Below are 41500 nucleotides of genomic sequence, written 5' to 3'. Positions count from 1 at the left end.
ACCGATCGTTCCGATGTTCACGTGCGGCTTGTTGCGTTCAAACTTTGCCTTGCCCATTGGGGTCTCCTTTTCTGTGTCGGATGGTGGGTTGGCACCCACCCTACTGGATTGGGTAGGGCGGGGTTCACCCCGCCACCCGGCTTATGCGTATTTGGCCTGGATCTCGTCCGAGATGTTCTGCGGAACCGGATCGTAGTGGTCGAACTGCATGGTGAACTGGGCTCGGCCCGACGACATCGAACGCAGGGTGTTGATGTAGCCGAACATGTTGGCCAGCGGCACCATCGCGTTGATCGCCACCGCGTTGCCGCGGCTGTCCTGACCGGTCACCTGGCCCCGACGCGAGGTCAGGTCGCCGATCACACCACCGGTGTAGTCCTCGGGCGTCACCACCTCGACCTTCATGATCGGTTCGAGCAGCTTGGCGCCGGCCTTCTTCATGCCTTCGCGCATGCACATGCGGGCGGCGATTTCGAAGGCGAGGACCGAGGAGTCCACGTCGTGGAACTTGCCGTCGATCAGCGCGACCTTGAAGTCGATCACCGGGAAGCCTGCGAGCGGACCCGAGTCCATCACCGACTTGATGCCCTTCTCGACACCGGGGACGTATTCCTTCGGAACGGTACCGCCGACGATGCGGCTTTCGAAGGAGTAGCCCTCGCCCGGCTGGGTCGGGGAGATGATGAGCTTGACCTCTGCGAACTGACCCGAACCACCCGACTGCTTCTTGTGGGTGTAGGTGTGTTCGATCTCGCGGCTGACGGTCTCACGGTAGGCCACCTGCGGCGCACCGATGTTGGCCTCGACCTTGAACTCGCGCTTGAGGCGGTCGACGAGGATGTCGAGGTGAAGTTCGCCCATGCCCTTCATGATGGTCTGGCCCGACTCCTGGTCGGTCTCGACGCGGAAGGACGGGTCTTCGGCGGCAAGCCGCTGCAGACCGTGGCTCATCTTCTCCTGGTCGTTCTTCGTCTTCGGCTCGATGGCGATCTCGATCACCGGATCGGGGAAGGTCATGGTTTCGAGAACCACGGGATCCTTGTCCGAGCACAGCGTGTCACCGGTGGTGGTGTCCTTCAGACCCGCCAGCGCGATGATGTCGCCTGCGAAGGCCTCGGTGATCTCTTCCTGCTTGTTGGCGTGCATCATGACCATACGGCCGATGCGCTCCTTCTTGCCCTTGGTCGAGTTAAGCAGCTGGTCGCCCTTGGCCATCTTGCCCGAGTAGATCCGGGTGAAGGTCAGGGTGCCCATGAACGGGTCGTTCATGATCTTGAACGCCAGGCCAGAGAAGGGCTCGTCGTCCGAGGCGTGACGCTCGATGTTCCGGGTTTCGGTCTCGTCGCCGGGCTTGAAGCCGACGTAGGCCGGAACGTCCAGCGGGCTGGGCAGATAGTCGATCACGGCGTTCAGCAGCGGCTGGACACCCTTGTTCTTGAAGGCCGAGCCAGCGAGGACCGGAACGAAGGACAGCGACAGGCAGCCCTTGCGGATCAGCTTGCGCAGGGTCGCCTCGTCGGGCTCTTCACCTTCCAGGTAGGCTTCCATGGCGTCGTCGTCCATTTCGACGGCCACTTCGATCAGCTTCGCGCGCCACTCGTCGGCGAGATCCTTGAGCTCGTCACGGATCGGCTGACGGGTCCAGGAGGCACCGAGGTCCTCGCCTTTCCAGGTCCACTCTTCCATCTTGACGAGGTCGATGATGCCTTCGAGCTTGTCTTCCGCACCGATCGGCAGGGCCACGGGCGCGGGGGTCGCGCCGGTGCGGTCCTTGATCATCTTGATGCAGTTGAAGAAGTCGGCGCCGATCTTGTCCATCTTGTTGACGAAGACGATACGCGGAACCTTGTAGCGGTCAGCCTGACGCCACACGGTCTCGGTCTGCGGTTCCACACCGGCGTTGCCGTCGAGAAGGCAGACGGCGCCGTCGAGCACGGCCAGCGAGCGTTCGACTTCGATGGTGAAGTCGACGTGGCCGGGGGTGTCGATGATGTTGAAACGGATCTTCGTGTCCGAGGTGCCTTCGGCGGTCGGATCTTCCTGACGCTGCCAGAACGTGGTGGTGGCGGCGGAGGTGATGGTGATCCCGCGTTCCTGCTCCTGCTCCATCCAGTCCATCGTCGCGGCGCCGTCATGGACTTCGCCGATCTTGTGGGACTTGCCGGTGTAAAACAGGATACGTTCGGTCGTCGTGGTCTTGCCCGCGTCGATGTGGGCCATGATGCCGAAGTTGCGGTAGCGTTGGAGCGGATATTCGCGTGCCATGGGGGCAGTCCTCGAAACTGTAGGGGTTACCAGCGGTAGTGGCTGAATGCCTTGTTGGCATCGGCCATCTTGTGCGTGTCCTCACGCTTCTTCACCGCTGCGCCGCGCGACTGCACGGCATCCAGAAGCTCGCCGGCCAGGCGCTCTTCCATGGTGTTTTCGTTGCGGGCGCGGCTGGCGTTGATCAGCCAGCGGATGGCCAGGGCCTGACGGCGCTCGGGGCGCACTTCGACCGGAACCTGGTAGGTTGCACCACCAACCCGGCGCGAGCGAACCTCGATGCTGGGCTGGATGTTGTCGAGCGCTTCGTGGAACACTTCCAGCGGCGAGCGCTTGACCTTGCTCTCGACGCGGTCGAGGGCGCTGTAGACGATCTGTTCGGCGACCGACTTCTTGCCCTGTTTCATCAGGTTGTTCATGAACTTGGTCAGCACGATATCGCCAAACTTGGCGTCGGGCAGAACTTCGCGTTTCTCAGCGGCGTGACGACGGGACATCTGTCGATCCTTCGGTTTTGTCTCTCGAGCCCGGCACCGGGTGCAGGGCGAAACAGTGAGGAGGCGCCACGGACGATCCCATGGCGCCGGAAAATCTTACTTCGGACGCTTGGCGCCGTATTTCGAGCGGCGCTGCTTCCGATCCTTGACGCCCTGCGTATCGAGCACGCCGCGCAGGATGTGGTAACGGACGCCCGGAAGGTCCTTGACCCGGCCGCCGCGGATGAGCACGACCGAGTGCTCCTGCAGGTTGTGGCTCTCACCGGGGATGTACGAGATCACCTCGAAACCGTTGGTCAGGCGCACCTTGGCGACTTTCCGCATTGCCGAGTTCGGCTTCTTCGGCGTCGTGGTGTAGACGCGCGTGCAGACGCCCCGCTTCTGCGGGCACTGCTCGAGGTGCTGGGACTTCGAGCGTTTCACTTTCGGCTGCCGCGGCTTGCGGATCAGCTGTTGGATCGTTGGCATTCCGGTTCATTCCCCGTTTCGCAACACATGTGTCATGCACGCATGTGCGTGCGGCTTCGTCTTCGCGTGCCTTGCGCGTCCGCAAAACACAAAAACCGCCTTCGTCCCCGTTTCAGGAACGACGCGGTGGGTTTCCAGAGGATCGGGCCCCTTGCGGACCGGATCGTGACCACTACAGTTATGAAATCGGTGCGCGAGGACAGACCTCGAGCCCGAGATTGCGGGCCGTATAGGGGGAGTCGCGGCCAGTGTCAACAGGGGGCGCAGTGGCCCTGGCGTCAGATCGCCTCCCCTGCCCGGTTCAATCGGCCTCCTGCACCACCCTCTCGCGGTAGAAGGTGAACAGGCCCGAGGCGACAACCACCCCCGCGCCCAGCAGGGTCACCGCGTCCGGCCAGTGCCCGAAGACAAGCCAGCCCAGCAGAAGTGCCCAGAGCAGCCCCGTATAGCGGAAGGGCGCGCTGAACGAAACCTCGCCCGTGCGCATGACCAGAATGCTGAACAGGTAGCCGAAGAAGACGAAGACCGCGGCGTTGACCACCAACAACCCCAGCCGCAGGTCCAGCGGCACCCATTCCGTGGTGATCGAACCGACGAGGCCCAAACAGGCCACCGAGACCGCCGCGCTGAGCGCCACCGTCAGCGAAGGCACGTGGTCGGACAGCTTCCGCGTTGCCAGGTCACGCAGGGTGACACAGGCGACCGATATCAACCCGTAGACCGCATCCAGGCTGAACCCGTCCGGCCCAGGCCGCACGATCAGAAGCATCCCGCAAAAGCCGAGGCCGATGGCCGTGTAACGCCGCCAACCCACCTTCTCGCCGAAGAACAGCGCTGCCCCCAGCGTTACCGCAAGCGGCAGCGACTGCATCAGCGCGTTCAGATTGGCGATGGGCATGTTCATCAGCGCATTGAGAAAGAAGAAGGTCGCCGAGATCTCGCCCACCGTCCGCAGCCCGATGAAGGCCCAGTCCCGCCGCGAAAGGTCAAAGCGCAGTCCGCCGTAGAAGCGGGCCAGCCCGTAGATCAGCACGCTGGCGAGAAGCCCCCGCAGGGTCAGCAGCTGCGGCAGAGGCACATCCGCACCGGCCAGCTTGATCAAGGTGTCGTTGACGGTGAAGGCTGCCATGCTCACCATCATGAAAAGCGCGGCGCGGGTATTCGATGTCATGATTTAAATTGCTTTGAGATCTTCGAGGGTAAGGTGGAAATGGGTACGGATCGCCGTGGCGATATCCTTCGGCTTCATCTTGCGGGTCAGCCCCATCTGGGTCGGGTTCGACTTGTTGTCGCCATGAACCGAACGGATGAAGGCCGGGACCGAAATGTCCGAGTAGCAGTCGTAATGCTGCGGGAACTTGCGGTGCACATAACGGTAGGGGTTGTTCTTGTAATCGACCGGCGCGACGAGCGTGGTCCCGGTCGAGAGCGGGGCGCGCTCGCAGGCGTCGAAGACCTCGTTGCCCCCATCCGCCGTATCCACGTAGAACCCCCGGTTGTAGGCGATGATCACCGGCGCCTCGGGCGAGCGCAGGGCCACCAGCCCCTTGGCAAGCCGCTTGGTGCGGGCCACGAAATCCCGGTCGACCGCATCGTCGTCGTCGAGGCGAAACATGATGCGGTGGCTGGCCTTGCCGACATCGACCGATCCATAGGCCTCACGCAGCAGCGGATAGTGGTTGCCGGTCCCGGCCTTGCGCAGGTGGATATGCGGATAAGGCGCCACCAGCGCCTCGAGCCGCGACAGCCAGGGCTCGGGCATCGACTCGGCGGTCAGCACGATGGCGGTGAAGTCCGGGTCGCTCTGCCCCGCCAGCGAGGGCAGGCACAGGGTCTCGAACAGGCGAAACCGCAGCTCCATCCGCTCGGGCGAGAAGAGATGCGCGGCGGTCTCTTCGAGGGTCGGGAAACGCTCGGAATAATAGGTGGGCGTCAGCACCGAGAAGCGCAGCAGGCCGATGGTCTTGAATGTCGCCTGCACCGGGTCTCTCCGTCTGGCCGCCCCGAAAGATGTGACACGAATTGCAGGCGTCGTCACGGGGGCTTCACCCCATTGAAATGACAGGCTTCACGCCCCGTGATACCCTTGCCACGGGGCAGGCCACCGCGCGCGGGGGATGGGTGAGCGACCGCACTTTGGGAGGCTCGCCCATGATCATGCGCATTTTCCAGGTGGTGACACGGCCCGGCAAGGAGGCCGAGTTCGCCCGCTTCTTCCACGAAACCGCCATTCCGTTGATGCGCGGCACGCCCGGCATCGTGCACGTCCTGCCCGGCGCGCCCCGCCCCGACAGCCCGCGCGAATTCAGTTTCGTGATGGTCTGTAAGGATCTGGCGGCGCTGAAGGCCTTTGTCGGCGAGGACTACCAGAGCCCGAATATCGACCCGGCCGAGGCCGAGCTCGTCGAAAGCCGCGATATCCGCCACTACGACTACGTCGAGGGCTGACGCCCCAAAAGAAAAACCCCCGCACCTTTCGGCGCGGGGGCGAATGTTCAGGCCTGGGCCGGGATCAATCCCGGCTTTCCGGCGTATCCACCAGCGTGTCGTATTCGTCGCCGCCGATGATGTCGCCATCGAGGATCGGCGCAGCCAGTGCGGCGGCGGCCTCTGCCTCTTCGCGGCGCGCCTCGATCACGACGTTGTCGCGCTCGGTGGCGATCCGGCGCACCCGCTGGGTCGCCCCGCCGGTGCCGGCCGGGATCAGGCGGCCGACGATGACGTTCTCCTTGAGGCCGACCAGCTTGTCCACCTTGCCCTGCACCGATGCCTCGGTGAGCACGCGCGTGGTTTCCTGGAACGAGGCCGCCGAGATGAAGCTGCGGGTCTGCAGCGACGCCTTGGTGATCCCGAGCAGGATCGGCTCGCCCTGGGCCGGACGGCCGCCACGGGCGATCGCCTTTTCGTTGGCCTCGTCGAATTCCGCCTTGTCCACGGTCTCGCCCTTCAGCAGCACGGTGTCGCCACTGTCGGCGATCTCCCACTTCTGGAGCATCTGGCGCACGATGACTTCGATGTGCTTGTCGTTGATCTTCACGCCTTGCAGACGATAGACCTCCTGCACCTCGTTGATCATGTAGTTCGCCAGCGCCTCGACCCCCATGATGGCAAGGATGTCGTGCGGCGCCGGGTTGCCGTCCATGATGTAGTCGCCCTTCTGCACGAAGTCGCCTTCCTGCACCGGGATGTGCTTGCCCTTCGGCACCATGTATTCGATCGGCTCCATCGTCTCGTCTGCCGGCTCGATGGTGATGCGACGCTTGTTCTTGTAGTCGCGACCATAGCGGACATAGCCGTCGATCTCGGCGATGATGGCGTGATCCTTCGGACGGCGTGCCTCGAACAGTTCCGCCACGCGGGGCAGACCCCCGGTGATGTCCTTGGTCTTGGCGCCTTCGCGCGGGATACGCGCCACGACGTCGCCGGCCTTGATCTCCTGGCCATCCTCGATCGACAGAACCGCGTCCACCGACATCGGATAGGTCACCGGGTTGCCCGCATCGTTGCGGACCGGCTCGCCATCCTCGTTCACCAGGATGATCTCGGGCTTGAGCTCGTTACCCTTGGGGGCCGCGCGCCAGTCGATCACGATCTTCTGGGTCATGCCGGTGGCTTCGTCGGTCTCGTCCTTCACGGCGATGCCGCTGACGAGGTCGACGAACTTGGCCGTGCCCGACTTCTCGGCGATGATCGGCAGGGTATACGGGTCCCATTCGAACAGCTTGTCTCCGCGGGCAACCTTCGCGCCTTCCTTGACGAACAGCTTGGAACCGTAGCCGACCTTGTGGCTGGCACGCTCCTCGCCGTTGTCGTCCTGGATGACGAGCTTCATGTTCCGGCCCATCACCATCGTGTCGCCATTGGCGTTCTCGAGAAGCTGTGCGTTCTCGTAGACGATGGTACCGGGCTGGGTTGCCTCCAGGAAGGACTGCTGGCCACCCTGCGCCACGCCGCCGATGTGGAAGGTCCGCATCGTCAGCTGGGTGCCGGGTTCACCAATCGACTGCGCCGCGATGATACCGACGGCCTCGCCGGTGTTCACCATGGTGCCACGCGCCAGGTCGCGGCCATAGCACATGGCGCAGACGCCCTCTTCGGCCTCGCAGGTCAGCGCCGAGCGGATGCGTGCCGAAGCGACGCCGGCTTCCTCGATGGAATCCGCCATACGTTCGTCGATCAGCTCGCCGTACGAGACCAGGATCTCCTCGGTGCCCGGACGGACGATGTTCTCGGCCGCGACACGGCCCAGGATACGATCCGCCAGGGTCGCCACGACCTCGCCGTCGTTGACCGCCGCTTCCACGGTGATCGCACGATCGGTGCCGCAATCCTTCATGCGAACGATGCAGTCCTGCGCCACGTCCACCAGACGGCGGGTCAGGTACCCCGAGTTCGCCGTCTTCAGCGCGGTATCCGACAGACCCTTGCGGGCGCCGTGGGTCGAGTTGAAGTATTCAAGAACGGTCAGACCTTCCTTGAAGTTCGAGATGATCGGCGTCTCGATGATGTCGCCGTTCGGCTTGGCCATCAGGCCGCGCATCCCGCCGAGCTGCTTCATCTGGGTCACCGAGCCCCGCGCACCGGAGTGGGCCATCATGTAGACCGAGTTCGGCTCCAGCTCGGCGCCGTTGGCGTCGCGCTTCGGCGTCGAGATCGCGGTCATCATGGCCTCGGTCACGCGGTCGTTACACTTCGACCAGGCGTCCACCACCTTGTTGTACTTCTCGCCCTGGGTGATCAGGCCGTCCATGTACTGCTGCTCGAAGTCCTTCACCTGATCGCGGGTTTCCTCGACGATCGGCCATTTGGCTTCGGGGATCAGCATGTCGTCCTTGCCGAAGGAGATACCGGCGGCAAAGGCTTCCTTGAAGCCCATCGACATGATCTGGTCACAGAAGATCACCGACTCCTTCTGACCGCAGTAACGGTAGACGGTGTCGATGACCTGCTGCACTTCCTTCTTGCGCAGCAGGCGGTTGACCAGGTCGAAAGGCGCCTTGGCGTTCAGCGGCAGCAGCGCGCCGAGACGGACCCGGCCCGGCGTTGTTTCATACCGCTTGACGACCTCGTTGCCTTCGTCGTCGATCTGGGTCACGCGGGCGGTGATCTTCGAGTGCAGGTGAACGACACCGGCGTCGAGGGCGTGCTGCACCTCTTCCACCGAACCGAAGACCATGCCTTCGCCCGGCATCCCCTCACGCTCGAGCGTGACGTAGTAGAGGCCGAGGATCATGTCCTGCGACGGAACGATGATCGGCGCGCCGTTGGCGGGCGACAGAACGTTGTTCGTCGACATCATCAGGACGCGCGCTTCCAGCTGGGCCTCGAGGCTCAGCGGGACGTGAACGGCCATCTGGTCACCGTCGAAGTCGGCATTGAACGCCGAGCAGACCAGCGGGTGCAGCTGGATCGCCTTGCCCTCGATCAGGATCGGCTCGAAGGCCTGGATGCCCAGACGGTGCAGCGTCGGTGCACGGTTCAGCATCACCGGGTGCTCGCGGATCACCTCGTCGAGGATGTCCCAGACTTCCGGGCGCTCTTTCTCGACCAGCTTCTTCGCCTGCTTCACGGTCGACGACAGGCCCTTGGCCTCGAGCCGCGAGTAGATGAACGGCTTGAACAGTTCGAGCGCCATCTTCTTGGGCAGGCCACACTGATGCAGCTTGAGTTCCGGGCCGGTCACGATGACCGAACGGCCCGAGAAGTCGACCCGCTTGCCCAGAAGGTTCTGACGGAAGCGGCCCTGCTTGCCCTTCAGCATGTCCGACAGCGACTTCAGCGGGCGCTTGTTGGCGCCGGTGATGACGCGGCCGCGGCGGCCGTTGTCGAAGAGGGCGTCGACCGATTCCTGCAGCATCCGCTTTTCGTTGCGGACAATGATGTCGGGCGCGCGCAGTTCGATCAGGCGCTTCAGACGGTTGTTCCGGTTGATGACCCGGCGATAGAGGTCGTTGAGGTCCGACGTCGCGAACCGGCCGCCGTCCAGCGGGACCAGCGGACGCAGTTCCGGCGGGATGACCGGGATCACGGTCATCACCATCCACTCGGGACGGTTGCCCGACTCGAGGAAGCTCTCGACGACCTTCAGCCGCTTGATGATCTTCTTCGGCTTCAGTTCGCCGGTGGCTTCGGCCAGTTCCGCGCGCAGCTGCTCGGCCTCGGCCTCGAGGTCGATCTGGGCCAGCATCTCGCGGATGGCTTCGGCACCGATGTTCGCCGTGAACGCGTCCATGCCATAGGCATCCTGCGCGTCCATATACTCTTCCTCGGTCATCATCTGACCGTATTGCAGGTCGGTGAGGCCGGGTTCGATGACGACGTAGTTCTCGAAGTAGAGCACGCGCTCGAGGTCACGCAGGGTCATGTCCAGCATGAGGCCGATGCGCGAGGGCAGCGACTTCAGGAACCAGATATGCGCGACCGGCGAGGCCAGTTCGATGTGGCCCATGCGCTCGCGGCGGACCTTTTGCAGCGTGACTTCCACGCCGCATTTCTCGCAGACGACGCCGCGATACTTCATCCGCTTGTACTTGCCGCAGAGGCACTCATAGTCCTTGATCGGCCCGAAGATACGGGCGCAGAACAGGCCGTCGCGCTCGGGCTTGAAGGTCCGGTAGTTGATGGTTTCGGGCTTCTTGATCTCGCCGTAGGACCACGAGAGGATCCGCTCCGGCGAAGCCAGCGAAACCTTGATCTCGTCGAAAACCTTCGGCGGGGTCAGCGGGTTGAACGGGTTGTTGGTGAGTTCCTGGTTCATTTTGCGTCCTTACGAATTGGGATGGGATGAGCGGGGGCGCGGACGCCCCTACTCTTCCTCCGCATCCAGGAGTTCCATGTTCAGGCCGAGGCCGCGGACTTCCTTCACGAGCACGTTGAAGCTCTCCGGCACGCCGGCCTCGAAGTTGTCCTCGCCCTTGACGATGCTCTCGTAGACCTTGGTCCGGCCGGCCACGTCGTCCGACTTGACCGTCAGCATCTCCTGCAGGGTGTAGGCGGCGCCGTAAGCCTCGAGGGCCCAGACCTCCATCTCCCCGAAGCGCTGGCCACCGAACTGCGCCTTGCCGCCCAGCGGCTGCTGGGTAACGAGCGAGTACGGGCCGGTCGAACGCGCGTGGATCTTGTCGTCGACCAGGTGGTGCAGCTTGAGCAGGTATTTCACGCCGACCGTGACCGGACGGGCGAACTGCATCCCGGTGCGGCCGTCGAACAGGATCGACTGCCCCGAGGTGTCGAAGCCCGCGCGACGCAGCGAGTCGTTGACGTCGGCTTCCTTGGCGCCGTCGAAGACCGGGGTTGCGATCGGAACGCCACGGGTGACGTTCTGGGCCGCTTCCACAAGGCGGGTCTCGTTCAGGCCCTCGATGCCCTCGTCATAGACGTCATCGCCATAGGCGTGGCGCATGGCGTCGCGCACCGGGGTCAGGTCGCCCGACCGGCGGTATTCATCGAGCGCATCGTCGATCCGCAGGCCCAGACCGCGTGCGGCCCAGCCCATGTGCGTCTCGAGGATCTGACCGACGTTCATACGCGACGGCACACCCAGCGGGTTAAGGCAGAAGTCGACCGGGGTGCCATCCGCCAGGAACGGCATGTCCTCGATCGGAACCACCTTCGAGATGACGCCCTTGTTGCCGTGACGGCCGGCCATCTTGTCTCCCGGCTGCAGCTTGCGCTTCACGGCCACGAAGACCTTGACCATCTTCATCACGCCCGGAGGCAGATCGTCGCCGCGGCGCACCTTTTCGACCTTGTCCTCGAACCGGGCGTCGAGCGCGCGCTTCTGCGCCTCGTATTGCTGGTTCAGGGCCTCGACGATCTGGGCGTCCTGCTCTTCGCCAAGCGCCAGCTGCCACCACTGGCCGCGGCTCAGCGTGTCGAGCAGCTCCTCGGTGATTTCCGAACCCGGCTTGATGCCCTTCGGCCCCTTCACCGCGGACTTGCCGAGGATCAGGCCCTTGAGGCGGGCGTAGATGTTGCGGTCGAGGATCGCCAGCTCGTCGTCGCGGTCGCGCGCCAGGCGCTCGACTTCCTCGCGTTCGATCTGCAGGGCGCGCTCGTCCTTCTCGACCCCGTGACGGTTGAAGACACGCACTTCGACCACGGTGCCGAAGTCACCGGGCTTCACGCGCAGCGAGGTGTCGCGCACGTCGCTTGCCTTCTCGCCGAAGATGGCGCGGAGGAGCTTCTCTTCCGGCGTCATCGGGCTTTCGCCCTTCGGAGTGATCTTGCCGACCAGGATGTCGCCCGGTTCCACATCGGCACCGATGTAGACGATGCCGGCCTCATCGAGGTTGCGCAGGGCTTCCTCGCCGACGTTCGGGATATCGCGGGTGATTTCCTCGGGCCCGAGCTTGGTATCGCGGGCGGCGACTTCGAATTCCTCGATGTGAATCGAGGTGAAGACGTCATCCTGCGCGATGCGCTCGGAGATCAGGATCGAGTCCTCGTAGTTGTAGCCGTTCCAGGGCATGAACGCGACGATGACGTTCTTGCCGAGAGCCAGTTCGCCCATATCGGTCGACGGACCGTCGGCGATCACCTCGCCCTTCTCGACCGTCTGCCCCACCTTCACCAGCGGACGCTGGTTGATGCAGGTGTTCTGGTTCGAACGCTGGAACTTGCGCATCCGGTAGATGTCCACGCCGGCGTCGCCGAGTTCCAGGTCATGGGTGGCCCGGATCACGATACGCTGGGCGTCGACCTGGTCGATGATCCCTGCCCGGCGCGCCATGATGGCGGCACCCGAGTCACGGGCCACGACTTCCTCGATCCCGGTGCCGACCAGCGGCGCCTCGGCCCGCAGAAGCGGAACCGCCTGGCGTTGCATGTTCGAACCCATCAGCGCGCGGTTGGCGTCGTCGTTCTCGAGGAACGGGATCAGCGAGGCGGCGACCGAGACCAGCTGCTTGGGCGACACGTCGATCAGGTCGACGTTCTCGCGCGGGGCGAGGGTATAGTCGCCCGACTGACGGGTCGAGACCAGCTCGTTGAGGAAGTTGCCTTCGGCATCCAGCGTCGCGTTGGCCTGCGCCACGGTGTGACGCATTTCCTCGGTCGCGGACATGTAGTGCACTTCGTCGGTCACCTTTGCGTCCTTCACGACGCGGTAGGGGGTCTCGATGAAGCCATACTTGTTCACGCGGGCGAAGGTCGCGAGCGAGTTGATCAGACCGATGTTCGGGCCTTCCGGCGTTTCGATCGGGCACATCCGGCCGTAGTGGGTCGGGTGAACGTCGCGAACCTCGAAGCCCGCGCGCTCGCGGGTCAGACCGCCCGGCCCGAGGGCCGAGAGACGCCGCTTGTGCGTGACTTCCGACAGCGGGTTGGTCTGGTCCATGAACTGCGACAGCTGCGAGGAGCCGAAGAATTCGCGAACGGCAGCAGCCGCCGGCTTGGCGTTGATCAGGTCCTGCGGCATGACAGTGTCGATCTCGACCGACGACATCCGCTCCTTGATCGCGCGCTCCATGCGGAGCAGGCCGACACGGTACTGGTTCTCCATCAGCTCGCCGACCGAGCGCACCCGGCGGTTGCCGAGGTGGTCGATATCGTCGATCTCGCCCTTGCCGTCGCGCAGTTCCACCAGCGCCTTGATACAGGCGATGATGTCCTCGCGGCGCAGCGTGCGCTGGCTGTCCTCGGCGTCGAGGTTGAGGCGCATGTTCATCTTGACCCGGCCCACGGCCGAGAGGTCATAGCGCTCGCTGTCGAAGAACAGCGTGTCGAACAGCGACGAGGCGGCTTCGACGGTCGGCGGTTCACCCGGACGCATCACGCGATAGATATCCATGAGCGCGGTGTCGCGGTTCATGTTCTTGTCCATCGCCATGGTGTTGCGGATGTAGGCGCCGACGTTGATGTTGTCGATGTCCAGCACCGGGATGTCGGTGATACCCGCGTCGAGCAGCTCCTTCACGGTGCCGCCGACCAGGTCGCCATCGCGGTCGTATTCCAGCGTCAGCTCGTCACCGGCCTCGACATAGATCGCGCCGGTTTCCTCGTCGATGATGTCCTTGGCGACGAACTTGCCGTTGATGTGATCGAAGGGCACCAGCAGGTTCTTCACCTTGCCCTCGTCCATCAGCTTCTTGACGGCGCGCGGGGTGATCTTCTTGGTGGCCTCGGCGATGATCTCGCCGGTGTCCGCGTCGACCAGGTCGAACGGCGGACGGGTGCCGCGCACGCGCAGCGGGAAGAAGGGGGCAACCCAGCCCTGGCTCTTCTTCTGCAGCTTGTAGGTGATGGTGTCGTAGTAGGCATCCATGATGCCTTCCTGGTCGAGACCCAGCGCATAGAGCAGCGTCGTCACCGGCAGCTTGCGGCGGCGGTCGATGCGGGCAAAGACGATGTCCTTGGCGTCGAATTCGAAGTCGAGCCACGAGCCGCGGTAGGGGATGATGCGGCAGGCGAAGAGCAGTTTTCCGGAGGAATGGGTCTTGCCCTTGTCATGGTCGAAGAACACGCCCGGCGAGCGGTGCATCTGGGACACGATAACCCGTTCGGTCCCGTTGACGATGAACGTGCCGTTCGGCGTCATGAGCGGCATGTCGCCCATGAACACGTCCTGTTCCTTGATGTCCTTCACCGACTTGGCGCCGGTATCCTCGTCGACATCGAACACGATCAGGCGCAGCGTGACCTTCAGCGGCGCCGAGTAGGTCATGTCGCGCTGCTGGCACTCGTCGACGTCGTATTTCGGCTTTTCCAGCTCGTAACGCACGAACTCGAGCACCGAGGTCTCGTTGAAGTCCTTGATCGGGAAGACCGACTGGAAGACGCCCATGATGCCTTCACCGTCGGCCGGCTTGTCGCCGTCGCCGGAGTTCAGGAACAGGTCATAGGAAGATTTCTGAACCTCGATGAGGTTCGGCATTTCCAGCACTTCGCGGATTTTGCCGTAATATTTGCGGATACGCTTCTGGCCGAGGAAGGTCGTCGCCATGGATAAGGGATCTCCAAGTCATCTCAGGTAACAGCACGGTTGGGCGGCCGGCTGCACCAGATCCGGGTAGTCTCGCTTCCATACCAGGAGAGCTTCCCACAGCTCTCCGCCCGAAACGGAAGACAACCCCGTCAAAGCAGGACTCGTCCTGCTTTGAGAGGGTAGTCATTGACAGATTTGATTCTAGCAGCGCCCGTAGTTCGAATCACGACTCCGGCTATCTAACAAGCCGTGCGGCAGCTTTCAACCACCTGCCCGCGCATTCGGTCGCGACGTCAGGCGGCGCTGAGCCCCTCGACCCGGCCATTCAGGCCATGGCAGGCAAGGTATATCCTGTCGAGCGCGCGTTCAAGTTGCTGCTGGAAGATCGCCAACTGCACGGCCACCTCGTCGATGCCGCTGGTGTCCTCGCGGATCGCCGCCGCCTCGATCCGGCAGGTGACGCGGGTGACCGCCAGCCCCGAGACCTGGCGGCGCAGCTGGGTGGCGAGATGCACGAAGCGCCCCACCTCTGCCCCGATCCGCTGCACCCCGTCCACCGCGTTCCGCAGGAACCGGTCGAGCGCGCCGGTCAGGATCTCAACCTCGGCGTCGTGGCTGGCCGCGCCGTGGTCGGTCTCGCAGGCGCAATACTGCTGGATCGCCTCGCGGTAGAGAAAGCTCGCACAAAGTCCCATGCGCCCGTCATGGGCGGTGCGCAGCAGCACCTCCAGCCCCTCGGCCAGCTCGGTGATCGAACGCAGCAGCTCGTCGGCAAGCAGCCCGTAGTTCTGCGCCACCACCTTCATCGGCTCGCGGGCGGACTTGAGCCGCGCGCCGAGGATGATGAGGTTGGCCGGCGAATTCGCGATCAGCGCGAAGGAATCCTGCACCAGCGCTACCTCGCGCATCAGCTGCGAGAGCAGGCTGCCGATCTCGTCGAACCGGCTCACGCCGGCATTGCCCGGCCGCCCCATCGCCGCGTCCCGCGCCGCGAATTCGGCCCCCAGCGCGTGGCCCATGAAGGCGCGATAGTCCCAGTGCCCCAGCCCCTGCACCGCCGCAACTATGGCGGCGGCGCTTTCGGCAGGGGTCTGGCCCGCCGCCTCGGCCACCAGCTGCGCGCGGTAGAGATCGCTCACCTTGGCCAGCAACCCGGTCGACGGCTTCAGCCGGACCGAGAGATAGCCGCCCTGCACCGGCACGACCACCGCGAAGACCCAGTAGTAACGCCCGTCCGAGGCCCGGTTCTTGACGTAGCCGCCGAACGACCGCCCCTGCTTCAGCGTCTCCCACAGCAGGTGGAACACGCCACGCGGCATGTCGGGATGGCGGATCAGGCGATGCGGCGCGCCGATCAGTTCGGCCCAGCCGTAGCCCGCCAGCCGCGCGAAGACGCTATTGCCCGACAGGATCACCCCGCGCCCGTCGGTACGCGACAGGAAAAGTTCCTCGATGCCGAACCCTTCCACGGGTTCATCGATCACTGGCCGTTCGTCCCGACTCACCTTCTGACCCCGCTGCGCATCGGGACCAGTGCTAGCGGGAAAGGATTGCGGCCCCCTTAACGAAAATCGGGCGCCGCTTGCGCGACGCCCGATCGAATTCGGGGTATCCCCAGCCAATTAGGCCAGGTCGACCTCGGCGCCAGCTGCAACCAGCTTGGCCTTGATGTCTTCGGCTTCGGCCTTCGACACGCCTTCCTTGATCTTGCCGCCGGCTTCGACCAGGTCCTTGGCTTCCTTGAGGCCCAGGCCGGTGATGCCACGGACTTCCTTGATCACGTTGATCTTGGAAGCGCCGGCGTTCTTCAGAACGACGTCGAATTCGGTCTTTTCCTCTTCGGCTGCAGCAGCAGCGCCCGGAGCAGCGGCCATCATGACGGCGCCACCGGCTGCCGGCTCGATGCCGTATTCGTCCTTGAGGATGGTTTTCAGTTCTTGTGCTTGCAGCAGCGTCAGGTTGACGATTTCTTCTGCGAGTTTCTTCAGATCAGCCATTTTATAAGCTCTTTCCGTTTACAGGTGTGTGTTCCAGCGACGCGGGATCATCCACGGGCCGGTCATGCAGTGCTCAGGCGGCAGCCTTGTCCTCGATGGTGGACAGGATGGACGCGATGTTCGAAGCAGGGGCGCCAATGGCACCGGCGATGTTTGCAGCAGGCGCGCCGATGCAGCCGACGATGGAAGCAATGAGCTCCTCGCGCGACGGCATTTTCGACACGGCCTCGACACCGGCCCGGTCCAACGCGTTCGCACCCATTGCACCGCCGAGGATCACGAACTTGTCCGTGGTCTTGGCGAAGTCCTCGGCAACCTTGGCCGCAGCCACAGGATCCTCGGAATAGGTGAGAACGGTCATGCCCGTCAGGAGATCTGCGATGGAAGCGCAGGGTTTTCCCTCGAGGGCGATCTTGGCGAGCCTGTTCTTGGCAACACGCACGGAGCCATTCGCGGCACGGGCACGTGCGCGAAGGTCCTGCATCTGGGCAACTGTCAGACCGGTGTAGTGGGCAACCACGACAACGCCAGAGCTTTCGAAGATCTGGCCGAGTTCCTCGACCACTTTCTCTTTCTGGGCTCTATCCACAGTCTTACTCCAAGTAATGGAGGTGTGACCCTCCGGCTCAATTCAGCCGGGCCAAGCGTGGCCCGACATCGGGTCCGCACGGGTCCTTCCCAATCACGCCCGAGAGAGCACAGCTCCCCGGAAAGTATTGTTCATTTCCCGTCTCGGGCAGGAATTATGGCTTGCGCCACCCGCCGTCTCGGACGAAACGCCAGACCGGCCGAATCTCGGCCTGCCTGACGAGCGGTGTCTCTAGGCTGTTTTGCCGGACTTGTGAAGAGCAAAAGCAGAGGCCCGCCGGATCGCATGACAGATTGCCCGGCAGCCCCGCAATCCCCTAGAAGACCCCCAGCCGCCAACCGCCCGCGAGACGTCCCATGCCCTCCAAGCCCCCCGCCGCGCCGGTCAGCTTCCGCCTGCTGAACGCCCGCCTCGCCCGCGCCACCATCCCGGCCTTCGGATATGGCGTCACGGCCCGCGCGCGCGCCCTGCTGGCCGGATACCTCGCGCGGGCCGAGCAGGCTGGCCAAACGCCCGAGGCCGTCGCCGACACCCTCGCCTCGGGCGCCACCGCCCGCGCCTTGGCCGACGAGGTCACTGCCGAGATCACCGCCGCCTCCCCTGCCCTCACCCGCGATATCGCCTGCCGGTCGGGCTGCGCCTGGTGCTGCATCTTCCTCGAAGGCGACGGCGGCCTCATCACCGAGGCCGAGGCGCTTGGCCTGCACGCGGCGCTCTCAGCCCTGGCTGGCCAGCCCGATGGCGGCAGCTGGCACCCCAATGCCTGCGCCGCGCTCGATCCCGCAACGCGCAACTGCCGCGCCTACGACGCCCGGCCGATGATCTGCCGCAGCTTCATCTCGACCGACGCCGATGCCTGCCGCGAGAACGCCGAAGGCGGCGATGCCGAGGGCTCGGGCACCATCGGCAGCCATATCGACTACCTCGCGCTGCTGGCCCTGTCGCGCGAGATCCTGCGGGGCCGGCGCAACCTTGCCACCTACAGCCTCGACCGCCTCGCCTGCGCCGCCACCGCCGGCGCGACGGCCGAAGCCGCGCTCGCCACCGCGCGCCACGCCCCGCGCGAGCTGCGCCTCACCTGCGAGGACTTCGCCGACTCGATCTGACCTGCGAACGCAAAAGGGCGGAGCCGAAGCTCCGCCCTCTGCAATCCGGTCGGGACCGGACTTATTCGGTGGTGGCGCTCGCCACGTCGATGCTGACGCCCGGGCCCATGGTCGAGCTGACCGACACCTTCTTGAGGTAGGTGCCCTTGGCTCCGGCCGGCTTGGCGCGGGCAACGGCGCCAACGAAGGCGCGGATGTTCTCGGCCAGGGCCTTGTCGTCGAACGAGGCCTTGCCGACGCCGCCGTGCACGATCCCGGCCTTCTCGACCTTGAACTGCACTTCACCGCCCTTGGCCGCCTTGACGGCGTTGCCCACGTCCATGGTCACCGTGCCGACCTTCGGGTTCGGCATCAGGTTGCGGGGGCCGAGGATCTTGCCCAGGCGGCCGACGATCGGCATCATGTCCGGGGTCGCGATGCAGCGGTCGAACTCGATCTTGCCGGACTGGATGGTTTCCATCAGGTCTTCGGCGCCAACGATGTCGGCCCCAGCCGCGGTGGCCTCATCCGCCTTCACGCCACGGGCGAAGACCGCGACGCGCACGGTCTTGCCGGTGCCGTTCGGCAGCCCGACAACGCCGCGGACCATCTGGTCGGCGTGGCGCGGGTCGACGCCGAGGTTCACGGCGAGCTCGACGGTCTCGTCGAACTTGGCCGAGGCATTGGCCTTGATCAGGGCAACGGCGTCCTCGACCGAGAGAGCGGCCTTGCCTTCGAAGTTTTCACGCGCAGCGCGGATGCGTTTTCCAAGCTTTGCCATCTTACTTCACCTCGATGCCCATGGAGCGGGCGGAGCCCAGGATGATCTGCATCGCCGCCTCGACGGAGTTGGCGTTCAGGTCCTTCATCTTCGCTTCGGCGATCTCCTTGACCTGCGCAACGGTCACCGATCCGGCGACGGCGCGGCCCGGGGTCTTCGAACCCGACTGCAGGCCGGCAGCCTTCTTCAGGAAATACGACGCCGGCGGCGTCTTGATTTCCATCGTGAAGGACTTGTCCTGGTAGTAGCTGATGACGGTCGGGCAAGGTGCGCCGACTTCCATGTCTGCAGTGCGCGCGTTGAACGCCTTGCAGAATTCCATGATGTTGATGCCGCGCTGACCCAGTGCCGGACCGACCGGCGGCGACGGGTTCGCCTTGCCTGCGGGCACCTGGAGCTTCAGCGAGCCCACGAGTTTCTTGGCCATTGGCCTTCTCCTTTCCCAACGCCGTCGGGGCGCGCCCCTTCGACTGCATGTTGATGTGGTCCGGTCCGTCCGCCGCGGCGGATTCGCCTCCCACATGGATTGCCGCAATACGCGACAGGGGCGGCGCATACACCGGGCCTGTCCTGTGTGCAAGCCCTAACGGTCGTGCATCCCCTTGCCGGCAAGGATCGCCGGCCGTGCCTTGTCGATGCGGGAGAGGCGGGTCGCCGCCTGCTTGGCGCCCGAGATATGGATGACCCAGCCGCGCCTGCGGCCCGGTGTCAGGGCGTCGAAGGCCTCGGCCAGCTCCGCGTCCCCGGCCAGCGCCTCGGCCAGTTCCTCGGGCAGGTCGAAATCGTCATCGGGAAGATCGACCTTGAGGCCGCTCTTCTCGTTCTCGATGGCCTGCCGGACAAACCCGCGGATCGCCTGCTCGGCGGCGGCGATTTCTTCAAGGCTCGTAAACTTGAAATACCGCGCCGAGCGCGAATTGGGCCCCGGCGGCGCGAGCCGCCCCTCGGGGTCGTCGAGCAGCACGCCCTTGAAGAAGGAGAGGAATGCCGCATCGCTCAGCGCATCCATCATCAGGATGTTCGCCTCATGCGCCCGGTAGCAGGGCGAGCGCCATTTCAGTGTTTCGGTCAATTCCTCGGAGAGGAGGATCCGGCGCAACGCGACCATCTCGTCGCGCCAGGGTCGTTCCTTGGAGAGGTACCGCTCGATTCGGGGATCGGCGGCACCCATCGTCTCAGCCCTGCTTGGAAACCTGGCTGAATTCCAGCTCGACCGGGGTCTCGCGACCGAAGATCGAGACCGTCACCTTGAGGCGCTCGTTCTCCTCGTCGACCTCCTCGACCATGCCGTCGAAGTCCTCGAACGGGCCGTCGTTGACCTTGACCTTCTCGCCGATCTCGAAGCGGATCAGGGTGCGCGGGGCTTCCTCGCCTTCCTGCACGCGGTTCAGGATCGCGTTTACCTCGGCATCGCGCATCGGCATCGGCCGGCCCTGGGGCCCGAGGAAGCCGGTCACCCGGTTGATCGAGCTTATCAGATGAAAGCCCTTGTCGCTCATTTCCATGTGGACCAGCACGTAGCCCGGCATGAAGCGGCGCTCGGTGGTGACCTTCTTGCCGCGGCGGATCTCGATGACCTCTTCGGTCGGGACCAGCACCTCGTCGATCTCGTCCCCGAGGTTGTTCTCGGCCACCGAGGTCCGGATCTGTTCGGCAATCTTCTTCTCGAAGTTCGAGAGAACGCTGACCGAGTACCACCGTTTCGCCATCGCCTGTGCCGTCCTTGTCTTTTGCGGGCCTCCAGCACGGAGGGCCGTTGCATGTTCCTCTGCCGCACCGCTCGGGCCGGCGTTTGCGGAATACCAAACCGGCGCGCAACGCGAATCGCCGCACGCCAGGGACCGAAAACAGCCGCTGACTAAACGCCCGGCGACCGATTATCAAGGCCGAAGGGCAAGGCTGCCCCCCGCGCCGGCGTCAGCCGAAGGCGCCGAGGATGCCTTGCAGGCCGAAGCGGATCAGCACGTCGACCAGGGCAAAGAAGATCGCGGTCAGGGTCGCCATGACAAAGACCATGACCGTGGTCAGCATGACCTCGCGGCGGGTCGGCCAGACCACCTTCGAGATCTCGCTGCGCACCTCGTTGACGAACTTGAACGGGCTGGTGGCCATGTATCGGGGCCCTTCTGATATGCGGTTCCCGCCGCACATAGACCCAAGCGCGCGCTTGTTCAAGGCCGCAGAGGTTGGGGGGCGCTGCCCCCGTATCCCTTCGGTCGACACCCGCCTGTCTATTCCGGCCTGTGCTATTGTTGATCTGCGGGTGGTGTCCCGACCTCCCCCGAGGCCTCCAAGCCTGAGCTCCGGACTGGGACCCACCCGCAGCTGCTTTGTCAGCCTGAACAAATGCAAGGCGCTGCGTGACCCAGACCCCGCAGACAGGGGCAGGACCATCATCTGTGTTGGCGTCGATATCTCCAAGGGCTGGATCGACGTTTCTCATCCATCCGGCGGGGACGCGCGGCTTCTGCCGGCCGTTCATGCCCGTTTCAGCCGGCGAGCCCCCGCCGCACCAGGTTGGCGCCCGCGATCAGCAGCACCGCCAGTGTCGCCTTGCGGAAGGTCGCCTGGTCGACGCGATCGACGAAACGCCCGCCGATCCACATGCCGAGCACCGCCGGCGCCACCAGCAGCACCGAGAAGGGCAGCGTCTCGGCCCGCATCACGCCGGAGGTGAGATGCGCCCCCAGCAGCGCCACCGCGCCGAGGCCGTAGATCACGCCCTGCACCCGCAGCTGTTCGCCCTTGGGCGTGTCGAGGGCGGTCAGATACATCACCGTCGGCGGCCCCCAGACCCCCGATAGCCCGCCGATGAAGCCCGCCACCGCGCCGAAGGCGGCTTCGACCCTCGCGCTGGCGCCGGAGAGGCGCAGCCGCAGGCCAAGCAGCTGCACGATTGCGAAGGTGGTCACCGAGGCGCCCAGCGCCAGCAGGAAGGTCGAGGGGTGCAGCATCCGCACCAGCTGCGCGCTGAGCAGCAGCATCACCAGCCCGACGCCGAGGAAGACGCGGAAGCGATGGATCGAGGCGAGCGCCGCCCTTGCCCCCTGGCGCAGCGCCTGCATCCCGTTGGTGGTCAGCGTCGGGATGATCAGACCGGCCAGCGCGATCTCGGGTGGCAGGAAGGTGCCAAGCCCCGACACCATGATCATCGGCATGGCGAAACCGACCATGCCCTTGACCAGCCCGGCAAGGCCCGCGATGGCGAGCGCAAGGACCAGTTGATCGGCGTCGAGGAAGGGGATCAGCGTGTTCATGCGCCCCTCGTAGCGGGTTTGCCGCGCGACCGGAACGGCAAAGCGCACCCCGCCCCGCCGAAGGCCGCGCGCCCCGCCCGCGCAAAAGATTTGCGCAAGAATAGAACCCGGTGCGCTGCGATGCGGTATTTTTGTTGCGCTGCACCTGCGAAATGACTAGGACCGGGCGACACCCGGAAAGGAGCCGATTCATGCCCCACGATGGCCAGGACAGCACTGTGCAACCGACCGTTCACCTGCCCGATCTCCTGACGCTGACCGGCGCTGCGCTTGCGCCTGTCGGAGAGGTCTTCGATGCCGCGCTGGCCTCGGTGCGCGCGATGGTCAGCGAAGGCGGCAAGATCTCGGCGGCGCTGATCGAGGCGAACCAGGCCGCCGCCCACGCGCTGTCGTGGCTCGCCACCTATGCCGAGAGCCTGCGTCAGATGCAGCGCTGGGCCGAGAAGCTCGACGCCGAGGGCAGGTTCGGCGAGATCGAGCAGCTGATCCACCAGATCGCTTTTGGTGAATACCTCGCCCAGATCCTCGGCGGCATCCCGATGAGCCAGGGCGAGATCGTGCGCCCGCAGGATCTCGGGCTTGACGCCGGGGCGCTGGCCGGCATGGCGGCGCCGGATGTCCAGTCGCTGATCGCCAACGGCAACAGCCAGGCCGCGCGGATGCGGCTGGCCGAGTTGCTGCAGCAGCAGTCGGGCACCATCACCTTCGGCGCCTCGGGCCTCGAGGAAGAACTCGAGATGATCCGCGACCAGTTCCGCCGCTACGTGGTCGAGAAGATCGAGCCGGTGGCGCATGAGTGGCACCTCAAGGACGAGCTGATCCCGATGGAGGTGATCGACGAGCTGGCCGGGATGGGTGTCTTCGGTCTGACCATCCCCGAGAACCTCGGCGGTTTCGGCCTGTCCAAGGCCTCGATGGTGGTCGTCTCGGAAGAGCTCTCGCGCGGCTATATCGGCGTCGGCTCGCTGGGCACCCGCTCCGAGATCGCGGCCGAGCTGATCCTCTGCGGCGGCACCGACGAGCAGAAATCGCAGTGGCTGCCGAAGATCGCCAGCGGCGAGATCCTGCCCACCGCCGTCTTCACCGAGCCCAACACCGGCTCCGACCTCGGCAGCCTGCGCACCCGCGCTGTGAAGGAGGGCGAGGACTATCGCGTCACCGGCAACAAGACCTGGATCACCCATGCCGCGCGCACCCATGTGATGACGCTGCTGGCGCGCACCGATCCCAACACCACCGACCACCGCGGCCTGTCGATGTTCCTGGCCGAGAAGATCCCCGGCACCGATGCCGAGCCCTTCCCGACCGAGGGCATGACCGGCGGCGAGATCGAGGTGCTGGGCTATCGCGGCATGAAGGAATACGAGCTCGGCTTCGACAACTTCAAGGTCAAGGGCGAGAACCTGCTGGGCGGCGTCGAGGGCCGCGGCTTCAAGCAGCTGATGGAGACGTTCGAATCCGCCCGCATCCAGACCGCCGCCCGCGCCATCGGCGTGGCGCAGTCGGCGCTCGACATCGCGCTGCAATACGCCCAGGACCGCAAGCAGTTCGGCAAGCCGCTGATCGCCTTCCCGCGCGTCGCAGGCAAGCTCGCCATGATGGCGGTCGAGATCATGATCGCCCGCCAGCTCACCTATTTCTCGGCCTGGGAGAAGGACCACGGGCGGCGCTGCGACCTCGAGGCCGGCATGGCCAAGCTGCTGGGCGCCCGTGTTGCCTGGGCGGCGGCGGACAACGGGCTGCAGATCCACGGCGGCAACGGCTTCGCGCTGGAATACAAGATCTCGCGCGTGCTCTGCGATGCCCGCATCCTCAACATCTTCGAGGGTGCCGCCGAGATCCAGGCGCAGGTGATCGCAAGAAGGCTGCTTGGCTGACGATGTCGCGGGGTGTCCAGTGGACACCCCGCCTCGGCGGCACGCCGAGATCCAGGCCCAGGTCATCGCACGGCCTCTGCTCGGCTGACGCGTTCGGTGGGCACCCGAAAGGCCCCCCCTTCCTTTTGCCAAAAATATTCCTGGGGGGTCCGGGGGGCAAAGCCCCCCGGCTTCGGTCGGATCGCAAGGCGATCCGAAACCGGCTTCGCGCCGCTTGACCTCATCCCTGCCTCGGGGTTCGATGCCGCCACCCGATGGAGGACACCCGATGGCCCTGACCAGCGATGCGGCGATGGTGCTGTTCTACGATTTCGAGGGCGACACCTCGGATCACGACGACTGGCATTCGCGCGAGCATTTCCACGAACGCCTCTCGGTTCCCGGCTTCCTGCGTGCCACCCGTTTCGTCGCGCAGGACGGCGGGCCGCGCTATCTGGTTCTCTACGAGGTGGAGGGGCTGGAGGTGGCGACCTCGCCCGGCTACCTCGCGCGGCTGGGCGCGCCGACGGAGTGGACGCGCGCGGTGATGCCGCGCTTTCGCGGCATGGTTCGGGGCTTCGCCTCGGTCGTCGGCAGCACCGGCTTCGGCCTTGGCTGTGCAGTGCGTGCGCTGACCTTCACGCCCCGCCCCGGCCACGAGGACGAGGTGTCCACCCACCTGCGCGACGAGGTGCTTCCACGGCTCGCCGGGCAGCGCGGCATGGCCGGCTGTTTCCTGTTCCGCCCGGCACCGCCGCCACCGATGACTGCCGAGCAGGCCCTGCGCGGTGCCGACCGCCCCCTGCCCTGGCTGCTGCTGCTGAGCGCCCATGACACCGAGGCGCTCGACCGCGTGGCGCCGGCCTGGTTCTCGGTCTCCGACATCGCGGGCCCGGAGGCGGAACCCGAGACCGAGGGCGGCACCTATGTCCTGCACCTGACCGCGACGGCTGCCGAGGCGGCGCGCGGTCCGGCCCCGGCCGGACGGGGTGGTCTGTAGGGCAAAGGCTTGAGGGCGAGGCGCAACGGCAGCCCGCAACCACCATCGCAGCCTCGCGCAGGACTCCGGTGGCCGAGAACCCGGAAAATGATATCGGATTTTCCGATATCATACTTCTGACAATAGAATTTGTGAAACCTGCGAGTCGCCTGCACAGTGACCGGCAATGACAAGGCCCGCAAAAGGGCCGGCCAATCGTTCACATAGGGAGATTTCCATGACTTCGACGCTGAAATCCTGCACGGCGCTGGTGACGGCCGGCCTGCTGGCCGTCCAGCCTGCCCATGCCCAGATGACCGCGCTTGGCGCGGGCGAGGGCCAGGTCGATATCGTCGCCTGGCCGGGCTATATCGAGCGCGGCGAGACCGACAAGGCCTTTGACTGGGTGACCAAGTTCGAGGAGGCCTCGGGCTGCAAGGTCAACGTCAAGACCGCCAATACCTCGGACGAGATGGTCGCCCTGATGAACGAGGGCGGCTTCGACCTGGTCACCGCCTCGGGCGACGCCTCGCTGCGGCTGGTGGCAGGCAAGCGGGTGCAGGAAATCAATACCGCGCTGATCCCCTCCTGGTCAACCGTGGACGACCGCCTGAAGGACGCGCCCTGGCACACGGTAGGCGGCAAGCACTACGGCGTTCCCTACATGTGGGGGCCGAACGTGCTGATGTATAACACCGATGCCTTCGCCGGTGCAGCGCCGACTTCGTGGAACGTGGTCTTCGAGGAGATGAACCTGCCCGACGGCAAGACCAACAAGGGTCGCGTCCAGGCCTATGACGGGCCGATCCACATCGCCGATGCGGCGCTCTACCTGATGGCGCACAAGCCCGATCTCGGGATCAAGTCGCCCTACGAGCTGAACGAGGATCAGTACAAGGCCGCGCTCGACCTGCTGCGCGTGCAGCGCACGCTGGTCAGCCGCTACTGGCACGACGCCTTCATCCAGATCGACGACTTCAAGAACGAGGGCATGGCCGCCTCGGGCTCCTGGCCGTTCCAGGTGAACCTGCTGCAGGCCGATGGCGTCAAGGTCGCCTCGACCATCCCCGAGGAAGGCGCCACCGGCTGGGCCGACACCACCATGCTGCATGCCGATGCCGAGCATCCGAACTGCGCCTACATGTGGATGGAGCACACGCTCTCGTCGAACCTGCAATCCGATCTCGGCGTCTGGTTCGGGGCCAACCCCAGCGTGCCGGCCGCCTGCACCGACGGTCGCGGCATGATGACCGCCGAGACCTGCAAGACCAACGGCATGGACGACTTCGACAAGATCCGCTTCTGGCAGACCCCGGTCAGCAAATGCGAGAGCCAGGGTGAATGCGTGCCCTACTATCGCTGGGTCTCGGACTATATCGGCGTGATCGGCGGGCGCTGAGCGCCCCGGCCCCGGCCCATGCACCTTCGGGCGCATGGGCCCCAACTGACGGAATTCCCATGACTTCTGCTGTCCGCTTCTCGGGCGTCTCGCGCCATTACGGGGCCGTTCGCGCCGTCGACGCTGTCGATATCGACATCGCCGAGGGCGAGTTCTTCGCCATGCTGGGCCCCTCCGGGTCGGGCAAGACCACCTGCCTGCGGCTGATCGCCGGGTTCGAGCAGCCCACCGCGGGCCGCATCGAGATCTTCGGCCAGCCGGCGCAGGGGCTGCCGCCCTACCGGCGGCAGGTCAACACGGTATTCCAGGACTATGCGCTGTTTCCGCATCTGAACGTGATCGACAACGTCGCCTACGGGCTGATGATCGCCGGGCGCGGCAAGGCCGAGCGCCACCGTGAGGCCGAGGCCGCGCTCGAGATGGTCGCCCTGCCGGGCTATGGCGGGCGCAAGCCCTCGCAGCTTTCCGGCGGGCAGCGGCAGCGGGTGGCGCTGGCCCGCGCGCTGGTGATGCGGCCCAAGGTGCTGCTGCTCGACGAGCCGCTGGGCGCGCTCGACCTCAAGCTGCGAGAAGCGATGCAGGAAGAGCTGAAGGCGCTGCAGCGGCGGCTGGGCATCACCTTCGTCTTCGTCACCCACGACCAGGGCGAGGCCTTGTCGATGGCCGACCGGGTGGCGGTGTTCAACCAGGGCCAGATCGTCCAGGTCGGCGCGCCGCAGGATGTGTATTACCGCCCGCAGGTGCCCTTCGTGGCCGATTTCGTCGGCTCCTCGAACGTGCTGCCCCCCGCCCTGACCGAGCGGCTGACCGGCACCCGCCGCTTCGCCTCGCTGCGCCCCGAGGCGGTGCGTCTCGCCGCTGACGGCCTGCCGGCGGTGCTGCGCTCGGCCAGCTTCCACGGCGCGAATACGCGGGCGGTGTTCGAGACCGAGGACGCGCAGATCGTCGCGCTGCTGCCCAAGGGCGTCGAAATTCCGCCCGAAGGCAGCGCCGTGCACCTGGCCTGGGACGCGGCCGACCTGCACCTGATGACGGGGGCGTCATGAGCTGGCTGCGCCCCGCCTCGGACGCGCTCTGGCGTCATCCCCGCCTGCTGCTGGCGCTGCTGCTGGTGCCGCCGGTGGCCTGGCTGGGCGTGGTCTATCTCGGCTCGCTCTTCGCGCTGCTGGCGCAGAGCTTCTTCTCGATCGACGAGTTCTCGGGGCTGATCGTCCACGAATTCACGCTCAAGACCTACCGCGAGCTGCTGAACCCCGCCAACCTCGACATCATCCTGCGCACCGTGACCATGGCCGCGGTGGTGACGGTGGCCGCGGCGGTGATCGCCTTCCCCATCGCCTATTACGCGGCGCGCTATGCGCGCGGGCCCTGGAAGGCGGTCTTCTACCTCGGCGTCATGCTGCCGCTCTGGTCCTCCTACCTGGTCAAGGTCTACTCTTGGAAGCTGATCCTCGCCAAGGAGGGGATCCTGTCCTGGCTCTTCGAGACGCTGCACCTGACCTGGCTGCTCGACGCCTACCTGGCGATCCCGGTGCTGGGCGGCAACTCGCTCTCGGTCAGCTGGACCGGCACCTTCCTCGTCTTCCTCTACGTCTGGCTGCCCTTCATGGTGCTGCCGGTGCAGGCTTCGCTGGAGCGGGTGCCGCTGAGCGTGATCGAGGCCTCGGGCGACCTCGGCGCCGCGCCGGGGCAGACCTTCCGCCACGTGATCCTGCCGCTGGCCCTGCCTGGCGTGATCGCCGGCTCGATCTTCACCTTCTCGCTGACGCTGGGGGATTACATCATCCCGCAGATCATCGGCACCTCGCGGCTGTTCATCGGCCAGGCCGTCTATTCGCACCAGGGCACGGCGGGGAACATCCCGCTGGCGGCGGCCTTCGCCGTGGTGCCCATCGTCATCATGGGCCTCTACCTCTGGGCCGCGAAACGCAAGGGGGCCTTCGATGCGCTATGAAGCGGAACGGCAGGGTGCGGCGCGCCGGGCAGCGTCTGCTTGGGCCGGCGCTCTCGCGCCACGCGGTCAGGGGCGCGTCGTCAGGCGCCGTCGCGCCGCAGTCACGGGCGGCAAGGTCGAAAGCGCCTGCCGGGGGGCAGACAGGCGGTGCCCGGCGTGCCGCCGGGCGAAAGTGCGGAGCCGGTCCGTCGCAAGGGAGCCTGCCCATGTCCTCTGACCGCGCCTCGCTCGGCCTGAAACTCGCCGCCGCCGCCGGCCTGCTTTTCATGCACCTGCCGCTGTTGCTGATCTTCGTCTATGCCTTCACCACCGAGGAGAAGTCCTACCAATGGCCGCCGCCGGGCTTCACGCTCAAGTGGTTCGCGGTCACCTGGAACCGCCCCGACGTCTGGGAGGCGCTGTCGCTCTCGCTGCGCGTCGCCGCGATCTCGACGCTGATCGCCATGGTGCTTGGCACGCTCTGCGCCGCCGCGGTCAGCCGGTCGCGCTTCTTCGGACGCGAGACGATCTCGCTGCTGGTGATCCTGCCCATCGCCCTGCCCGGCATCATCACCGGCATCGCGCTGCGGTCGGCCTTCAACCTGGCCGAGATCCCCTTCAGCTTCTGGACCATCGTGCTGGGCCACGCCACCTTCTGCATCGTGGTGGTCTACAACAATGCCGTCGCCCGCTTCCGGCGCACCTCGGCCAGCCTGATCGAGGCCTCGATGGACCTGGGCGCCGACAGCTTCCAGACCTTCCGCCACGTGATCCTGCCCAATATCGCCACCGCGCTGCTGGCCGGCGGCATGCTCGCCTTCGCGCTGTCCTTTGACGAGGTGATCGTCACCACCTTCACCGCCGGGCAGCAGGCCACCCTGCCGATCTGGATGCTCGAGGAACTGGTGCGCCCGCGCCAGCGCCCGGTGACCAACGTCGTCGCCATGGTGGTGGTGCTCGTCACCTTCCTGCCGATCCTCGGCGCCTATTACCTGACCCGCGGCACCGAAAGCGTGGCCGGACAGGGCAAATGACATGAGGGAGTGAATCCATGCAGACCAAGATGCTGATCGGCGGCGGTTTCGAGGCCGGGACCGAGACCGAGGAAAACGTGCTGAACCCGCGCACCGGCGAGAGCATCCTGCTGATGCCCGAGGCGAGCCCCGTGCAGATCGACAAGGCGGTGGCCGCCGCGCGGCGCGCCTTTGCCACCTGGTCCCGCACCACGCCGGGCGAACGCTCGGCCTACCTGCTGCAGATTGCCGACGCCATCGAGGCCGATGCCGATGCCTTCGCCGCGCTCGAGGCGATGAACTGCGGCAAACCCATCGGCTGCGCTCGCAATGACGAGATCCCGGCCATTGTCGACTGCTTCCGCTACTTCGCCGGGGCGGTGCGCAACATGCATGGGGCGGTGGCCGGGGAATACCTCGCCGGGCATACCTCGATGATCCGGCGCGACCCGATTGGCGTCGTCGCGTCGATCGCGCCCTGGAACTATCCGCTGATGATGATGGCCTGGAAGCTGGCCCCGGCGCTGGCAGGCGGCAATACGGTGGTGCTCAAGCCATCGGAGCAGACGCCGCTCACCGCGCTGAAGCTGGCGGAGAAACTGGCCGGGATCCTGCCCGAGGGCGTGGTCAACGTGATCGTCGGCCAGGGCGCCAGCGTGGGCAACACGCTCATCAACCATCCCGGCGTCGACATGGTCTCGATCACCGGCGACATCGCCACCGGCAAGAAGGTGCTGCAGGCGGCGGCCAACTCGGTCAAGCGCACCCACCTGGAACTGGGCGGCAAGGCCCCGGTCATCGTCTTCGACGACGCCGACATCGACCGCGTGGTCGATGGCCTGCGCGCCTTCGGCTATTACAACGCCGGGCAGGACTGCACCGCCGCCTGCCGGATCTACGCCGGCGCGGGGATCTACGACAAGCTGGTCGCCGAGCTTTCGGCGGCCGCCTCCTCCATCGCCTATGCCCAGGCCGACGACAGCGCCAACGAGATCCCGCCGCTGATCTCGAAACGCCAGCGCGACCGGGTGGCCAGCTTCGTTCAGCGCGCCGCCGAGCAGAAGCATATCGAGATCGTCACCGGCGGCGGGCTGCTCGACGGCCCCGGCTTCTACTACAAGCCCACGGTGATCGCCGGCGCGCTCCAGGGCGACGAGATCGTCCAGCGCGAGGTCTTCGGCCCGGTGGTCAGCGTCACCCGCTTCAGTGGCGACGACGACGTGGTGGCTTGGGCCAACGACAGCCAGTATGGCCTCGCCTCCTCGGTCTGGACCCGGGACGTGGGCCGCGCGCTCGACGTCTCGGCGCGGCTGCAATACGGCTGCACCTGGGTGAACACCCATTTCATGCTGGTCAACGAGATGCCGCACGGCGGCGTCAAGCAGTCGGGCTACGGCAAGGACATGTCGATGTATGCGCTCGAGGATTACACCGCCGTGCGCCACGTCATGATCGCCCACTAAGGGGAACGGACGCCGTCAGTCGGCGACGACGGCGTCCACCTCGATCTCGACCAGCCACTCGGGGTTCACGAAGCGATTGATCGCCATGATCGTATCCACCGGACGGGCGTCGAGGCAGTAGAGCTTGCGCGCCTCGATGGCCGGTTTCCAGTTGTCGATGTCGGTCAGGATCACCCTGGTGCGGACGATGTCCTGCAGGCCCGAACCGGCCTGCTCCAGCGCCGCCTTGATGATCTCGAAGCACTGCTGCGTCTGGGCGAAGACATCGCCGACGCCCACGGTCTTGCCGTCAGGGCCGACCGGGGCAGTTCCGCCCACGGCGATGAAGTTGCCGACCCGCATCGCGCGGCTGAAGCCGACGATGCTCTCCATAGGGTTACCGTTGGAAATCAGTTCCCGCTTGTGTCCCATGCCGCCTCTCCCGCATTGCGCCAAGGGTGAGTGTGCCATCGCGCGTGCCGCCTGTCTCGCGGCGATTATCCCTGCCAGTTCGCGCGGGGGCGAAAGTTGCGGGCATCGGTCCGGACGCGCCGGCCGCCCCAGAGATCGGCCTTGGCGGCAAGTTCGTCGTAGAGGAAGGACATCAGTGCCCGGACCCGCGCGGTATTGCGCAGGTCGGGGTGGGTCAGCACCCAGAGATCCATGTCGAGATGCTCGAAGGGGTCGCTGACCCGGATCAGCCGGGGATCGGCATCGCCGACGTAGCAGGGCAGGAAAGTCAGCCCCAGCCCCTCGGCGGCGGCATTCTGCACCGCGCGGGAGGCGCGGCACTGGAAGACCGCCCGCTCCTCGCCCGCCTCGGGGCTGGGCCAGACCGCCGGCACCAGCCAGTTCACGGTGCCCTCGATCAGACAGACCGGATGCTCCTCGAGCGGCAGGTCAGGCGCCGCATCGAGATAGGCCGGCGCGCCGTAGAAGGCGAAGCGGAACGGGCAGATCCTGCGACCGAAGGCGGTCTGCGGCGGCGCGCGGGTGGCGCGGATGGCGATCTCTGCCTCGCGCTTGTTGAGGTCGACCGCACCGTGGCCAGGAGTCACGTCGATGCGCACCTCGGGGTGCAGGCGCTGGAACCGCGCGGCCAGGCGCGGCGCGTGCTCCTCGGCAAAGGCCTCGGGGCAGGTCACCCGGATGCGCCCGCTCAGGCGGGTGTCGAGGCCCAGCACCTCGAGGCCCAGCGCGTGGAACTCGCCCTCGACCCGCTCGGCATAGCCCAGCGCCACGCGCCCCGCGTCGGTCGGGACATAGCCGCTGTCGAGGTGGTCGAAGAAACGCACGCCGGTCTTCTCCTCGATGGCGCGCAGGTTGCGGAAGACGGTGCTGTGGGTGCGCCCCAGGCTGCGCGCCGCCCCCGAGAGGCTGCCGGCGCGCCCGATCGCCAGCAGGATGGCGAGGTCGCTCCATTCCATCTGGCGGCGCGGTTCGGGGGCCTCGGGGCTCTCCGGCATCGGCACCTGTCCGTTTTTGCAAGGTCGCCTTTCGAGATTGGCGAATTCCGCGGCAGAAATAAACAGGGCAGTCTTCTGGCATGGCCGCAACGCCCGGCCCCAGCAGAGGAGAGACCAGGATGATCGTTCAATTCGTGCAGTTCGAGACCGCCCTGAGCGAAACCGAGGCCATGGCGATTGCCGAGGAACGGCTGCCGCAGTTCCGCGCCCTGCCGGGGCTGGTGCAGAAGTTTTACCTCAAGCTCGACAAGCCGAACCATTTCGGCGGTTTCTACATCTGGGAAAGCCGCGAGGCGATGGAGGCCTTCCGCGCCTCGGACCTCGCCAGGACCATCCCCTCGGCCTACCGGGTGATCGGCAAGCCCGAGGTGACGATCTACGAGATGATGTTCCCGCTGCGCGACGCAGTCGATTTCGCGCGGGCCGGCAAGGCCGCCTGAGCGGCCCTGCCCCGCGCGTCAGAGCGCGACGCGCCGCGCCTCGGCGAAGGAGAGCAGCCGCCGGCTGCTCTCGTCCCAGAGATGCAGGCGGGCGCAGCGGAAGCTTTCCCACAGCGTCAGCCGCTTGGACTGGGCGAGGATGTCATGGTCACGGATCACCTCGGCCAGGCGGTAGAAGGGGATCCGGCTCGCCAGATGGTGGACGTGATGCACGCCGATATTGGCGGTCAGCCAGCGCAGCACCGCCGGCAGGTCGTAATGCGAACTGCCCTGCAAGGCGGCGTCATGCACGTTCCATTCGCTCTCGCGGTCCCAATGCGCCTCCTCGAACTGGTGCTGCACGAAGAACAGCCACATGCCGGCGGCGGCGGCGAGGAAGGTGGTCGGCAGGAAGACGAAGATCAGCAGCTCCCAGCCGCCGAACCAGGCCAGCGCGCCCAGCAGCGCGGCCAGCGCCAGGTTGGTGCCCAGCGCGCTGTTCCAGTATTTCCAGCCCGACCGCATCAGCCCGACCGGCAGACGGTGTTCGAGGAAGAAGGTGTAGAAGGGCGCCAGCCCGAAAAGCACCACCGGGTTGCGCAGCAGTCGATAGAGGGTGCGGCCGATCCAGCCCTTCTCGCGGTATTCCCGCACCGTCAGCGTCGGAACGTCTCCGATCCCGCGCCGGTCGAGGTTGCCGGTATGGGCGTGATGGATCGAATGGGTCTGCCGCCAGACCGCGTAGGGCGTCAGCGTCAGCACGCCGATGCAGCGCCCGATCCAGTCGCCGAGCCGCCGGTTGCGCAGGAAGGCGCCATGGCCGCAGTCGTGCTGGATCATGAAGAGCCGGACGAGGAAGGCCGAATTGACCAGCGCCAGCCCCAGCGCCAGCCAGGGGCTGACCGACAGCGCCCACCAGGCCAGCGCCCAGATCACCAGGAAGGGGCCGGCGGTGACGGCCAGTTCGAAGAGGCTGCGGGACAGGATCGGCTCGCGGTATCGGGCGAGGATGCGGGTCCAGTCGGTTGCTTGCATCCGGGTCTCTTTCATCTGCATTCAATGTCTTGCGGACGCCTCCCGCGTCCGGGGCCGCCGGCGTGAAATACCGGCGGACACCGCTGCAGGTCGCGCAGTTCCCCGCCCCGGTCAATGCTGCCCTAACGGAAGGGCGCGCCCAGTGCACGCCCCCTGCCGCCGCCTTGGGCAGCCCGCCGCCGATACCGCGGCCTATCCTTGCACGATGGAATTGACGGAGTGTTACCCGCTCTCAGGGCGCCGCCGCCGGGTTCAGCGCGAAGAGCGCCGCGTTCAGCAGCGTGGCGAAGGAGACCCAGGCGAGATAGGGCGCAAACAGCCAGGCCGCCAACCGGTCGACCCGCCGCGCCGAGGCGATGAAGCTCAGGATCGCCAGCAGCAGCGCCACGATCACCCCCAGCCCGAGGTCGAGCCGGTGCCAGCCGAAGACCATCGGCGACCACAGGAAGTTCAGCGCCATCTGCAGCCACCAGAGGCCCATGGCCCCCGACCGCGGCGCCAGGCGCCAGACCCGCCAGCCGGCGATGCCGATGGCGATGTAGAGCAGCGTCCAGACCGGCCCCGAAGATCCAGGCCGGCGGGTTGAACACCGGCTTGGCCAGCCCCGCATACCACGCGCCCGGTGAGTTCAGCACCCCGATGACCAGGCCGCCCCCGAGGCTCAGGGCAAGAAACAGGGCAAGCATCGGCAGGGATCTCATCGGCGCACTCCGTCGGGTCTCGCCCCAATGATGGCGCGCGGCCCGCGCAAGGCAAGCCCGCCCCTGATTTCTCTTCTTTTCAAATACCTCCGGGGGGCCGCCCGGCACGGGCGGCGGGGGCAGCGCCCCCTTCCCGCTCGAAATTTGCGATGGCGAATGCCCGTGATCCGAGGCGATCGCCCCTCGCAGCCTTCCGAGCAGGGGGCGCTGCAAATATCGGTTGGATTGGCCCCCTCCCCGCTCCGAGGTCGCGTAGGGCGGGGTTCACCCCGCCGACTCCCTCAGCGCTTGTTGCAGAGATCGCTCCAGGCGGCGCCCAGGTCCTTGTTGCGGATGTCGCTCATCTTCTGCTCGTAGACCCAGGGCGTGATCAGCGGGATGGCGGCGTTGTAGTTCGCCGGCCAGGTTGCGCGCCCCTTTAGCCCTTTGATTTCTTGTTGATTTGATTGACGTTATCCCATTGCTGGAGGCACTGCGTTTCCATGGATTCGCCAATATTGATTTTGCGAAGATCGCGCATCTTCAATGAAGGCGCGTAAATGAAGTCAATAAGGTAAGGAATAGCTTTGCTATAGGACTCGGGCCACGTAGGCCGCGAAGCTAATATGAAAGATTCGGCTTCGCCCTTCTTTACCCCGTCCAACCTAGCCTTCTGAACAGCGGCGGCAACATCTCCTTGGTAACCACAAGATACTTCTTTGCTGTCCCCCGCCAAAGCGGGAGTGGCAAACAGAAGGGCGAACAGTGCGGAACGAAACATCAAAAGCCTCCATAACCTTTTCTAGCTTGCCGACATTCTAGCCGCGCGCGGCGACGCCTTCCATGGCTGTCTTGAGATCGTGCACCAGCGTTGCCGCCATTGAGCGGAAGACCGCGATCGAGAAGGCGTTGACCCCGGTGCGGGTGACCGAGGCCATCATGTGGCCGAGCGGGCTGCGCAGGGTGTGGCCGCGCTTGAAGCTCGCCGCCCGCAGGTCGACCGGCAGCAGCCGCGCCAGCACCTGGTCGGCTCCGGCCCCTTCCAGCCGCACCCGCGCCCAGGCATCGCTCTGGTCGACCACGGCGGCATGTTCGGCAAGCGACCCGTCCGGCCCGGCCCCGACCAGCAGGAACTGGCCGCGCCCGAACCACAGCACGCTGATCCCGGCCTTGGAGGTCGACCGGTTCACGCCCGGCAGCTTGACGCCATGCGCCGCCTCCAGCGCCGCCGAGAGCGCCTTGTCGCGCCCCTTGTAGGGCATCAGCGAGGTCAGCGGCGCGACGGGTTCCTCGCTCAGGGTAAAGGGCCCGGCCGTTACCGACAGCAGCCCGTCGCAGGCGGTCTTCGCAAGCAGCTCAGTCACGCATCCGCCCTCCTTCGGGATCGAAGGCAATCGGGTGCACCACCTCGCAGAGGGCCTCGATCTTTCGCACGTGGTCGACCATCTTGACCCTTTCGCCGATCCGTTCCGGCCCGTTCTTCAGGAAGGCCAGCGCCAGCATGTGCCCCAGCGTCGGCGAATAGCAGACCGAGGTGACATAGCCCTTGTCGTTCTCGCGCACCGGGGCGTCGTCGACCTCGAAGAGATGCGCCCCGGCGATCACCTGTTTCACCGCACCGACCGGCTTCAGGCCCACCAGCCGTTCACGCATCGGGTCGATCAGCCCGTCGCGCTCGGACATGGTCTTGCCGATGCAGTCCTTCTTCTCCGAGACCATCTTGCCGAGGCCCACGTCATAGGCGGTGGTGCGGCCATGGATCTCGGAATGGGTGATGAAGCCCTTCTCGATCCGGAGCACGTTCAGCGCCTCCATCCCGTAGGGCCCGCCCCCCAGCGCGCCCGCGCGCGCCAGCAGCTCGCGGAACAGCGCGTCGCCATAGCGCGCCGGCACGGCCAGTTCATAGGCGTGTTCCCCCGAGAAGGAGATGCGGAAGAGCCGCGCCTTCACCCCCATCACCGTGACCGGCCCGCAGGCCATGAAGGGCCAGTCCGGCCCGTTCAGCGGCTTATCCAGCAGCGCGTCGAGCAGGTCGCGCGATTTCGGGCCGGCGACGGCGAATTGGGCCCATTGCTCGGTGACGCTCGTGAACACCACGTCGAGTTCCGGGCGCAGGCACTGGTGCACGAATTCCAGGTGCCGCATTACCTCGCCCGCCGCCGCGGTCGTGGTGGTCATCAGGAAGTGGGTTTCTCCCAGCCGCGCGCAGGTGCCGTCGTCCATGACGAAGCCGTCCTCGCGCAGCATCAGGCCGTAGCGGGTGCGGCCCACCTTCAGCGTCGAGAAGGTATTGGTATAGACGAAGTCGAGGAAGGCCGCCGCATCCGGTCCCTGGATGTCGATCTTTCCCAGTGTCGAGACATCGCAGATGCCGACTGTCTCGCGCACCATCTTGACCTCGCGGTCGCAGGCCTGCCGCCAGTTGCTCTCGCCCGGTGCCGGGAAATAGCTCGGGCGGTACCAGAGCCCCGCCTCGATCATCGGCGCGCCGCGCTCGATGCTGGCCTTGTGGCTGGTGGTGAAGCGCTGCGGGGCAAAGCCCTTGCCCTGCGCCCCGGCCCCCATCGCGGCGATCGAGACCGGCACGAAGGGCGGGCGGAAGGTGGTGGTCCCGGTCTCGGGGATCGCCCTTCCGGTGACATCGGCCAGTACCGCCAGCGCGGCGACGTTCGAGTTCTTGCCCTGGTCGGTCGCCATGCCCTGCGTGGTATAGCGCTTCATGTGCTCGACCGAGCGGAAGTTCTCCACCGCCGCCTGCTTCACGTCCTTCACGGTCACGTCGTTCTGGAAGTCGAGCCAGGCGCGGCCCTTGCCCTCGACCGACCAGAGCGGCGCAATGCGGAAGGGGTCGTCCTCGGCCTGCGGCAGTTCGAGCGCAGCAGGTTTGAACCCAAGCGCCTCGAGCGCGTCCTCGGCGGCCTCGGCACCCTCGCGCAGGCAGGCGGCGGTCGAAAAGCTTCCATTACAGGCACCCACGGCCTGCAGTCCCGGAATCATGCCGGGCACCGGGGCAAAGCCCTGGATATCCTCGCGCCAAGCCGGGCGGCCGTTCATGTGGCAGGTCAGATGCAGCGTCGGATTCCAGCCGCCCGACATGGCGAGGCAGTCGGTCAGCAGCTTCTCCTCGCCGCGATGGGTGCGGATGGTGATGCTCTCCAGCCCCTTGCGCCCGGCGGCGTCGCAGACCTGCGCGCCCTTGATGACATGCACGCCCGGCAGGTCGGGGCCGTCGTGCCGGCTGTCGATCAGCGCGGCGACATGCACCCCCGCCGCCACCAGGTCGCGCGCGGTGCGATAGCCGTCGTCGTTGTTGGTGAAGACCGAAACCGCCTTGCCGGGGCTGACGCCCCAGCGGTTGGCATAGGCGCGCACGGCGCTGGCGGTCATGATGCCGGGGCGGTCGTTGTTGCGGAAGGCGACCGGGCGTTCCAGCGCCCCGGCGGCGAGGATCGCGCGCTTGGCGACGATCCGCCAGAAGCACTCCAGCGGAGCGCGCGAACGCGGGACATGATGGCTGACCCGCTCCAGCGCGCCATAGGTGCCTTGGTCATAGGCCCCGGTGACGGTGGTGCGGGTCATCAGGCGCACGTTGTCCATCGAGGCCAGTTCGTCCAGCAGCCCGGCAGCCCAGAGATGCCCCGGCTTGCCGTCGACCTCATGGGTCTCGGCCAGCAGCCGCCCGCCCATGCGGAAATCCTCCTCGGCGAGAATCACGTCGGCCCCGGCGCGCGCTGCGCCCAGCGCCGCCATCAGCCCGGCGGGGCCGGAACCGATCACCAGCAGGTCGCAGAAGGCGAAGGCGCGCTCGTAGGTATCGGCGTTGTTCAGCCCCGACAGCGCCCCCAGCCCGGCGGCCCGGCGGATCGCCGGTTCGTAGAGCTTTTCCCAGAAGGCCTTGGGCCACATGAAGGTCTTGTAATAGAACCCCGCCCCGAAGAAGGGCGCGGCGAGGTCGTTCAGCGCCAGCAGGTCCCAGTCGAGCGAGGGCCAGCGGTTCTGGCTCTGCGCGGCCAGCCCCTCGTAAAGTTCCTGCTGCGTCGCGCGCACGTTCGGATCCTGCCGCGCGCCGCTGCCCAGGGTCACCAGCGCGTTCGGCTCCTCGCTCCCGGCGGTCAGGATGCCGCGCGGGCGGTGATACTTGAACGACCGGCCGACCAGCCGCACCCCATTGGCCAGCAGCGCCGAGGCCAGCGTGTCGCCCTCGAAGCCGGAATGGCCGACGCCGTCGAAGGTGAAGGTCACCGGCGCGTTGCGGTCGACCATGCCGCGGTTGGCAAGCCTCATCGCGCACCCTCCGCCAGCTCGGCGCCCAGCACCTCATGGGTGACCGTGTTGCGCGTCACCACGATCCAGGCGGAGCAGCCGCCCTCGTGATACCAGAGATCGCGCGTCACCCCGGCGGGGTTGTCGCGCAGGTGGACATAATCGGCCCAGGCCTCGTCCCCCGCGTCGGGGTCGGGACGATGCAGCGCCAGTGCCGCGCCCCGGTAATAGAACTCGCGCCGGTCGCGCTCGCCACAGATCGGACACGGGAGTCTCATGCCTGCCACCCCATCTTCTTCTCTTTCCAAATACTCACAGCCACCTCTCCACGCGCCTCAGTGCAGGTTATGCTGCGAGCCAGTGCCTTCCTCGTCCATCAGCCCCACGCCAGTGCGGAACCGGTCGAGGCGGAAACGGGTGGCGGCGGGATGCGGGCGGTCCTGGGCGATCAGGTGGGCGAAACAGTTGCCCGAGCCAGGCACGGCCTTGAAACCGCCATAACACCAGCCGCAGTCGAGGTAGAGTCCGTCGATATGAGTCTTGTCGATGATCGGGGAGCCGTCGGGGCTCATGTCCATGATCCCTCCCCAGGAGCGCAGGACGCGGGCCTTGCCGATCATCGGCATCAGCGTCATGCCGGCCTCCATCACGTGTTCGACCAGCGGCAGGTTGCCCCGCGCGGCGTAGGAGGCATACATGTCGAGGTCGCCGCCGAAGACGAGACCGCCCTTGTCGGACTGGCTGATGTAGAAGTGCCCCATGCCGAAGGTGATCACCTGGTCGATGCAGGGCTTCAGCCCCTCGGTGACGAAGGCCTGGAGCACATGGCTCTCGATCGGCAGGCGCATCCCCGCCAGCGCCGCGACCTGGCCCGAGCGCCCGGCCACCACGATCCCGACCTTCTTCGCCTTGATCGCCCCGCGCGTGGTCTGAACGCCCGTCACCCGGCCGTTCTCGACGTCGATGCCGGTGACCTCGCAGTTCTGGATGATGTCGACGCCGCGCATGTCGGCGCCGCGGGCATAGCCCCAGGCCACCGCGTCATGGCGCGCGGTGCCGCCGCGCGGGTGGTAAAGCCCGCCGTAGACCGGGAAGCGGACGTTCTCGAAGTCGAGGTAGGGCACCATCCTGCGCACTCCCTCGCGGTCGAGAAGGATCGCGTCGTCGCCCTGGTTGATCATCGAATTCGCCCGCCGCGCGGCATAGTCGCGCTGGCCGTCCGAATGGAACAGGTTGATGACCCCGCGCTGGGAATGCATCACGTTGTAGTTGAGGCTCTCCTCCAGCCCTTCCCAGAGCTTCAGCGAATGGGAATAGAACTCGGAATTGCCCGGCATGTTGTAATTGGCGCGCACGATGGTGGTGTTGCGACCGACGTTGCCGCCGCCGATATAGCCCTTCTCCAGCACCGCGACATTGGTCAGCCCGTGCTCTGCGGCGAGGTAGAAGGCGGTGGCCAGCCCATGCCCGCCGCCGCCGATGACGATGACGTCATAGGCCGGCTTCGGCGCCGGGTCGCGCCAGTGCGGCGTCCATCCCTTGTTGCCGGTCAGGCCTTCCTTGAGGATGCGGAGGGCGGAAAAGCGCATGTCGAACTCCCTGGGCGAGCCGGTCCAGTGAACCGGGTCGCGCCAGCAGTATCAATCCCCCAACGCACCGCCGCAGCGCTTTTCGACATTCTCGGGTCAACCCGCGACCCGTCCCGGCGGATTGACGCCAACGCCCGGCGGCAGCCGTTGCCTCGGGGGCGCTGCCCCCGCCGCCTTCGGCGTTTCCCCGGAGATATTTTTGAAGAAGAGAAGCCAGCGGCGCGGGGAAACCGGGAAGGTGACAATTACTTGCGGGCAATTCCGGGGCTGCACTCGCGCGCTGTCAAGAGAATACGGCCAGCCTGCCTGTGGATGTGACGGGAAAGCGCCGCGGCATGAACACGGCCTTGCGAGGATATGGCCGCCGCGGTCATGCGGCGCCAGGCCGCGGTGGGATGAGCGGATCCTCGCGCGGCAGGACACCGAGCGCGGCGGCGCGCTCGACCCGCCGGAAGTCGCGGCTTTCCTGGACGAACGGATTGCCGGGACGACCGGTGCTGCTGTTGCGGCCATGCGGCAAGGTCTTGCGGCCGCGCACAATTCAGCGCGCCGACCGATCCGGTCGCTCTGCTCTGCACGGAAGTGGGGGAAACAATGGTTCCGGCCGGACCCCGGCGGATCGGTCCGGACGGTGGCTGGCAGGGGCAGCAGGGCTCGAACCCGCGACCTACGGTTTTGGAGACCGTCGCTCTACCAACTGAGCTATACCCCTAAGCCGCGCTTCCTCTATGACAGGCAACCGGACTGGGCAAGAGGAAATTGTCAGCTTTGGCGCAAAGGCTTGCCTCCGGGTGCAAATCGCGCTGTAACGCCCCGGAAAGCAGACCGAAGGACCCATCCGCGTGAGCCTGAGACGCAAACTCGCCGACAGCCCGCGCCTGAATGGCGCCGTCGAGGCGCTGATCGCCGGCTATGTCCGCTTTGCCCATGCCACCTCGCGCTGGGAGCGCAGCGGATTCGAGGAGATGGCGGCCGAACTCGCCAGGGGCGAACCGGTGATCTTCTGCGTCTGGCACCAGCGGCTGATCATGGCGCCCTGGATGTTCGACCAGCGCCTGGGCAAGTTCTGCTCGCTCACCTCCTCGGCGCGGGCCGGACGGCTGGTGGGCGGGGTGCTGGGCCGCTTCGGCTTTGCCACCGTCCCGATGTCGAGCCACAAGCGCCACGTGGCGCTCTCGCGCGAGGTGCTGCGACGCATCGCCGATGGCTATACCGTCGGCATCGCCGTCGACGGGCCGCGCGGGCCGGCGCGCATCGCCTCGACCGTGCCGCTGGTCTGGGCGCGCAGCACCGGCAAGCGCATCTTCGTGCTGTCCTGGTCGGCCCGCCGGCGCATCCGCGCGTCGTCCTGGGACCGCTTCATGCTGCCCCTGCCCTTCTCGCGCGGGGTGCTGATGTGCCGCGCCTTCAACGAGGAGGTGCCGCGCGGGCTGGATGTCGAGGGCACCGAGGAACTCCGCCGCCGGCTCGAGCAGGCGCTCGACGATGTCACCGACGCCAGCGATATCGCCGTGGGCCGCCGCCCCGATCGGTTCTGAACCAGGCCGCAGGAACGAGAAACGG

General features: G+C 66.1%; 36 protein-coding genes and 1 tRNA gene. 11 read left to right on the top strand and 26 right to left on the bottom strand.

Annotation, left to right across the window (positions count from 1 at the left end; genetic code table 11):
* Nucleotides 1-141: 141 nt before the first annotated feature.
* The 5 genes from fusA to IE266_RS23435 all read right to left on the bottom strand — a co-directional run bounded on the left by fusA (nucleotide 142) and on the right by IE266_RS23435 (nucleotide 5211).
* Nucleotides 142-2265 (bottom strand): elongation factor G, encoded by a 2124-nt coding sequence (fusA, locus tag IE266_RS23455; protein ID WP_189682569.1) that lies wholly within the window; start codon nucleotides 2263-2265, stop codon nucleotides 142-144.
* A 26-nt stretch (nucleotides 2266-2291) separates the two neighbouring features.
* Entirely contained in the window at nucleotides 2292-2762 is a 471-nt protein-coding gene (gene rpsG / locus IE266_RS23450) for a 30S ribosomal protein S7 (protein WP_189682568.1), read from the bottom strand.
* 96 nt (nucleotides 2763-2858) lie between these two features.
* Nucleotides 2859-3230, bottom strand: coding sequence for a 30S ribosomal protein S12 (gene rpsL / locus IE266_RS23445; protein ID WP_008883423.1), 372 nt, complete (start codon nucleotides 3228-3230; stop codon nucleotides 2859-2861).
* 301 nt (nucleotides 3231-3531) lie between these two features.
* Nucleotides 3532-4401, bottom strand: a complete 870-nt coding sequence (locus tag IE266_RS23440) for a DMT family transporter (protein ID WP_189682567.1) — start codon at nucleotides 4399-4401, stop codon at nucleotides 3532-3534.
* A 3-nt stretch (nucleotides 4402-4404) separates the two neighbouring features.
* Nucleotides 4405-5211, bottom strand: a complete 807-nt coding sequence (locus IE266_RS23435) for a glycosyltransferase (RefSeq protein ID WP_189682566.1) — start codon at nucleotides 5209-5211, stop codon at nucleotides 4405-4407.
* A gap of 170 nt (nucleotides 5212-5381) precedes the next feature.
* Here IE266_RS23435 and IE266_RS23430 point away from each other — a divergent pair, with 170 nt between their 5' ends.
* Complete coding sequence (locus IE266_RS23430) at nucleotides 5382-5678, top strand: NIPSNAP family protein (RefSeq protein ID WP_189682565.1); 297 nt, start codon at nucleotides 5382-5384, stop codon at nucleotides 5676-5678.
* A 64-nt stretch (nucleotides 5679-5742) separates the two neighbouring features.
* On the opposite strand, the gene rpoC is transcribed toward IE266_RS23430, so the two are convergent.
* The 5 genes from rpoC to rplJ form a co-directional block, all read right to left on the bottom strand.
* Nucleotides 5743-9987 (bottom strand): DNA-directed RNA polymerase subunit beta', encoded by a 4245-nt coding sequence (gene rpoC, locus IE266_RS23425; RefSeq protein ID WP_189682564.1) that lies wholly within the window; start codon nucleotides 9985-9987, stop codon nucleotides 5743-5745.
* 48 nt (nucleotides 9988-10035) lie between these two features.
* Nucleotides 10036-14172: a DNA-directed RNA polymerase subunit beta gene (gene rpoB / locus IE266_RS23420; protein ID WP_189682563.1), complete on the bottom strand. Its 4137-nt coding sequence runs from the start codon at nucleotides 14170-14172 to the stop codon at nucleotides 10036-10038.
* A 275-nt stretch (nucleotides 14173-14447) separates the two neighbouring features.
* The gene (locus IE266_RS23415; protein ID WP_189682562.1) at nucleotides 14448-15638 is read right to left on the bottom strand and encodes a PAS domain-containing protein; all 1191 of its coding nucleotides are present in this window, start codon (nucleotides 15636-15638) and stop codon (nucleotides 14448-14450) included.
* 138 nt (nucleotides 15639-15776) lie between these two features.
* Nucleotides 15777-16151, bottom strand: a complete 375-nt coding sequence (rplL, locus tag IE266_RS23410) for a 50S ribosomal protein L7/L12 (RefSeq protein WP_189682561.1) — start codon at nucleotides 16149-16151, stop codon at nucleotides 15777-15779.
* 73 nt (nucleotides 16152-16224) lie between these two features.
* Nucleotides 16225-16740 (bottom strand): 50S ribosomal protein L10, encoded by a 516-nt coding sequence (rplJ, locus tag IE266_RS23405; RefSeq protein ID WP_189682560.1) that lies wholly within the window; start codon nucleotides 16738-16740, stop codon nucleotides 16225-16227.
* A gap of 356 nt (nucleotides 16741-17096) precedes the next feature.
* Between rplJ and IE266_RS23400 the strand changes: the two genes are divergently transcribed.
* Nucleotides 17097-17846 (top strand): YkgJ family cysteine cluster protein, encoded by a 750-nt coding sequence (locus IE266_RS23400; RefSeq protein WP_189682559.1) that lies wholly within the window; start codon nucleotides 17097-17099, stop codon nucleotides 17844-17846.
* 61 nt (nucleotides 17847-17907) lie between these two features.
* On the opposite strand, the gene rplA is transcribed toward IE266_RS23400, so the two are convergent.
* The 6 genes from rplA to IE266_RS23370 form a co-directional block, all read right to left on the bottom strand.
* Nucleotides 17908-18606 carry a 50S ribosomal protein L1 gene (rplA, locus tag IE266_RS23395; protein WP_189682558.1) on the bottom strand — a complete coding sequence of 233 codons (699 nt, stop codon included), beginning with the start codon at nucleotides 18604-18606 and terminating at the stop codon, nucleotides 17908-17910.
* A 1-nt stretch (nucleotide 18607) separates the two neighbouring features.
* Nucleotides 18608-19033, bottom strand: a complete 426-nt coding sequence (gene rplK / locus IE266_RS23390) for a 50S ribosomal protein L11 (RefSeq protein WP_189682557.1) — start codon at nucleotides 19031-19033, stop codon at nucleotides 18608-18610.
* Nucleotides 19034-19189: 156 nt separating this feature from the next.
* A complete protein-coding gene (locus IE266_RS23385; protein WP_189682556.1) occupies nucleotides 19190-19777 on the bottom strand; it encodes a YdeI/OmpD-associated family protein in 588 nt (195 codons plus the stop codon).
* 4 nt (nucleotides 19778-19781) lie between these two features.
* Nucleotides 19782-20315 carry a transcription termination/antitermination protein NusG gene (nusG, locus tag IE266_RS23380; protein WP_189682555.1) on the bottom strand — a complete coding sequence of 178 codons (534 nt, stop codon included), beginning with the start codon at nucleotides 20313-20315 and terminating at the stop codon, nucleotides 19782-19784.
* A gap of 208 nt (nucleotides 20316-20523) precedes the next feature.
* Nucleotides 20524-20718, bottom strand: coding sequence for a preprotein translocase subunit SecE (gene secE, locus IE266_RS23375; protein ID WP_189682554.1), 195 nt, complete (start codon nucleotides 20716-20718; stop codon nucleotides 20524-20526).
* A 377-nt stretch (nucleotides 20719-21095) separates the two neighbouring features.
* Nucleotides 21096-21863 carry a sulfite exporter TauE/SafE family protein gene (locus tag IE266_RS23370; protein WP_189682553.1) on the bottom strand — a complete coding sequence of 256 codons (768 nt, stop codon included), beginning with the start codon at nucleotides 21861-21863 and terminating at the stop codon, nucleotides 21096-21098.
* 191 nt (nucleotides 21864-22054) lie between these two features.
* Between IE266_RS23370 and IE266_RS23365 the strand changes: the two genes are divergently transcribed.
* From IE266_RS23365 to IE266_RS23335, 7 genes are all read left to right on the top strand, one after another.
* The gene (locus IE266_RS23365; protein ID WP_189682552.1) at nucleotides 22055-23740 is read left to right on the top strand and encodes an acyl-CoA dehydrogenase family protein; all 1686 of its coding nucleotides are present in this window, start codon (nucleotides 22055-22057) and stop codon (nucleotides 23738-23740) included.
* A 268-nt stretch (nucleotides 23741-24008) separates the two neighbouring features.
* On the top strand, nucleotides 24009-24719 hold the full coding sequence (locus IE266_RS23360; RefSeq protein ID WP_189682551.1) for a hypothetical protein: 711 nt from the start codon (nucleotides 24009-24011) through the stop codon (nucleotides 24717-24719).
* Nucleotides 24720-24936: 217 nt separating this feature from the next.
* Nucleotides 24937-26097 carry an ABC transporter substrate-binding protein gene (locus IE266_RS23355; protein ID WP_189682550.1) on the top strand — a complete coding sequence of 387 codons (1161 nt, stop codon included), beginning with the start codon at nucleotides 24937-24939 and terminating at the stop codon, nucleotides 26095-26097.
* Nucleotides 26098-26156: 59 nt separating this feature from the next.
* Complete coding sequence (locus IE266_RS23350) at nucleotides 26157-27143, top strand: ABC transporter ATP-binding protein (RefSeq protein ID WP_189682549.1); 987 nt, start codon at nucleotides 26157-26159, stop codon at nucleotides 27141-27143.
* Nucleotides 27140-28051 carry an ABC transporter permease gene (locus IE266_RS23345; RefSeq protein ID WP_189682548.1) on the top strand — a complete coding sequence of 304 codons (912 nt, stop codon included), beginning with the start codon at nucleotides 27140-27142 and terminating at the stop codon, nucleotides 28049-28051. The genes IE266_RS23350 and IE266_RS23345 overlap by 4 nt, the downstream gene beginning before the upstream one ends.
* Before the next feature lie 206 nt (nucleotides 28052-28257).
* Nucleotides 28258-29064: an ABC transporter permease gene (locus IE266_RS23340; RefSeq protein WP_189682547.1), complete on the top strand. Its 807-nt coding sequence runs from the start codon at nucleotides 28258-28260 to the stop codon at nucleotides 29062-29064.
* Between the two features lie 17 nt (nucleotides 29065-29081).
* Nucleotides 29082-30506 (top strand): gamma-aminobutyraldehyde dehydrogenase, encoded by a 1425-nt coding sequence (locus IE266_RS23335; RefSeq protein ID WP_189682546.1) that lies wholly within the window; start codon nucleotides 29082-29084, stop codon nucleotides 30504-30506.
* Between the two features lie 15 nt (nucleotides 30507-30521).
* Here the strand turns inward: IE266_RS23335 and IE266_RS23330 are convergent, their stop codons facing one another.
* Both IE266_RS23330 and IE266_RS23325 read right to left on the bottom strand, forming a co-directional pair.
* Nucleotides 30522-30917 carry a RidA family protein gene (locus tag IE266_RS23330; protein ID WP_229864422.1) on the bottom strand — a complete coding sequence of 132 codons (396 nt, stop codon included), beginning with the start codon at nucleotides 30915-30917 and terminating at the stop codon, nucleotides 30522-30524.
* A gap of 65 nt (nucleotides 30918-30982) precedes the next feature.
* On the bottom strand, nucleotides 30983-31951 hold the full coding sequence (locus IE266_RS23325; RefSeq protein ID WP_189682545.1) for a LysR family transcriptional regulator: 969 nt from the start codon (nucleotides 31949-31951) through the stop codon (nucleotides 30983-30985).
* 119 nt (nucleotides 31952-32070) lie between these two features.
* On the opposite strand from IE266_RS23325, the gene IE266_RS23320 reads away from it, so the two are divergent.
* The gene (locus IE266_RS23320) at nucleotides 32071-32391 is read left to right on the top strand and encodes a YdhR family protein (protein ID WP_189682544.1); all 321 of its coding nucleotides are present in this window, start codon (nucleotides 32071-32073) and stop codon (nucleotides 32389-32391) included.
* 18 nt (nucleotides 32392-32409) lie between these two features.
* On the opposite strand, the gene IE266_RS23315 is transcribed toward IE266_RS23320, so the two are convergent.
* The 8 genes from IE266_RS23315 to IE266_RS23280 form a co-directional block, all read right to left on the bottom strand.
* A complete protein-coding gene (locus tag IE266_RS23315) occupies nucleotides 32410-33426 on the bottom strand; it encodes a fatty acid desaturase (RefSeq protein WP_229864419.1) in 1017 nt (338 codons plus the stop codon).
* Between the two features lie 211 nt (nucleotides 33427-33637).
* A complete protein-coding gene (locus tag IE266_RS23310) occupies nucleotides 33638-34015 on the bottom strand; it encodes a TspO/MBR family protein (protein ID WP_229864418.1) in 378 nt (125 codons plus the stop codon).
* Between the two features lie 509 nt (nucleotides 34016-34524).
* Entirely contained in the window at nucleotides 34525-34866 is a 342-nt protein-coding gene (locus IE266_RS23305; protein WP_189682543.1) for a hypothetical protein, read from the bottom strand.
* A gap of 37 nt (nucleotides 34867-34903) precedes the next feature.
* The gene (locus IE266_RS23300) at nucleotides 34904-35449 is read right to left on the bottom strand and encodes a sarcosine oxidase subunit gamma (RefSeq protein WP_189682542.1); all 546 of its coding nucleotides are present in this window, start codon (nucleotides 35447-35449) and stop codon (nucleotides 34904-34906) included.
* Nucleotides 35442-38369: a sarcosine oxidase subunit alpha family protein gene (locus IE266_RS23295; protein WP_189682541.1), complete on the bottom strand. Its 2928-nt coding sequence runs from the start codon at nucleotides 38367-38369 to the stop codon at nucleotides 35442-35444. The genes IE266_RS23300 and IE266_RS23295 overlap by 8 nt, the downstream gene beginning before the upstream one ends.
* A complete protein-coding gene (locus tag IE266_RS23290) occupies nucleotides 38366-38626 on the bottom strand; it encodes a sarcosine oxidase subunit delta (RefSeq protein WP_189682540.1) in 261 nt (86 codons plus the stop codon). The genes IE266_RS23295 and IE266_RS23290 overlap by 4 nt, the downstream gene beginning before the upstream one ends.
* A 57-nt stretch (nucleotides 38627-38683) precedes the next feature.
* On the bottom strand, nucleotides 38684-39937 hold the full coding sequence (locus IE266_RS23285; protein ID WP_189682539.1) for a sarcosine oxidase subunit beta family protein: 1254 nt from the start codon (nucleotides 39935-39937) through the stop codon (nucleotides 38684-38686).
* A 636-nt stretch (nucleotides 39938-40573) separates the two neighbouring features.
* Nucleotides 40574-40649 (bottom strand) — tRNA-Trp (locus IE266_RS23280).
* Nucleotides 40650-40779: 130 nt separating this feature from the next.
* On the opposite strand from IE266_RS23280, the gene IE266_RS23275 reads away from it, so the two are divergent.
* Entirely contained in the window at nucleotides 40780-41475 is a 696-nt protein-coding gene (locus tag IE266_RS23275; RefSeq protein ID WP_189682538.1) for a lysophospholipid acyltransferase family protein, read from the top strand.
* The last annotated feature ends 25 nt before the right edge of the window (nucleotides 41476-41500 follow it).

The sequence above is a fragment of the Seohaeicola zhoushanensis genome, from assembly GCF_014656415.1.
In the GTDB taxonomy this organism is placed as follows: Bacteria; Pseudomonadota; Alphaproteobacteria; order Rhodobacterales; family Rhodobacteraceae; genus Seohaeicola_A; species Seohaeicola_A zhoushanensis.
This window is presented reverse-complemented; position numbering and strand designations above follow the sequence as displayed.

What these genes read in the sequence shown, in the direction of transcription:
- IE266_RS23295 (WP_189682541.1), bottom strand. Translation starts at nt 38,369, where the DNA reads ATGAGGCTTGCCAACCGCGGCATGGTCGACCGCAACGCGCCGGTGACC.
- IE266_RS23360 (WP_189682551.1), top strand. Translation starts at nt 24,009, where the DNA reads ATGGCCCTGACCAGCGATGCGGCGATGGTGCTGTTCTACGATTTCGAG.
- IE266_RS23350 (WP_189682549.1), top strand. Translation starts at nt 26,157, where the DNA reads ATGACTTCTGCTGTCCGCTTCTCGGGCGTCTCGCGCCATTACGGGGCC.
- IE266_RS23385 (WP_189682556.1), bottom strand. Translation starts at nt 19,777, where the DNA reads ATGGGTGCCGCCGATCCCCGAATCGAGCGGTACCTCTCCAAGGAACGA.
- IE266_RS23305 (WP_189682543.1), bottom strand. Translation starts at nt 34,866, where the DNA reads ATGTTTCGTTCCGCACTGTTCGCCCTTCTGTTTGCCACTCCCGCTTTG.
- rplL (WP_189682561.1), bottom strand. Translation starts at nt 16,151, where the DNA reads ATGGCTGATCTGAAGAAACTCGCAGAAGAAATCGTCAACCTGACGCTG.
- rplA (WP_189682558.1), bottom strand. Translation starts at nt 18,606, where the DNA reads ATGGCAAAGCTTGGAAAACGCATCCGCGCTGCGCGTGAAAACTTCGAA.
- IE266_RS23440 (WP_189682567.1), bottom strand. Translation starts at nt 4,401, where the DNA reads ATGACATCGAATACCCGCGCCGCGCTTTTCATGATGGTGAGCATGGCA.
- IE266_RS23400 (WP_189682559.1), top strand. Translation starts at nt 17,097, where the DNA reads ATGCCCTCCAAGCCCCCCGCCGCGCCGGTCAGCTTCCGCCTGCTGAAC.
- rpoB (WP_189682563.1), bottom strand. Translation starts at nt 14,172, where the DNA reads ATGGCGACGACCTTCCTCGGCCAGAAGCGTATCCGCAAATATTACGGC.
- IE266_RS23335 (WP_189682546.1), top strand. Translation starts at nt 29,082, where the DNA reads ATGCAGACCAAGATGCTGATCGGCGGCGGTTTCGAGGCCGGGACCGAG.
- IE266_RS23340 (WP_189682547.1), top strand. Translation starts at nt 28,258, where the DNA reads ATGTCCTCTGACCGCGCCTCGCTCGGCCTGAAACTCGCCGCCGCCGCC.
- nusG (WP_189682555.1), bottom strand. Translation starts at nt 20,315, where the DNA reads ATGGCGAAACGGTGGTACTCGGTCAGCGTTCTCTCGAACTTCGAGAAG.
- IE266_RS23320 (WP_189682544.1), top strand. Translation starts at nt 32,071, where the DNA reads ATGATCGTTCAATTCGTGCAGTTCGAGACCGCCCTGAGCGAAACCGAG.
- IE266_RS23365 (WP_189682552.1), top strand. Translation starts at nt 22,055, where the DNA reads ATGCCCCACGATGGCCAGGACAGCACTGTGCAACCGACCGTTCACCTG.
- rpoC (WP_189682564.1), bottom strand. Translation starts at nt 9,987, where the DNA reads ATGAACCAGGAACTCACCAACAACCCGTTCAACCCGCTGACCCCGCCG.
- IE266_RS23315 (WP_229864419.1), bottom strand. Translation starts at nt 33,426, where the DNA reads ATGCAGATGAAAGAGACCCGGATGCAAGCAACCGACTGGACCCGCATC.
- IE266_RS23325 (WP_189682545.1), bottom strand. Translation starts at nt 31,951, where the DNA reads ATGCCGGAGAGCCCCGAGGCCCCCGAACCGCGCCGCCAGATGGAATGG.
- IE266_RS23285 (WP_189682539.1), bottom strand. Translation starts at nt 39,937, where the DNA reads ATGCGCTTTTCCGCCCTCCGCATCCTCAAGGAAGGCCTGACCGGCAAC.
- rplK (WP_189682557.1), bottom strand. Translation starts at nt 19,033, where the DNA reads ATGGCCAAGAAACTCGTGGGCTCGCTGAAGCTCCAGGTGCCCGCAGGC.
- IE266_RS23310 (WP_229864418.1), bottom strand. Translation starts at nt 34,015, where the DNA reads ATGCGGGGCTGGCCAAGCCGGTGTTCAACCCGCCGGCCTGGATCTTCG.
- IE266_RS23290 (WP_189682540.1), bottom strand. Translation starts at nt 38,626, where the DNA reads ATGAGACTCCCGTGTCCGATCTGTGGCGAGCGCGACCGGCGCGAGTTC.
- IE266_RS23355 (WP_189682550.1), top strand. Translation starts at nt 24,937, where the DNA reads ATGACTTCGACGCTGAAATCCTGCACGGCGCTGGTGACGGCCGGCCTG.
- rpsL (WP_008883423.1), bottom strand. Translation starts at nt 3,230, where the DNA reads ATGCCAACGATCCAACAGCTGATCCGCAAGCCGCGGCAGCCGAAAGTG.
- IE266_RS23430 (WP_189682565.1), top strand. Translation starts at nt 5,382, where the DNA reads ATGATCATGCGCATTTTCCAGGTGGTGACACGGCCCGGCAAGGAGGCC.
- IE266_RS23330 (WP_229864422.1), bottom strand. Translation starts at nt 30,917, where the DNA reads ATGGGACACAAGCGGGAACTGATTTCCAACGGTAACCCTATGGAGAGC.
- secE (WP_189682554.1), bottom strand. Translation starts at nt 20,718, where the DNA reads ATGGCCACCAGCCCGTTCAAGTTCGTCAACGAGGTGCGCAGCGAGATC.
- IE266_RS23370 (WP_189682553.1), bottom strand. Translation starts at nt 21,863, where the DNA reads ATGAACACGCTGATCCCCTTCCTCGACGCCGATCAACTGGTCCTTGCG.
- fusA (WP_189682569.1), bottom strand. Translation starts at nt 2,265, where the DNA reads ATGGCACGCGAATATCCGCTCCAACGCTACCGCAACTTCGGCATCATG.
- IE266_RS23345 (WP_189682548.1), top strand. Translation starts at nt 27,140, where the DNA reads ATGAGCTGGCTGCGCCCCGCCTCGGACGCGCTCTGGCGTCATCCCCGC.
- rpsG (WP_189682568.1), bottom strand. Translation starts at nt 2,762, where the DNA reads ATGTCCCGTCGTCACGCCGCTGAGAAACGCGAAGTTCTGCCCGACGCC.